At 39.9% G+C, this 57,671-nt stretch carries 51 protein-coding genes, 1 tRNA gene and 4 pseudogenes (1 of these 56 only partly in view); 12 read left to right on the top strand and 44 right to left on the bottom strand.

The window, feature by feature from the left end:
• From AC59HZ_RS08220 to AC59HZ_RS08200, 5 genes and pseudogenes are all read right to left on the bottom strand, one after another.
• On the bottom strand, positions 1 to 725 hold the 5' portion of the coding sequence (locus AC59HZ_RS08220) for an alpha/beta fold hydrolase (RefSeq protein ID WP_496545313.1). 187 nt of this gene lie to the left of the window's left edge; only the first 725 of its 912 coding nucleotides appear in the window; the start codon lies at positions 723 to 725; its stop codon lies off the left edge, out of view.
• A 29-nt stretch (positions 726 to 754) separates the two neighbouring features.
• A pseudogene (locus AC59HZ_RS08215) lies at positions 755 to 1,714 on the bottom strand (ABC transporter ATP-binding protein); the annotation flags it as partial.
• Positions 1,715 to 1,732: 18 nt separating this feature from the next.
• Positions 1,733 to 2,695, bottom strand: coding sequence for an ABC transporter ATP-binding protein (locus tag AC59HZ_RS08210; protein ID WP_496545312.1), 963 nt, complete (start codon positions 2,693 to 2,695; stop codon positions 1,733 to 1,735).
• A gap of 21 nt (positions 2,696 to 2,716) precedes the next feature.
• Positions 2,717 to 3,508: a putative hydro-lyase gene (locus tag AC59HZ_RS08205; RefSeq protein ID WP_496545311.1), complete on the bottom strand. Its 792-nt coding sequence runs from the start codon at positions 3,506 to 3,508 to the stop codon at positions 2,717 to 2,719.
• Positions 3,509 to 4,402: a DUF4392 domain-containing protein gene (locus AC59HZ_RS08200; RefSeq protein ID WP_496545310.1), complete on the bottom strand. Its 894-nt coding sequence runs from the start codon at positions 4,400 to 4,402 to the stop codon at positions 3,509 to 3,511.
• Positions 4,403 to 4,499: 97 nt separating this feature from the next.
• On the opposite strand from AC59HZ_RS08200, the gene AC59HZ_RS08195 reads away from it, so the two are divergent.
• Positions 4,500 to 5,399 carry a LysR substrate-binding domain-containing protein gene (locus AC59HZ_RS08195; protein WP_496545309.1) on the top strand — a complete coding sequence of 300 codons (900 nt, stop codon included), beginning with the start codon at positions 4,500 to 4,502 and terminating at the stop codon, positions 5,397 to 5,399.
• A gap of 1 nt (position 5,400) precedes the next feature.
• Here the strand turns inward: AC59HZ_RS08195 and AC59HZ_RS08190 are convergent, their stop codons facing one another.
• The 3 genes from AC59HZ_RS08190 to AC59HZ_RS08180 all read right to left on the bottom strand — a co-directional run bounded on the left by AC59HZ_RS08190 (position 5,401) and on the right by AC59HZ_RS08180 (position 8,902).
• Positions 5,401 to 6,240, bottom strand: coding sequence for an ABC transporter permease (locus AC59HZ_RS08190; protein WP_496545365.1), 840 nt, complete (start codon positions 6,238 to 6,240; stop codon positions 5,401 to 5,403).
• 74 nt (positions 6,241 to 6,314) lie between these two features.
• Positions 6,315 to 7,247, bottom strand: a complete 933-nt coding sequence (gene nikB / locus AC59HZ_RS08185; RefSeq protein ID WP_496545308.1) for a nickel ABC transporter permease — start codon at positions 7,245 to 7,247, stop codon at positions 6,315 to 6,317.
• Complete coding sequence (locus AC59HZ_RS08180; protein ID WP_496545307.1) at positions 7,247 to 8,902, bottom strand: ABC transporter substrate-binding protein; 1,656 nt, start codon at positions 8,900 to 8,902, stop codon at positions 7,247 to 7,249. The genes nikB and AC59HZ_RS08180 overlap by 1 nt, the downstream gene beginning before the upstream one ends.
• A 151-nt stretch (positions 8,903 to 9,053) precedes the next feature.
• On the opposite strand from AC59HZ_RS08180, the gene AC59HZ_RS08175 reads away from it, so the two are divergent.
• The gene (locus AC59HZ_RS08175) at positions 9,054 to 9,791 is read left to right on the top strand and encodes a gamma-glutamyl-gamma-aminobutyrate hydrolase family protein (RefSeq protein ID WP_496545306.1); all 738 of its coding nucleotides are present in this window, start codon (positions 9,054 to 9,056) and stop codon (positions 9,789 to 9,791) included.
• A gap of 195 nt (positions 9,792 to 9,986) precedes the next feature.
• Here AC59HZ_RS08175 and AC59HZ_RS08170 read toward each other — a convergent pair whose 3' ends face one another.
• The 18 genes and pseudogenes from AC59HZ_RS08170 to AC59HZ_RS08085 form a co-directional block, all read right to left on the bottom strand.
• Positions 9,987 to 12,275 (bottom strand): alpha/beta fold hydrolase, encoded by a 2,289-nt coding sequence (locus AC59HZ_RS08170; protein ID WP_496545305.1) that lies wholly within the window; start codon positions 12,273 to 12,275, stop codon positions 9,987 to 9,989.
• Between the two features lie 168 nt (positions 12,276 to 12,443).
• Complete coding sequence (locus tag AC59HZ_RS08165) at positions 12,444 to 13,937, bottom strand: M81 family metallopeptidase (protein WP_496545304.1); 1,494 nt, start codon at positions 13,935 to 13,937, stop codon at positions 12,444 to 12,446.
• A 134-nt stretch (positions 13,938 to 14,071) separates the two neighbouring features.
• A complete protein-coding gene (locus tag AC59HZ_RS08160; RefSeq protein ID WP_496545303.1) occupies positions 14,072 to 15,484 on the bottom strand; it encodes a serine hydrolase domain-containing protein in 1,413 nt (470 codons plus the stop codon).
• 36 nt (positions 15,485 to 15,520) lie between these two features.
• On the bottom strand, positions 15,521 to 16,492 hold the full coding sequence (locus tag AC59HZ_RS08155; RefSeq protein WP_496545302.1) for an ABC transporter ATP-binding protein: 972 nt from the start codon (positions 16,490 to 16,492) through the stop codon (positions 15,521 to 15,523).
• The gene (locus AC59HZ_RS08150; RefSeq protein ID WP_496545364.1) at positions 16,489 to 17,460 is read right to left on the bottom strand and encodes an ABC transporter ATP-binding protein; all 972 of its coding nucleotides are present in this window, start codon (positions 17,458 to 17,460) and stop codon (positions 16,489 to 16,491) included. The genes AC59HZ_RS08155 and AC59HZ_RS08150 overlap by 4 nt, the downstream gene beginning before the upstream one ends.
• Before the next feature lie 85 nt (positions 17,461 to 17,545).
• Positions 17,546 to 18,439 carry a serine hydrolase gene (locus tag AC59HZ_RS08145; RefSeq protein WP_496545301.1) on the bottom strand — a complete coding sequence of 298 codons (894 nt, stop codon included), beginning with the start codon at positions 18,437 to 18,439 and terminating at the stop codon, positions 17,546 to 17,548.
• Between the two features lie 19 nt (positions 18,440 to 18,458).
• On the bottom strand, positions 18,459 to 19,277 hold the full coding sequence (locus AC59HZ_RS08140) for an ABC transporter permease (protein ID WP_496545363.1): 819 nt from the start codon (positions 19,275 to 19,277) through the stop codon (positions 18,459 to 18,461).
• 99 nt (positions 19,278 to 19,376) lie between these two features.
• Positions 19,377 to 20,297: an ABC transporter permease gene (locus AC59HZ_RS08135; protein ID WP_496545300.1), complete on the bottom strand. Its 921-nt coding sequence runs from the start codon at positions 20,295 to 20,297 to the stop codon at positions 19,377 to 19,379.
• 171 nt (positions 20,298 to 20,468) lie between these two features.
• Positions 20,469 to 22,082 carry an ABC transporter substrate-binding protein gene (locus tag AC59HZ_RS08130; RefSeq protein WP_496545299.1) on the bottom strand — a complete coding sequence of 538 codons (1,614 nt, stop codon included), beginning with the start codon at positions 22,080 to 22,082 and terminating at the stop codon, positions 20,469 to 20,471.
• 692 nt (positions 22,083 to 22,774) lie between these two features.
• Positions 22,775 to 23,275, bottom strand: a pseudogene (locus tag AC59HZ_RS08125) (amidohydrolase family protein); the annotation flags it as partial.
• 416 nt (positions 23,276 to 23,691) lie between these two features.
• Entirely contained in the window at positions 23,692 to 24,909 is a 1,218-nt protein-coding gene (locus AC59HZ_RS08120; protein WP_496545298.1) for an amidohydrolase, read from the bottom strand.
• 84 nt (positions 24,910 to 24,993) lie between these two features.
• Complete coding sequence (locus tag AC59HZ_RS08115; RefSeq protein ID WP_496545297.1) at positions 24,994 to 26,172, bottom strand: M24 family metallopeptidase; 1,179 nt, start codon at positions 26,170 to 26,172, stop codon at positions 24,994 to 24,996.
• A 24-nt stretch (positions 26,173 to 26,196) separates the two neighbouring features.
• Positions 26,197 to 27,165: an ABC transporter ATP-binding protein gene (locus tag AC59HZ_RS08110; protein WP_496545362.1), complete on the bottom strand. Its 969-nt coding sequence runs from the start codon at positions 27,163 to 27,165 to the stop codon at positions 26,197 to 26,199.
• Complete coding sequence (locus AC59HZ_RS08105; RefSeq protein ID WP_496545296.1) at positions 27,155 to 28,153, bottom strand: ABC transporter ATP-binding protein; 999 nt, start codon at positions 28,151 to 28,153, stop codon at positions 27,155 to 27,157. The genes AC59HZ_RS08110 and AC59HZ_RS08105 overlap by 11 nt, the downstream gene beginning before the upstream one ends.
• A gap of 22 nt (positions 28,154 to 28,175) precedes the next feature.
• Positions 28,176 to 29,084, bottom strand: a complete 909-nt coding sequence (locus tag AC59HZ_RS08100; RefSeq protein ID WP_496545295.1) for an ABC transporter permease — start codon at positions 29,082 to 29,084, stop codon at positions 28,176 to 28,178.
• A 10-nt stretch (positions 29,085 to 29,094) separates the two neighbouring features.
• The gene (locus tag AC59HZ_RS08095) at positions 29,095 to 30,012 is read right to left on the bottom strand and encodes an ABC transporter permease (protein WP_496545294.1); all 918 of its coding nucleotides are present in this window, start codon (positions 30,010 to 30,012) and stop codon (positions 29,095 to 29,097) included.
• A 116-nt stretch (positions 30,013 to 30,128) separates the two neighbouring features.
• On the bottom strand, positions 30,129 to 31,682 hold the full coding sequence (locus AC59HZ_RS08090) for an ABC transporter substrate-binding protein (RefSeq protein ID WP_496545293.1): 1,554 nt from the start codon (positions 31,680 to 31,682) through the stop codon (positions 30,129 to 30,131).
• Between the two features lie 46 nt (positions 31,683 to 31,728).
• Entirely contained in the window at positions 31,729 to 32,160 is a 432-nt protein-coding gene (locus AC59HZ_RS08085) for a MarR family winged helix-turn-helix transcriptional regulator (RefSeq protein WP_496545292.1), read from the bottom strand.
• Positions 32,161 to 32,807: 647 nt separating this feature from the next.
• Between AC59HZ_RS08085 and AC59HZ_RS08080 the strand changes: the two genes are divergently transcribed.
• The 3 genes and pseudogenes from AC59HZ_RS08080 (at position 32,808) to AC59HZ_RS08070 (ending at position 35,984) form a co-directional block, all read left to right on the top strand.
• Positions 32,808 to 33,284 carry a metal-dependent hydrolase gene (locus AC59HZ_RS08080; RefSeq protein WP_496545291.1) on the top strand — a complete coding sequence of 159 codons (477 nt, stop codon included), beginning with the start codon at positions 32,808 to 32,810 and terminating at the stop codon, positions 33,282 to 33,284.
• Positions 33,285 to 33,356: 72 nt separating this feature from the next.
• Positions 33,357 to 33,718 (top strand): annotated as a pseudogene (locus AC59HZ_RS08075) (recombinase family protein); the annotation flags it as partial.
• Positions 33,719 to 34,919: 1,201 nt separating this feature from the next.
• On the top strand, positions 34,920 to 35,984 hold the full coding sequence (locus tag AC59HZ_RS08070) for a site-specific integrase (protein ID WP_496545290.1): 1,065 nt from the start codon (positions 34,920 to 34,922) through the stop codon (positions 35,982 to 35,984).
• Between the two features lie 167 nt (positions 35,985 to 36,151).
• Here AC59HZ_RS08070 and AC59HZ_RS08065 read toward each other — a convergent pair.
• Positions 36,152 to 36,248: transfer RNA gene (locus tag AC59HZ_RS08065), tRNA-Sec, on the bottom strand.
• Positions 36,249 to 36,458: 210 nt separating this feature from the next.
• Between AC59HZ_RS08065 and AC59HZ_RS08060 the strand changes: the two genes are divergently transcribed.
• Positions 36,459 to 36,884, top strand: a complete 426-nt coding sequence (locus tag AC59HZ_RS08060) for a DUF2621 domain-containing protein (protein ID WP_496545289.1) — start codon at positions 36,459 to 36,461, stop codon at positions 36,882 to 36,884.
• A gap of 84 nt (positions 36,885 to 36,968) precedes the next feature.
• Here AC59HZ_RS08060 and AC59HZ_RS08055 read toward each other — a convergent pair whose 3' ends face one another.
• From AC59HZ_RS08055 to AC59HZ_RS08045, 3 genes are all read right to left on the bottom strand, one after another.
• Positions 36,969 to 38,195: a L,D-transpeptidase gene (locus AC59HZ_RS08055; protein ID WP_496545288.1), complete on the bottom strand. Its 1,227-nt coding sequence runs from the start codon at positions 38,193 to 38,195 to the stop codon at positions 36,969 to 36,971.
• Between the two features lie 186 nt (positions 38,196 to 38,381).
• The gene (locus AC59HZ_RS08050) at positions 38,382 to 38,849 is read right to left on the bottom strand and encodes a CcdC family protein (RefSeq protein ID WP_496545287.1); all 468 of its coding nucleotides are present in this window, start codon (positions 38,847 to 38,849) and stop codon (positions 38,382 to 38,384) included.
• A gap of 80 nt (positions 38,850 to 38,929) precedes the next feature.
• The gene (locus tag AC59HZ_RS08045; protein ID WP_496545286.1) at positions 38,930 to 39,637 is read right to left on the bottom strand and encodes a cytochrome c biogenesis CcdA family protein; all 708 of its coding nucleotides are present in this window, start codon (positions 39,635 to 39,637) and stop codon (positions 38,930 to 38,932) included.
• Between the two features lie 278 nt (positions 39,638 to 39,915).
• Here AC59HZ_RS08045 and AC59HZ_RS08040 point away from each other — a divergent pair, with 278 nt between their 5' ends.
• On the top strand, positions 39,916 to 40,092 hold the full coding sequence (locus AC59HZ_RS08040; protein ID WP_496545285.1) for a Spo0E family sporulation regulatory protein-aspartic acid phosphatase: 177 nt from the start codon (positions 39,916 to 39,918) through the stop codon (positions 40,090 to 40,092).
• A gap of 38 nt (positions 40,093 to 40,130) precedes the next feature.
• On the opposite strand, the gene AC59HZ_RS08035 is transcribed toward AC59HZ_RS08040, so the two are convergent.
• The 3 genes from AC59HZ_RS08035 to AC59HZ_RS08025 form a co-directional block, all read right to left on the bottom strand.
• Positions 40,131 to 41,927, bottom strand: coding sequence for an ABC transporter ATP-binding protein (locus tag AC59HZ_RS08035; RefSeq protein WP_496545284.1), 1,797 nt, complete (start codon positions 41,925 to 41,927; stop codon positions 40,131 to 40,133).
• Between the two features lies 1 nt (position 41,928).
• Positions 41,929 to 43,680: an ABC transporter transmembrane domain-containing protein gene (locus tag AC59HZ_RS08030; RefSeq protein ID WP_496545283.1), complete on the bottom strand. Its 1,752-nt coding sequence runs from the start codon at positions 43,678 to 43,680 to the stop codon at positions 41,929 to 41,931.
• A gap of 186 nt (positions 43,681 to 43,866) precedes the next feature.
• Positions 43,867 to 44,190, bottom strand: coding sequence for a hypothetical protein (locus tag AC59HZ_RS08025; protein WP_496545282.1), 324 nt, complete (start codon positions 44,188 to 44,190; stop codon positions 43,867 to 43,869).
• A 290-nt stretch (positions 44,191 to 44,480) separates the two neighbouring features.
• On the opposite strand from AC59HZ_RS08025, the gene AC59HZ_RS08020 reads away from it, so the two are divergent.
• The 3 genes from AC59HZ_RS08020 (at position 44,481) to AC59HZ_RS08010 (ending at position 45,831) form a co-directional block, all read left to right on the top strand.
• Positions 44,481 to 44,819: an ArsR/SmtB family transcription factor gene (locus tag AC59HZ_RS08020; RefSeq protein WP_496545281.1), complete on the top strand. Its 339-nt coding sequence runs from the start codon at positions 44,481 to 44,483 to the stop codon at positions 44,817 to 44,819.
• Positions 44,820 to 44,838: 19 nt separating this feature from the next.
• Positions 44,839 to 45,327: an SRPBCC domain-containing protein gene (locus tag AC59HZ_RS08015; RefSeq protein WP_496545280.1), complete on the top strand. Its 489-nt coding sequence runs from the start codon at positions 44,839 to 44,841 to the stop codon at positions 45,325 to 45,327.
• 150 nt (positions 45,328 to 45,477) lie between these two features.
• Entirely contained in the window at positions 45,478 to 45,831 is a 354-nt protein-coding gene (locus AC59HZ_RS08010) for a DUF898 family protein (protein WP_496545279.1), read from the top strand.
• Between the two features lie 264 nt (positions 45,832 to 46,095).
• Here AC59HZ_RS08010 and AC59HZ_RS08005 read toward each other — a convergent pair whose 3' ends face one another.
• The 7 genes from AC59HZ_RS08005 to yneA all read right to left on the bottom strand — a co-directional run bounded on the left by AC59HZ_RS08005 (position 46,096) and on the right by yneA (position 51,961).
• Complete coding sequence (locus AC59HZ_RS08005) at positions 46,096 to 46,311, bottom strand: YneF family protein (protein WP_430071907.1); 216 nt, start codon at positions 46,309 to 46,311, stop codon at positions 46,096 to 46,098.
• A 76-nt stretch (positions 46,312 to 46,387) separates the two neighbouring features.
• Positions 46,388 to 46,828 (bottom strand): sporulation inhibitor of replication protein SirA, encoded by a 441-nt coding sequence (gene sirA / locus AC59HZ_RS08000; RefSeq protein WP_496545278.1) that lies wholly within the window; start codon positions 46,826 to 46,828, stop codon positions 46,388 to 46,390.
• A gap of 191 nt (positions 46,829 to 47,019) precedes the next feature.
• A complete protein-coding gene (locus tag AC59HZ_RS07995; RefSeq protein WP_496545277.1) occupies positions 47,020 to 48,297 on the bottom strand; it encodes a M48 family metallopeptidase in 1,278 nt (425 codons plus the stop codon).
• A gap of 189 nt (positions 48,298 to 48,486) precedes the next feature.
• Entirely contained in the window at positions 48,487 to 50,493 is a 2,007-nt protein-coding gene (gene tkt / locus AC59HZ_RS07990; RefSeq protein WP_496545276.1) for a transketolase, read from the bottom strand.
• A gap of 179 nt (positions 50,494 to 50,672) precedes the next feature.
• Positions 50,673 to 50,903, bottom strand: a complete 231-nt coding sequence (locus tag AC59HZ_RS07985; RefSeq protein ID WP_496545275.1) for a DUF896 domain-containing protein — start codon at positions 50,901 to 50,903, stop codon at positions 50,673 to 50,675.
• Between the two features lie 81 nt (positions 50,904 to 50,984).
• Positions 50,985 to 51,632, bottom strand: a complete 648-nt coding sequence (locus AC59HZ_RS07980; protein WP_496545274.1) for a YneB family resolvase-like protein — start codon at positions 51,630 to 51,632, stop codon at positions 50,985 to 50,987.
• Between the two features lie 5 nt (positions 51,633 to 51,637).
• On the bottom strand, positions 51,638 to 51,961 hold the full coding sequence (gene yneA / locus AC59HZ_RS07975) for a cell division suppressor protein YneA (RefSeq protein ID WP_496545273.1): 324 nt from the start codon (positions 51,959 to 51,961) through the stop codon (positions 51,638 to 51,640).
• A gap of 159 nt (positions 51,962 to 52,120) precedes the next feature.
• On the opposite strand from yneA, the gene lexA reads away from it, so the two are divergent.
• Positions 52,121 to 52,744 carry a transcriptional repressor LexA gene (lexA, locus tag AC59HZ_RS07970; protein ID WP_496545272.1) on the top strand — a complete coding sequence of 208 codons (624 nt, stop codon included), beginning with the start codon at positions 52,121 to 52,123 and terminating at the stop codon, positions 52,742 to 52,744.
• A gap of 205 nt (positions 52,745 to 52,949) precedes the next feature.
• Positions 52,950 to 53,237: a DUF4257 domain-containing protein gene (locus AC59HZ_RS07965; RefSeq protein WP_496545271.1), complete on the top strand. Its 288-nt coding sequence runs from the start codon at positions 52,950 to 52,952 to the stop codon at positions 53,235 to 53,237.
• Between the two features lie 352 nt (positions 53,238 to 53,589).
• Here AC59HZ_RS07965 and glnA read toward each other — a convergent pair whose 3' ends face one another.
• The 4 genes and pseudogenes from glnA to AC59HZ_RS07945 all read right to left on the bottom strand — a co-directional run.
• Entirely contained in the window at positions 53,590 to 54,924 is a 1,335-nt protein-coding gene (glnA, locus tag AC59HZ_RS07960) for a type I glutamate--ammonia ligase (protein WP_496545270.1), read from the bottom strand.
• 32 nt (positions 54,925 to 54,956) lie between these two features.
• Positions 54,957 to 55,331, bottom strand: coding sequence for a MerR family transcriptional regulator (locus tag AC59HZ_RS07955; RefSeq protein WP_496545361.1), 375 nt, complete (start codon positions 55,329 to 55,331; stop codon positions 54,957 to 54,959).
• A 636-nt stretch (positions 55,332 to 55,967) separates the two neighbouring features.
• Positions 55,968 to 57,239, bottom strand: coding sequence for a methionine gamma-lyase family protein (locus AC59HZ_RS07950; protein ID WP_496545269.1), 1,272 nt, complete (start codon positions 57,237 to 57,239; stop codon positions 55,968 to 55,970).
• Positions 57,240 to 57,253: 14 nt separating this feature from the next.
• A pseudogene (locus AC59HZ_RS07945) lies at positions 57,254 to 57,671 on the bottom strand (GTPase HflX); the annotation flags it as partial.

The raw sequence follows: 57,671 nt of genomic DNA, 5'->3' as shown, positions 1-57,671 counted from the left end.
TGCACACCTCCAATGACAAGGACTGGAACCTTGAGTGAAGGCAATTGATCTCTTACATCATAGCTTCGTAAGAATCCTCCAAAACCTTCGTTTAATGCTTCATACGACCGCTTAGCGCGTAACTTTGCATTCTTCGACTTCAATTGTTCCTCTTCTGAAGGGTGGAAATTATGTGTATGAGAATATAAAGGTGCCATTACCTCATAATATTTTGATAGCTGTTCATGTGATTCAAAAGCTGCGTCCCAAACCAATTGAGCCATTTCTTGCTGTTCTGGCGTACCAACTTCTTTCACAATTCCCTTTGCTTTTTCAATGAAATGATAGCTAGGGGAAGTAGTGATTAGAATCAATCCCTGAACACTGTCCGGGTACTTTACGGCGTAAGATTGTGCAACCATTCCCCCATACGAATGACCAAGAAGAACCACTTTTTCTATTCCCAAACATTCTCTAAGTGCTTCTAAATCATCAACGTTATTTTCCAGCGTATAGGTGGACTGAGGTCCACGGTCCGATTGCCCGCTTCCACGGTTATCAATATAGACAAGCTGCATGTATTCTGACAATGGGCTCATGGTCGGTTTAAATCCAGTATGATCACCACCAGGACCCCCATGCAAGATAAAACATACCGGCTTTTTCTTTAAGCTTGGTCCTTCGGGAATATCTCCCATTCCTTCTACATCAAAAAATATTCTTGTTCCATTAATTTTCACGAACATTCCAGACTACCTCTTTTCTTTAAAATATTCTAGTAAAGGTGACAAGCTACTAAACTGCCATTTACCTTCTTAAGTTCCGGATTTTGCGTCTTGCAAATATCCATACAGGAAGCGCATCTTGGATGAAATTTACATCCCTGTGGCGGATTAGAAGGGGAAGGCAAATCGCCTTTTAAAAGGATTGCCTCCTTTTTTTCATCTGGATCCATCACTGGAATCGCGGAAATCAACGCTTTGGTGTATGGATGTAATGGTTCTTCAAAAAGGGCTGTTTTGTCCGCTAATTCCACTACCTCCCCTAGATACATCACCGCTACACGATCACAAATATGCTCTACCACTCTTAAGTCATGGGAGATGAAAACGTACGTTAAATTAAACTGCTCCTGAAGATCTTGCATAAGATTTAGAATCTGTGACTGAATCGATACGTCCAATGCCGATACTGGTTCATCAGCCACAATTAGTTTTGGCAAAAGCATCAATGCTCTCGCAATCCCAATTCTTTGCCGCTGTCCACCGGAAAATTGGTGCGGATATCGATTTAAATAGCCTTTGTCCAAGCCTACGTATTCAATAATTTCTTCGATTCTGGCATTTCGTTTTTCCTTATCAATATGGTGTGCTATCAAAGGTTCTTCGAGTATCTTACGGATGGTAAGCTTTGGATTTAAAGTTGAAAAAGGGTCCTGAAAGACCATCTGAAGATCTTTTCTTAAATTTCTCATCTCTTTTAGAGAAAGATTAGCAATATTCACACCTTGATAGTTAATTTCCCCTTCAGTCGGTTCGATGAGCCGCAAAATGCATCTTCCAGTCGTCGATTTACCGCAGCCAGATTCACCCACAATTCCCAAGGTTTCACCTTCATAAATTGTCAGGTCCACCCCATTTACTGCTTGGACATAGCCTTTGGGCGCTCCAAATCCTTTTTTGATGGGAAAATGCTTTTTCAATTTCTTAATTTCTAAAAGTGGTGTTGCCATTGAGGTTTCCTCCTTTCTGGTTTATTGATTGTAGAGCCAGCATTTGCTTTGGGTTCCGTCTTTAAGACTTGAAAGTTCAGGGGTTTTTTCAAAACAAATCTTCATGGCTTGACTGCAGCGCGGGGCGAATCGGCAGCCATTCCCCCATTCTCCTGATACAGGCACATTACCTGGAATGGTTTTTAATCGATTTGAGTCTTTTACCTTATGTGGGGTCGATTGAATTAATCCTTGAGTGTAAGGATGTTTAGGCTTTCTTAGCAAGGTACGAACATCGGCTGTTTCCACGACCTCACCTGCATACATCACCATGACCCGGTCACACATTTCTGCCACTACCCCTAAATCATGGGTGATGAGAATTAATGACATTCCTGACATTTTGCGAAGTTCTCTCATCAAATCCAACATTTGCGCTTGAATGGTCACATCCAGGGCCGTTGTGGGCTCATCAGCAATTAATAATTTTGGATTACATGCCATCGCCATGGCGATCATAATCCTTTGCCTCATTCCACCTGATAAACGATGGGGATATTCATGATATATCTCTACCGCTCGCGGAATTCCCACCTGCTTAATCAATTCGATAACTTTTATTTTCTGTTCGGTCTTGGACACGTTTCCATGGAGGCGAAGTACTTCGCCGATTTGTTTTCCTATGGTTAATACTGGATTTAAAGAGGTCATAGGGTCCTGAAAGATCATCGATAATTGATTTCCCCGTATTTTCCTCATCTCTTTTTCATCCAACTGCAATAGGTCAGTTCCTTCAAATAAAATTTCGCCTGATACTTTTCCGTTTTTCCCCAATAGCTGCATGATAGAAAGGGATGTAATACTTTTTCCGCAACCTGATTCTCCTACAATGCCCAAGGTCTCGCCTTTTTTAACATAAAAATTAATATTATTAAGAACCTGGACGTTTTTCTTTTTTCCAATGAATTCTGTCGATAAGTCCTGGACCTCTAGTACATTTGTCATCGAATGTCCTCCTTTCTGCCATTAAAATACTGACAGTTGATCATCTTTCAGGTCGGTGATAAACATATGTCCAGGGGCATGAGTAATCATAAATTCGACATTCGAGGCTGCTGCGACGGCTTGAGGCGTGACCCCGCAAGCCCAAAATACGGGGACTTCTCCATCATTTACGATCACTGCATCACCATAATCAGGCTTTGACAAATCTTTTATTCCAATTTGCCCAGGGTCTCCGATATGTACCGGGGCCCCGTGCACCCCCGGAAAACGTGATGTTGTCGTTACCGCCCTTGCTACTTGGTCATATGGTATGGGTCTCATGCTTACAACAAGCGGCCCCGTAAAACGCCCTGCTGGCTGGCAAGCAATTCCAGTCTTATACATCGGAACATTGCAGTTCATTTCCATTTGCCTCACCGGAATGCCCTGATTTAAAAGCGATTTTTCAAAAGAAAAACTACAGCCTAATAAAAACGAAACCAAGTCGTCACGCCAATAGCCCCGAATATTTTGGACTTGGTCCAACAGCTTTCCATTTTGGTAGATATTGTAACGCGGAATATCCGTTCGGAGATCTGCCAATGGTGCCGTTAATGGCGGATGAGGGGAACCTGGTTCCGTCACATCCAGTAAAGGGCATGCTTTTGGATTTCTAATGCAAAAAACTAAAAAGTCATAGGCCATTTCTTTCGGGAGAATCACTAAATTTGCCTGCGCATAATCAATGGATATCCCTGTGGTGGGTGATGTTATTTTATCCTCCCTTATATACTTCCTAGAAATTTCTGGACTTACATGTGCCAGCGATTCCATTTACAGAACCTCCTTCGCGTTTCTTTCTTTTAGGTCGATGCAATCAAGAATTTGCTGCAATTTTATTAAAATGAGCTGTTGCACAGAAATCGGAATGGAATCTACAGATAAACTAAATTCAAACGTTCTACCGTCTACTGCACCTGCACGAATAACAGCGTTAAGAACCTGTTCTTCCTGTTCAGGGGTTTGCAGAAGAGAACATCTTGTAAAGATACTTAATCCAGCAATTAAACCATAAGCCCCCCAATTGGAAACACCTGCAACGATTAAAAAATCGGTTGGTGTTACACAAGACTTCCAATTTAGATCGTTTTTTGCTGAGATTAATGAAAAGAGTTTACCCATTCCAATTTCATTTCCCCCATCTCCAATTCCAATGGTGCTAATCCCTTTTTGTCGTGCCATATGAAAAAGAGAATCAAAACATGCCGTGAAATAACTTAAATCTTCTCCGCGCATGCTGTAATATTTTCCATCCATTGCAGAACCCATTTGTTCTATCGCTACGACATGAGTTAATGTTTCATCATTTAATAATTGCGGAAAAATCTTCCCTTCATTCCCTTTTTCCACCACAATAATCGGGCAATTTAAATGTAGTTCCTCCAATGCACAAGTTAAGATTTCCTCGTTAAAAACATTGGTTAGCAACGTTACCTTGATTCCCAGCTTTTGGAGGGCTCCAGCTAGGAAAACAGACCCAGGAGGTCCATCTGTTTCACCTGTTTGCCTTTTTTCGATATAAAAACCAGTTACAACTAATACATGGTTAGCTGTTAATAAGGAGGTGGCTGCTTTTTTGAGCTCCCCTCTCTGTGCAAAGGTAATGAATCCCCTTTCACCGGGGTCCTCCCAAATGACATCTTCAATCTGCGAAAAGTATAAATCCACGACGAAAGTCCCCTCTACATAAGAATACAAGTATGGTATTGTAAATTTAATAAATTTTCAGAATAATCATTCGTAAAAAGGAAGTGTAAAAACGAAAGTGAACCTCGAAACGATCGAAGCCTTTGTCTATGCTTATCAACTTGGAAGTATCAATAAAGCCGCGGTTGCCCTTTATTTAACTCAACCCTCAGTGACAGCTAGAATAAAGTCTCTTGAAAGGGAACTGGATACACAATTATTTAATAGAGATGGTAATCAAATTACTTTGACCGAAAAAGGAAAGGAATTCCTTCCGCATGCGCAGCATATTCTGGAAACCTACGAAAAAATCAAATTATCATTACGGCAAAAGCAACCTTTACATGAGAATTTAACGATTGGATGTTCCTTTACGGTTTCAACCTACATACTTCCGGCCATTATCCCCCACTTAAGGGAAAAATTCCCTCTTGTTCGAATACAAGTGGTGTCGGGACATTCCCAAGATATTTTACATAGAGTTCTAAACCATGAAGTAGACTTTGGTATCTTACGTACTGTTTCACATCCTAAAATTGAAATATATCAATCTATACATGACCAAATCAATCTCATTGCTCCTCCTGGCCATCCGCTCATTCAAAAATCCGGTAAACTAACTATTAATCAGGTTTCCTCTGAGCCATTAATATTTTTTGATCATGGTTCCATTGATTGGCTGATGATCCACGGATTATTTAAAAAAAGCCACCTTCCAAATGTGATTATGGAGGTTGATAACATAGAAGCCGCAAAGAAGCTTGTCATGAAAAAAATTGGACTAAGTTTTCTTCCAGATATTTGTATTCAAGATGAATTGGCTCGTGGAGCTTTGTATAAGATTCAACTAAATCCGCCACTTCTGCTTTCCCGTAAAATCGATATCATTTGTTTACATGGAAACCATCCTAAGTTTATTGACTTTTTTGCCGAGGCATTACAAAATGGTTCAAAGAAACTATCATTACAGCCCAGTTAACCTATTGGGACGATTTTGGATCAAATATGTCTCGAAGGGCATCTCCTAAAATATTTACCGTAAATACAACGATTGTGATCGCAATACCCGGGAAGGTTGACAGCCACCACGCTTCGCGGATATATTCCTTGCCCTCACTTAACATTGTTCCCCATTCGGGGGTTGGCGGCTGGGCCCCAAGACCAATGAAACTTAAGCCGGCTGTATCTAAAATGGCAATTCCAATGTGAAGCGTCGTATAGACAAGAAGTGTGCTCAAGATATTCGGTAAAAATTGGTAAAATATAATCCAAGCTTTCGAACTGCCGAGAGCATGACTTGCTTCTACATATCCCGAAGATTTGACAGATAAGGCTGCCCCCCGAGTTAAACGAGCAAAATTTGGTATACCTGCTATTCCAACCGCGATCATTGCATTCGTTAAACTAGGACCTAATACGGCAACAATCGCCATAGCCATTATAATGCTCGGAATCGCTAATAAGATGTCCATAATACGCATGAGGAAATTATCAACCATTCCTCCCATAAAGGCGCTTATTAATCCGATGAATGTCCCCGTAATGAAGGTAATCGAAACAGACATGACTGCTACCATAAGAGTTACACGTGTGCCGTATATCAGCCTCGAAAAAACATCCCTTCCAATCGCATCTGTTCCAAGAAAATGTTCTTTTGACGGCCCCGTTAATAAGGCATCATAAAAAGGTTTAGTCGGATCATGTGGAGAAATCCACGGTCCAATTATTCCCATTAGGATAAGCAAAAGTAATACGAAAAAACTATATTTTGCTTTTTTATTCCCCCACACCTTTCCTAAAATCCTTTCCTCCGAAACCATAGAATTGTTTTCCCTACTTGGGGTACTAATGGGTTTTCCTGTTTGAACTACATTGTCAGCCTGGCTCAATTCACTCACTCCTTTGCACCGCCAATTTCAATTCGAGGATCAATGAGGCTATAGACAATATCTACTAAAATATTAATGACCACAAAAACTACCCCGATAAAAAGAATAATTCCTTGAATAAGTGGAAAATCCCTTGAGGAAATGGAACTGATCGCCAATGAGCCGAGTCCCGGCCAATCAAATACCTGTTCGATGATAACCGTTCCTCCAAGTAACGAGGCAATTTGAAGTCCAACGATGGTGACAACCGGTATCATTGCGTTCCTAAAGGCATGAATAAATAATACAGCTGTCTCACCCAACCCTTTTGCCCGTGCGGTTCGAATATAGTCAAAGGATAAAACCTCTACCATGCCCGATCTTGTAAGCCGGCTTATGACCGTAGAAGCTAGTACACCTAATGTAACAGCTGGAAGGACAATATCTCTTAGACCGGTCCCTCCCGAGATGGGGAACCAACCTAGATGAACAGTAAATAATATAATGAGCAATAGACCTAACCAAAAACTTGGAATCGAAACACCCAATGTTGCGATACTCATTGCAGCAAAATCAAAAAAGGTATCTTTTAATTTAGCCGCAAGGATCCCCATTGTAATCCCTACGATAATGGCTACTGCCATACCAGCTGCAGCAAGTTTAACGGTTTCAGGGAACCGCTCTAAAATTTCCATCAAAACGGGACGGCCCGTCTTGAAGGATGTACCTAAATCACCTTGCAAAACACCAGTCAAGTAATGAAAATACTGGAGCAAGAGAGGCTCATTGAGCCCCAATTGTTCCCTTAATTTGTGAACTTGCTCAGCCGTGGCATTCTCCCCCAGCATAATTCGAATTGGATCTCCCGGGATCAAATGAATTAGGGCAAAAGCAAAGACTGAAATCCCAAACAATACGATCAAACCGGAAATAATTCTATTTACTAGATATTGTTTCATTACTTATTCACCCATGCATCTTGATATAAAAGGCCTCGAAGTGGATGAATGTTGACACCTTGGACCTCTTTACGAATCACATTAAATTGTTTTTCTGTATAAAGAGGAATCCACCAGGCTTTTTCATTTACATATTTTTGAAGATTCTTGTAAACAGAAGCTCTCTCTTTTAGGTCAATAGTACTGCGCCCTTTCTCTAGTAATTCATCCAATTTACTGTCTTTAACGAAACTAAAGTTCAAGCCATTTCCTGCCTGACTGGAATGAAGGAATAAATAAAGCACATCCGGATCATTAAAGGTATAACCCATTAAAGTCATGTCAAAATTCCCTTTTGTCGCTTTATCAACCAATGCTCCCCACTCTAGTGTAACCACATTCACTTTCACACCAATTTCCTTCATCATAGCCTGAATCAATTGTGCTGCTTGTTCCCATGAACCTGACTGAGTTAACAAATCAAGGCTTAATTCTTTTCCGTCTTTCTCAAAAATCCCTTCTTTATTGAGCTTATATCCTGCTTTTTCCAACTGTTTTTTAGAATCATCCGGATTAAACTTATAGTCATAATCCTTTACATTTTTGTCATAACCGAAGAACGTTGGAGGAAGCGGACCGTGAGCAACTACTCCTTCGCCTTTGATAACGGCTTTCAAGATGGCATCCTTATTAATGGCCTTATTTAAGGCTTGACGGACTTCGAGGTCTTGAAATGCCGGTTTTTTCGTATTCATCATGACAAATAATCCAAGACCGTTTCTGAGCATTTCTTTCACTTCGTATTTAGGATTATTTTTATATTTTTCTACATCCTTGGCCTCTACTTTAGTAGCGATATCTACCGAGCCGCTTTCCAACGCAGCTAACATGGTTTGACTTTCTGTAATAAACTTATAAACTAACTTGTCTGGTCTTACAGGACCTTGATTTTTATAAATCGACTCTGCCCATTTAAAATCATTATTGCGAACAAAAGTGATCTGCTGTCCATTTGTCCAACTCTCGAACTTCCACGGACCAACACCTACTGGATTTCTGCCGTATTGATCGCCTTCCTTCTTAATCGCATCCATTGATAAGGGCTGCAGCCAACCTGGATCGCTTAAATATTGAAGAAGTGGAGCAAATGGTTGTTTAAGTTTCATAATTAGTGTTTGGTTGTCCGGTGCTTCTACGGATTCAATTGTTGCTAGATTGCCTCCAGCTACTTTTGCACCCGTTTCTGGATTTAAGGCCCTTTCATAGGTAGCCTTAAAAGAACTAGCTGTTAAAGGCGTTCCGTCGTGGAATTTCACATCTTGACGGATTTTAAAAGTCCAAGTTTTCCCGTCAGGGGATACTTCCCATTTTTCAGCGAGGTATGGTTTAAATTCATTGGTTTCTGGATCCTGTGTTACCAATCCGCCGCCTAGGTTCGCAGTAATTTGATCTACTATGGCCATTCCCGACTTATGAACATCTAACTGGTCAGGTTCCTCTTTTACAGCTACTGTGATAGTACCGCCATCTTTAGGTGTAAGCTTTTCCGCTTTGGTTTCTTGTGCATTTTCCTTTTTAGCTGTTTCCGTTGATGAGCTGCATCCGGAAATAACAAGTAAGAATAATAGAGAAACCATAAAAACAAAACTTGACCACTTTTTCTTCGTCTTCAACATACAGAAACCCCCTTTTAATTATGAACAAAATACTATCATAAAATTGGAGTGTTGCCTTATAGGAGTTTTCTATATATTATAAAAAGTTAGAAATTTCTAATAATAGTAAAATAGTATAATATTAAATTAAAATCGGAAGGAATGATAGAAAATGAGACCCATTATCGGCGTAACCGCTCCCATTGTTCAAGGTAAAATGACCTTGGATCAAGATGTACCCAACTCCATTCTTTTAGCCGGAGGAATACCATATATACTTCCTTATACTAAGGATTTAGCTACTTTAGATGAAGTTATCCTGCATCTTGATGGACTATTGTTAAGTGGTGGAGTGGATATTGATCCTACCCTTTTTAACGAAGAACCCATTCCTGGACTTGGAGAGATTATGCCAGAGCGGGATGAACTAGAGCTTGCTCTTATTCAGAGGGCCCTAAAGATAAATCTGCCAATTCTAGCCATATGCCGTGGCATTCAAATGCTTAATGTGGCAGCTGGAGGAAATATGTATCAAGATATTTACAGTCAAAAAGCTGATCCCCTGCAACATGCTCAAAGGGGTCCCCGTACACATATGTCCCATTATGTGCAAGCGAAGAAAGGCAGCCTGCTTCAAATAGTTTCCGGAACCGAAAAATTCAAGGTGAACAGTTTTCATCATCAAGCTGTGAAAGACCCTGCACCTGGTTTCGTTATTAGTGCGGTTTCCAGTGATGGTGTTGTGGAGGCAATTGAAAGCAAAGTGCATCGCTTTGTTCTTGGGGTTCAATGGCATCCTGAAAATCTAACATCATTCGATGAAGTTTCCAATAAGATATTTTCAGCTTTTATCAATGCCGCAATGGGAGTAGACTTCGGAGTACCCAGTTATTTAAGAATACAGGAGTGATAGCGTAGAGTTACATTGTTTACTATAAAAAATTTTTAAGACACCCGGTCTAATTGATCGGGTGTCCAGTTAGTTGATTCCTTTTAAAGTTTTTTTGTGATTATTGGATTTGGAAAATTCCCCAGTACCCGTGGTGCCAGTTCTTTTCAAACGTTACCCACCCATATAATTGTTGGTTATTTCCCATGCCAAAAGTTAAATCGTTTGTTTTGCCGCTACTTTTGGAAATTGTCTGAAATGATACGAGATTCCGGCAGGCTTTCCGTCTTTGTCTAATAGAATTTCAGCGATTTCTGTAGAATCGTTGACACTAGCAATAAAAACGGTTTCCTTTACAAATGTGATTGGAATCTCGACTTCCTGGGCAATAAGAATCGGGTTCCCGTCACTGATATCGATTTTGACTTTCATCCCCTCATTGGACTGATATTCACCGACATATTGTTCCAGAATTCCAAGCGGAAGATTATACTCCTCAAAGGAAATGTGGGATGCTTCAATGTCTCTGCCCTGATAACTATTAAGAGCTAAGTGCATGATTCTTGAAGAAGGTACACCAGCTAAATTAGTTAAAACAACACCCGTTAGGCCTTTATCAGGTAAAATACTTAATTGCGCTGCGACTGCCTTCAGGCTGCCTCCATGTTCGACGAGCTTTGTTCCGTAATAATCAGGCGTAATCATAAACCCGTATCCATAATATCTTCCCGGCTGGATTTGAATATAAGGTGTAAGCATACTGTTTACACTGTCTTCGGAAATAATTCTCTTGTCGCTAACAACCCCGTTGGTACGGAAAATCTCGGCATATTTTAACATATCACTTGCGGTTGACTTTAAGAATCCGGCTGCCCGCATTGAGGTAGTATCCCACCAGACGGGGGCTTGAAGGACTCGTTTCGTTCCTTCCTGCTTTTCTTCCGCATAACAAGTTGCAACATTATTATAATCGCGATATTCTTCAATGGTAAAGAAACTATGATTCATTCCGCATGGCTTGAGGATATGGTCATATACATATTGTTCGTAAGTTTTTCCTGAAACTCTCTCAATGATTGTTCCTAATAAAGCATAGCAATCATTGGAATAACTAAATTGGGTTCCAGGTGCATCCAATAAATCAAAACCCTGTCCAGCAATGAATTCCATCAGTTGTTCATAGGTATCAATCGGAGCTTGTTCCGTTTTTTCAACCTTTAAACCTGGATATTTATTGGCTAATGGGTCAAGATCCATCGACCGTTTCATCGCATATACCAATGATGACAAAGGCGGCAGCCCGGCTGAATGCGTCATGAAATGATGGATTGTCATTTGTTTTAACGCCTCTTGATCGTTTACTTGGAATTCAGGCAGATACTTAATCACAGGATCATGAACCTTTAATTTCCCTGCTTCCTGGAGCTGCATAATGGCCACACAGGTAAATGATTTTGTAATCGAGCCAATGCCAAAAGCCGTCTCCTCAGTAACAGGCAGGGCTTCTTCTACATTACGGAAGCCAAAGCCTTTGAAGTAGTTCAGTACTCCATCATGGGCAAGCGCAACAGATGTTCCAGGGATTTGATGTTTTTCTTTAACCTTCTCTGCAACCTCTTCAAAGCCTTTAAGATTCATAGGCACACTCTCCTTTGTCTTTTCGATAAATTCTCCAACTACTGATAGAAACAATTCCGTTTCATCTGCAGGGACATTATGGCTGCTATTTTCAAATATGACGAGTTTACTATTGGGAATTTTCTCTGAAATCAATTCGGATTCTTCCACTGGTGTAATCCAGTCATAACAGCCGGCCATCACAAGTGTAGGCACCTGAATTTGTTCAAGTTCATCCACCACATTATAGGTCCGTAAAAAGCCTCCGAAACCTTCATTGAGTGCCTCATAGGAGCGATTTCCAAGTTGAACTTTTTGGTTTTTCTCCATAGATTGCTTGCGAGAATACAGCGGGCCCATTACATCATAGTAACGACTTAACTGTTCCTGCGATTCGAATGTCCCCTCCCATAAAACCGCAGCCATTTTCTTTTGGGCTTCATTCCCATTTTTCTCAATAAAAGCTTTAGCCTTGTCTAAAAACCGATAGCTTGGTGAGGTTGTCAAGAGAAGCAATCCTTCAAGGTTTCGCTGGTATTTCAACGCATATTGCATGGCTGTCATGCCGCCGTATGAATGGCCCAGCATAAACAATTTATTTATGCCTAAATACTTCCGCAGTGCTTCAAGATCTTCCACATTTTGCTCTAATGTATAGGTGGACTGCGGCGCCCGGCTGGACAAGCCGCTGCCGCGATTATCGATATAAACCAGTTGCACCGCTTCCGACAACGGCGTTAGGGCAGGTCGAAATCCAAGGTGTGTTCCGCCCGGACCGCCATGAAGCACGAAACATACGGGTTTTTCAATCAGGCGCCCCCCGCTTTTAATTAGTCGGCCGCCCTCCACGTCAAAGAAAATCTTTGTTCCATTAATGTTCGCATACATAATCTTTAACCTCCTGTTTTAATAGCTTTAATATGGAAATGGTTCACTGCCGATTGCTGCAGCAAGGGACATCCCTTGCTGCTTGCTGTATAATCCCAAACAGCCGCTTACAATAGTTCAAATTTTTGGCCAGATGACAAATCTCCATCCGAGGGCGCTGGCTTCCGCTTATCTGCTTACCTGATCCTTTTGGGTCAGTTCAATTTCTTTATCAAATGGATAAACAGCTCCGGTCAATCTTGTATGATGAAACGAATGCAGATTAAAACTGCTAAGTCCTGGTGAGTCTACCGAGATAATCGAATGAGCTAACGGTTCAAATCCGGCTCGGAAATGCTGGCTTGATTTTAGCGCAACAATTTTGTATGTGGTGACATCGATTCCATGCAGTAAGAAGATTTGTTCATCCAAGGTTTGTGATCGTTTTGAACAAACAACAATATCAAGACCGCCGACTACTAATCTGGCAGACTTGCCAAGATCAACCTCCCTGCCTTTTCCCATTGGTGAGGATTGAATGAATACCCCATCTGTGAGCGATTTAACATAGGCTTTTATTTTTACAGGTTCGCCGTGCAGATGATCCGTTTTTCCTCCCAGACTAACCTCAAGTACCGCACCCGCTCCTTTTTCATGGGCGATATCGGCCACTTCGGGATCATAAATAAAGCCAAAGCAAGCATTATCAAGGTCTGCTTTAAGCATCGCCGAAAGTAAATGGGTGCCGTCTCCAGGTGTTCCACCTCCAGGGTTATCCGACGTTTCATTCATGACGATAGGTGCACCTGATATTGCCAGGCCCTTTTGAATACCTTCTTCTGGTGAGTCTATATGAGGAAAAAATTGGTCTCTCACATTCCATATCATTTCGGCAATTTCCTGTGAAGTTTGGTCAGCAAGCTCTTGATCATTATTCGTGACGGTTAACACGGTGACACCGACTTCCGGGATATTGGTGTATGGAAAACCGTGAAAGAACGTACAGTCAAGAACGACATCTTGTTCCTCACGCGCCCAGCAAAACTGATTTATATCCTTTGCTGGTGATAGATTGGTTGTTGAAGTGGGAATTAACAATGGTAATTTCTTGAGACTCATCTTTGGCTGCACTTCTCCTAAGAGAATTTGTTTCGTGATATCGATGGCTTCGATTCCTCGTTCATAGGCATCTACATGCGGATAAAAATTAACGCCTAACAGGACATCTGCTTCTTTTACCATTTGGTCAGTGATATTTCCATGCAGGTCCAAAGTGACGACAACAGGAATGTTATAGCCAATCACACCTCTGACTGTAGATAGAATCGCCCCTTCCAGATCGTCAATTCCTTCCGCTACACCGGCACCATGGAGAGCAAGGCAGACGGCGTCGAATTCTCCGGCCTCTTTCATTCCATTGATCAATTCTAGAACTAGCCGCTCATACGTTTCACAGGTAATAATCCCGGACGGCATGGCAGTAGCCGCAAATGCCGGAACAATTTCAACGCCAATTTCCTCGGCCCGGTCGATCATCCCCCCAAGATAATCACGTACTCGTCTATGTCTTTGAATAATCTCCGCTCCATGCGCCCATTCCCATTGTTTAAATGATTCAACGGTTGTTTTTACCTCTGAAAACGTATTTGTTTCATGTGTAATTTCACCTATTAAAATTTTCATTTTTTACAACCCGCCTTTTTTAGAATGAAAAAATTGGTGTTTGATATCATGGACTGGCCCTCGGCACAGTTAATGAAAAACCTTAGCCAAGTTCGACTCCATTCAGCTAAGGTTTCAGGATGAGTCCTGGCTAATTAGCTATTTTTAGGGAATTGTCTAAAGTGATAAGCAACCCGTTCAACTTCTCCTTGTGCATCGCGGATAAACCGAATAATTTCTGTTTGATCCTTTACACTTGTACGGAATAAATCTTTGCCAATACATTGGAGTTGGAATGTTATATCGTGAACACGAATTCCAAGTATTCCATCATTTTCAACGATTTTGACTTGCATTCCTTCATTAGATGTATAGGTTCCTTTGATTTCTTCGACATTTTCGACCTGACATTCGGTGAACGTCACGGCAGATGCTTCAGGGGCACGGCCTTCGACTGCATTTAACGCACCGCTCATAATCGTGGTAGCCGGTACACCAGCAAGATTCGTCAAAATCATCCCGGTAATTCCACGCTCTGGAATAATACAAAGTTGAGACGCAATGGCTTTCAGATTGCCGCCATGCTCAATCAATTTGGCGCCATGGTAGTCTGGTGTAATCATTAATCCATAACCATAGAATTTTCCTGGAGCAATTTCGAAATGAGGAGAGGTCATTTGCTGAACACTGTCCTCAGATAAAATTTGTTTGTCTCCGACTTTCCCGTTATTTCTAAAAATTTCCGCGTACTTCAACATATCGTTAACGGTCGACTTCAGATAACCGGCACCTCTAGTTGCAGGAGCTTCCCACCAAACAGGTGATTCGTATACTTCCTCCTTTCCATCTTCATTTAACCTGGCAGCGTAGAGAGAGGTAATATCCACTTGATCCTGTAATTCTTCAATCAGGCCGCAAGTGTTGTTCATTCCAGCAGGCTCTAGAATATATTGCTTAACATACTGTTCAAATGGAATCCTGGACAGTCTTTGGACGATGGATCCTAACAAAGCATAAGAGTCATTTGAATAACTAAATTGTGTTCCTGGCTCGCCCAACAATTCAAAATCAAGACCCGCAATAAATTCCATTAACTGTTCATACGTATCAATCGGCTCGTGGTCATTTTGCTTTATCTGCAGCCCGGGATAATCACTAATGGATGGATCGGCTTCAAAGCTGCGCTTTTTCGCATAGAAAAGAGTTGGCAACGGCGGCAGTCCCGCTGTATGGGTCATGAAATGATGAATAGTCATTTGCTCTGTGTATTCAGTTGATGTAGAAAATTCAGGAAGGTATTTGACAACAGGGTCATGAACAGACAGCTTGCCGGCCTCTTGCAGCTGCATAATCGCCACACAGGTAAAGGATTTAGTTACCGAGGCAATCCCAAAAACTGTATCCATTGTGACTGGAAGCTGGTTTTCGATATTCCTGAAGCCGAATCCCTTTTCGTATAATAACTCTCCATTAAGGGCAAGCCCTAATGCCGCACCCGGGATTTGATATTTCTTAATAAGGGCTTCTGAATAATTTTCAAACGCAGTAAAATCAACAGTTTGCTTCATACTTTTCTTTCCCTTCACATCTTTTTATTGGGTAAATTATTCATACAAATGGCATGCAACAAAATGTCCAATGCTGATTTCAACCTCATTCGGTTTCACTGTTTTACAAATATCCATACAGGCGTTGCATCGTGTATGGAACGTACAGCCCTTTGGCGGGTTGGATGGATTTGGAACATCTCCCGTTAAAATAATTCTTTCCTTTTTAATTGTTGGATTTGGGATTGGAACAGCAGTCATCAGTGCTTTTGTATAAGGATGGGACGGATTTCGAAACAATTCCTCTTTTGAAGCAATTTCCACCATTCGTCCTAAATACATCACACCGATTTTATCGCTGATATGTTTTACAACACTTAAATCATGGGCAATAAAGATATAGGTTAAGCCTAGTTGATCTTGAACATCTTGAAACAGATTTAAAATTTGGGCTTGTATCGAAACATCGAGTGCGGAGACAGGTTCATCAGCAATAATGATGGAAGGATTTACGGCGATTGCCCTGGCGATGCCAATCCGCTGCCGCTGTCCGCCGCTAAACTCATGCGGATACCGATCGCCAAGTCGGTGGTTTAGCCCTACCTTTTCCAATAGGTTTTGGACGATTTCCTTGCGTTCTTTAGTATCCCTGCCAATTTGGTGGGTGGAGAGAGCTTCTTCCAAAATGGAGCCGATTGTCAACCTTGGATTTAATGATGCATACGGATCCTGAAAGACGATTTGCATTTCTTTTCGAAGTTTTCTAAGCTCAGTTTTTTTCAGCTTGGTAACTTCCATTCCTTGATATTTAACAGAGCCGCTGGTCGGTTCAATTAACCTCAGGATACTTCTTCCAGTCGTTGATTTACCGCAGCCGCTTTCACCTACTAATCCAAGCGTTTCTCCTGTCTGCAATGAAAAAGAAACTCCATCAACTGCTTTGACAACACTGTTTGCTTTTCCAAAGATTCCATTTTTAATAGGAAAATAGGTTTTCAGGTCCGCTACTTCTAATAAAGCCGTGCTCATGCAGGTTCCTCCTTCCCATCATATAACCAGCACCTGACATTTTGATTATCAAGTTGTACGAGTGGTGGATTTTCATGTGTACATTTTTCGATTGCATCCTTGCATCTAAATCGGAACGGGCAGCCCTGTGCGACCTCGCCAAGCAAGGGAACATTGCCTTCAATGGGATGGAGCCGCTCAATTTGTTCTTCCAGGTTTGGAATGGAGTTTAATAGTCCAACCGTATAAGGATGTTTTGGAGCCGCAAACAGTGTATAAACATCGGCTTCCTCCACAATTTGTCCATAATACATGACAATGACTCGGTCTGCCGTTTCAGCTACAACACCAAGATCATGAGTAATTAATAGAATCGTCGTTTGAAACTGGGATTTTAAATCGTTCATCAAATCTAATATTTGTGCTTGGATGGTGACATCAAGTGCAGTGGTCGGTTCATCGGCAATTAACAAGGCGGGGTTGCAGGCCATGGCCATAGCAATCATCACCCGCTGTCGCATCCCGCCGGACAATTGGTGCGGATACTCTTTGATAATTTTTTCGGGGCGGGGTATGCCTACTTTTTTCAGCATTTCAATCGATCGATTCCTAATTTCTTCTTTAGAGGCTTTTGTATGTAATTCGATTACCTCTCCAATTTGATCACCAATTCTATGAACCGGATTTAAAGAGGTCATAGGTTCCTGGAAAATCATCGATATATCCCGGCCACGAATCGTCCGCATCACTTTACCTGGCAGACCGTTAATTTCTCTTCCATTTAATTTAATACTGCCTTCCACCTCGCCGGCATGTTTGGGAATTAAGCCCATGATTGAGAGAGAAGTGACACTTTTACCGCAGCCTGATTCTCCCACAAGCGCCACTGTTTCACCCTTGTTCAGATGAAAACTGACGTTGTTGACTGCGGTTACTTTCTTTTTATCGTCGGAATGGAACTTGACTAGGAGCTGTTCTACTGAAAGCATCTGGTCTTGATGGGTTGACACTTTTAAACGTTCCCCCTGTTTTTCTCTCTGATTTACTTCGGATATCAATGTGATCCCTCCCTCACTAGTTGATAGACTTTTCTGTTGCAAAGTGGTTGTATGCGGCTTTGGCAATTTTGGCAATGGTGTGTGCACCCTCATGAACAGAGGCATTTCCACTTGATAGTACGGAAATGAGCAATTCGCCACGGTCATCTGGCAGATAAATAATCCCCGAATCATTGACCGTACCACCTACTGTCCCTGTTTTATGCGCCACTTTTGCAACCGGCGGCAATAAGAAAGGGATCCTCTGGTTTAACTGTTGTTTTAATAAAATTTCCAGAATCCCGTTAGCTGAAAACTCGCTAACACCTTGGCGCAGCAAGATTTTTTCTAGAAGCTGATTTAAATCAGTGACGGTTGCGACATTGTTTTGCTCATTCTCTTGAAAAACAAGGCTGTCCGCATCGAATTTTCCCTCGTCAAGCAATGAGGTAATTTCATCATAGGCTTCTTCAGAATAAGGAACAGGCTGCTTCCCGACACTTAGAGCCAGAAGCTCCCAACAGGAATGACAAACAAAAATTTGCTCCAATTCCAGTTGCTTCATAAAGGATTGCACCGTTTTTTTTCCAATCAACTGAAGTAATTTATCAGTGGCCGAATTGTCACTTATAATGATCATTAACATCGCTAAATCTTTCACGCTGATATTGGTCCCTGCATCCAACTCCTTTAGAACGCCCGACCCAGGCACCCGTTCCTTTCGCGTTAATTCAATCCGGTCGGATAAAGCAAGCCGTCCCTTCTCCACTTCATTAAACAAGGCAGCCAGAATCGGCAGCTTGAACACGCTGGCAAGCTGAAACAGTCTCTGCCCATTCACGACCACTTCCTCGCCGGTTTGCAAGTGCTTGATAGCCACCCCAAATGTCCCGGAAGCGGTTTGTAAAATTTCTTCTATTTGTTTTTGCATGGCAGTATATACCTCCCAATTATTTTAATCTTGGGTCCAGAGCATCCCTAAGCCCGTCACCCAACAAATTGAATCCGAGAACAACTAACATGATGGCTAAACCAGGGAATAACGACATCCACCATGCATCGAGCAGGAAAGATTTACCGACATACGCCATTGCGCCCCATTCCGGTGTCGGCGGTTGTGCACCTAACCCTAAAAAGCTGAGGGATGCGGCTGAAAGAATACTGGTTCCAAATTGCAGGGTGGATAAGACGATGACAGGAGAAAATACATTAGGCAAGATATGTCTGATAATAATTTTAAGATCGCTGACACCTAACGCTTTAACCGCTTCAATGTACTCTTTCTCGCGAAGCGATAAGACGTTCCCCCTGACCACCCTCACGTAAGAAGGAATAACTGAAATCGCTACTGCAATCATGGCATTGGTAAGTCCTACACCAAGTACGGCAATAATCGCAATTGCCAATAATAAGGATGGGAAAGCAAGTAAGATATCCATCACCTGCATAATATAGGTGTCGGCTTTTCGATAATAGCCTGAAATGACGCCTAATATTACACCAACGATTCCTGCAATGGATACGGCAACTAGACCCATCATAAGGGAGACACGGCCTCCAAATAGAATCCGCGATAAGATGTCTCTTCCGAAATCATCCGTTCCCAGCCAATGCTTTCCGGATGGGGATTGAAACCTGTCCACCATTTTCATTTGGTCGATTGGAAATGGTGCAAGAAACGGGGCAAGTACGGAAATCAAAATAAAAAATAATAAAATACCTGCACCCATTAACGCACCTTTATTCTTTTTTATCCGTTTCCATACCAATGACCAGTACGTTTTTGGTTTTGCCGTTACATCGTTTAAGACTACCTTCTGATCAACTTTTTGTTCCGTGACAACTTGGTTCACCTGAATGCCTCCTTTCTATTCGTATTTAATACGTGGATCTACTAAACTATAAATAATATCAACTAATAGATTGACAATGATAAACATAAACGCCATAAACAGGACGAGGCCTTGGACGGTTGGCATATCTCTTGTGGCAATCCCATCAATGGCCAAACTGCCAATGCCCGGTAATGCAAAGACCGTTTCGGTGACAACCGCACCAGCGAGTAAATGGCCAAATTGTAAACCAATCAGGGTAATGACTGGGATTAAGGCATTTTGCAGCCCATGGCGGAAAACCAGGCGAAGAAGATTCACTCCCTTTGCTTCAGCTGTACGCATATAGTCTTGTTTAATGACTTCAAGCATACTCGACCGGGTCATCCTGGCAATATTACCGGTGGTTCCCAGTCCCAGCGTAATGGAGGGTAATATTAACGAATAAAATCCATCATAGCCGGAAATCGGGAAAATTGGTAAGAGATAAGAAAAAACATATATTAAAAACAATGCAATCCAGAATCCCGGAGCAGAAATCCCCACCAGCGACACAAGCATCGCCATTTGGTCAAAAATCGTATTTTGTTTCACCGCTGCCACAATTCCCAATACGATTCCAAGCACGGAACCAATGACTAGGCTGTATACGGCAAGCTGAAAGGTAACAGGAAGACGGTTAACAATTTCATCTAACACATCAAGATGAGTTATATAAGATGTTCCTAAGTCGCCCTGCAGGACCCCGCCCATAAATCCTATGTACTGCATAAACATTGATTGATCGAGTCCAAGCTCACTTTTCAAGTTGGCAACTGCTTCATCGGTGGCAAATTCGCCCAGAATATACGTCACTGGATCACCAGGAATTAAATGGAGCATTAAAAATACTAGGATAGAAACACCTAGTAAAGTCATAATCATGGTAAACAATCTCTTCAACAAGAACCTGGCCACGTGATTCCCCCCTAAAACAAGATAGGTTGTAGAAAGCTGACACATAAAGGGTCTTGACCCCACTAATCTAGATGCTGGCTGCTAGAATATTCGCTCTAGATAGTGAATAACTGGGTCTTGACCCTTTCTTTCTAGGTCAGACTCTACCAATTACCTTACTGGTTGATGAAATTATTTCTTTTTCAACTTCACATCCGACCAGATGATGGTGCCGGTCATTGGATGTACTTTAACGCCTTCTAAATCGCGGACAGCTGTCACGTTCTCGCGGACAAATAAAGGCACCCACGGTTCTTCATCAACCAAGATTTTTTGAGCGTCTTCGTATAATTTCATTCTTTCGGTGTTATCAACAGTTACACGCGCTTTTTCCAGAATGCTGATTAATTCATCATTTTGATAGTGAACACGAGTGGATAAGCCTCTGCCGAACATGGAATGTAAGATATCTGCATCATACCAGCCAAATTCCCAAAGAAGCATGTCATGAACACCTTCAGGAGTTTTCGCCCTGATGGTTGCATCCTCTTGTACTGAGATCTTCATATCAATTCCAACTTCTTTTAACTGGTTCTGCAGGATTTGGGCAATACGCTGCATGGTGGGTTCTTGCGTTACCCATAGTTCAACGGAGAACGGTTTACCGTCTTTCATAACAATGCCGTCCTTATTGGTTTCGGTCCAACCTGCTTCTTTTAGCAATTTTTTAGCTTGGTTGACATTATGGGCATACTTTTTGGCAGCGGCTGCTTCTACAGTTTTGCTATAACCAGGAATAGTTGGCGGCAGCGGTCCAAAAATTGGCTGTGCGGCTCCTTCTAATGCAAAGTCGACGATTGGCTTACGGTCTACAGCTAAAGCGATGGCCTGTCTAACCCGCTTATCTTGGAAAATCGGCTTTTTATTATTCATTCCCAAATACGTATGACCATTGGCAAGGGTGTTAAAAAGCTGAACATTTTTATCTTTTTTCAATTCTTTGATATAAGTTGGAGGAACCTTTAACATGACTTGAGAGTTCCCTCGTTTGAACTCTAAAATTCTAGTATCATCATCTGGGATAAATCTGAAAACTACCTTATCAAACGCAGCTGCACCTTTATTGGTTGAATATGGAGCTCCAGTACTGTAGTCTTTATTCGCTTCGTATGTCAAAGAAGAACCCCTTTTGATTTCAGATAATTTTAAAATTCCTGCGGAGCTTGCGTGTGCCCCAAAATCTTCTCCATATTTGTCAATCACAGATGGATCTAAGGGTGCTAAGTAAGAAACTGTGGCATTGCTTAAGAATGGTGCAAACGGTGCACTAAAGTGAAATTCAACTGTTTGTTCATCCACAGCTTTTACCTCAGTTAACGGTCCAAGCATGTAAGCAGTTGGTGCAGTCTTCATTCTCTCAAACGATTTTTTTACGGCTTCAGCTGTAACTGGTGTTCCAGTGTGGAATTTTTTACCTTTTGGCAATTTAAACGTAATTACTTTTCCATCTGGAGAAACTTCAAAGCTCTCAGCTAATGCCGGGATAATCTTTCCATCAAGATCAAATCGAACCAGCGGTTCGTATAGATGGGTATTAGCGTCATCGACCCAAGTAGTACGTTGCACGTCAACTGTATCAGGCTCCCTTACAGAAGTAACGGTAATGGTTCCGCCTGTTTGAGTCTGTCCCCCAGCAGATGAGTTATCGGTTTGTTTGCCCGACGTGGGAGTTTGTCCCTTACATCCTGTTAAAACAAGGATTAGAATCAAAGCAAACAAAAGTATTTTAAAAAGTGATTTCTTCATCTTATTGGCTCCCCTTTTTTTGGTTGGTATGGATAAAATGGATAAGGAATTTGATCGTACGAAATAATTGGAGGATAAGTGTTTTTAGATGCTTTAATCAGGGTTGGGGTGATTTTTGATTATTCAGAAAATCAAAAATATTGAACACTATCAATCTCGCTCTCAAAGTATTTCATATTTATAATTGTTGGTATGAAATCTTCTGGTGCAATTGAAACTGAGTGGATGTTTCTAGTTGTTTTGGAAGTAAAAGAAATCTGGGGATAAAACTACTGATGCAAAATCAGTTTACTAATTACGTATTTTTTCATCTCCTTTCGTGGATTTATGTTCCTTCTTTGTATCCACCCATTTTTTAAAGTTATTACTTTAAATAGGTGAACTTTTTGAAGTTTAAACTTTATTTACATTTTCAGTATATTCTAAATTATTACTATATTACAAGGTGATTTTTCGAAAAATCAGAAGATTATAATAAAAAACGACCAAACATGCTACCATATGTCCGGTCCAGCAATAGACGGTTCCCTCAGAGAGGGGTTGGCTATGGGTGGGTTATTTTTTTGATTTATTGACAGTATAGTTACGATTAAACCAGCAAAACCAACCGCAAACACTAATGATTCAATTCTGTCATCCACCATCCCCCCCTTCTGTTTGGGGAGAGTGCCGACCACCCTTGAGAAAACCAATTACGATCGGCCAAAAGGTCCTTGATGGACTACTTCCCCATCAATCATGGTCAAAACTACTTGAATAGAAGGGATTTCATCCGCTTCGGCGCTTAGGATGAAGCGATCCAGAATAATCAAGTCTGACAATTTTCCAGGTTCAATTGAACCCGTTACATTCTCACTGAAGGAAGCGTAAGCCCCGTTCCATGTAATCATACGGATCGCATCTAAAAGACCGATTCGTTCCTGTTCCCCCACCACCTTTCCAGATGTTGAGATTCTGGTAATGGCACTATGAATCCCCCTCATTGGATTGAAATCAGTCACTGGACAGTCTGATGCAATCACAGCCGGCACCCCTGCCTGAAGGTAGCTATTCAATGGATACATTTGTTTGGTACGTTCCCCGTAATTTTTTAAATATCCATCTCCATATTCGTAGAAGAAAGCCGGGTTTGGAGTAGGAATTACTCCTTCTTCTTTCATCCTTTTAATCAGGTCTTTTAGCGCAATTCCTTCATGATTTAACGAATGATGAGTAGTCTAACATCACAAAGACATGTACATCTGTCCCTGGTTTCAGCCTCACCTATGCCAAATATGAGGATGGCCACTCATGCATATATAATAGAAAATGTCGATCAACTATGGTGCCTTAGAACCCATCCGGTAGTCTGACTCCAACGACCACGGTGCACCACAGACTGTCGCACCCTTTCGGGAAGCACTCATGGTAGATTAATCCTAATTCTGATTGTTGCACCATCCTCCAACTTAATGGCTTTGAAAGTGCATGTGGTTTGGATTTCCATAAGGACAACATCACTGCTTGTATTATGACTTCAGAAGGATATTAATATAGACTGAAAAAAGTGGATTTGGTTTAGTGTTAGTTCAAATAAAACCTCCCCGTCTCAGTATTATTAGTTACATTTTTAAACTAATTTTAATTCTTTCTTATTGGGTAGATGCACTCCACCGTTTTTTAGGTACGTTAAAGTAGCAGCCCCAAGTACGTTTGCAGCGACCAATAATCCTTTTTCATCAATATCGAACTTAGGATGATGATGTGGGTATGTCACCTCGCGGGTCGCAATTTGGGCACCGGTAATAAAGTATGTTCCGGGGACCTTTTTAAGGTAATAAGTAAAATCCTCCCCACCCATATGCGGCTGGATTTCAACCGTTTTTGTCACGCCTGCTACAGAAGGAGCAAGTGCTGCGATAAATTCGGTTTCCTCTTCATGGTTCACAAGTGCCGGATATCCTTTGATAAATTGGTATGAAAATTCGGCATCAGCTGCCATGCATGTCCCTTTTGTAATTCGTTTGATTTCGTTTTCTACTTTTGCTTGAACTTCTTCCTTAAAAGTTCTAACCGTTCCTGTCAGTTCTACTGTATCGGCAATAACATTAAAGGCGTTCTTTGCTTCAAACGATCCAACAGAAACAACGGCTGATTCAATGGGATCCACACGGCGGCTGACAATTTGCTGTAGGTTTAATACCAGCTGGGAAGCAATAACGATACTATCCTTTGTTAGATGTGGTTGAGCCCCATGGCCCCCCTTGCCTTGAATCTTAATGTGAAAACGATCAGCTGCAGCATATGCAGGACCAGCAAGGTAACCTATTTCACCAACAGGACTCAGCGCCCAAATATGAGTTCCAAAAATAACATCTACCCCATCAAGACACCCATCCTCGACCATCGCAATCGCACCACCAGGAGCAAATTCCTCCGCATGTTGATGAATAAAAACAACATTCCCCTCAATTTCATCCTTTAATAGATTGAGTGCTTTTGCTAGAGCAAGTAAGGTAGCCGTATGTCCATCATGTCCGCAAGCATGCATAACACCAGGTACTTTAGATCTATAAGAAACGTCATTTTCTTCCTGGATGGGTAGTGCATCAAAATCGGCTCTTAGTGCTACTGTTTTACCTGGCTTGCTGCCTCGGAGTGTGGCAACGACACCCCGTCCGCCAACTCCTGTACGAACTTCATGCCCAAGTTTTTCGTGAAAGGAGGCAATAAATTTTGGAGTCTCGACTTCCTCAAAAGAAAGCTCTGGATTCTCATGCAAGTGACGGCGGATTCCTACCATCTCTTCGTAATTTTCTTCTAAAAGAACATATAATTTTTCTAGCACAAAACCCATCTCCTTTAAAAAGTGGGAAAGCAATTCTACCTGCTTCCACCACTCTTATTATTTTTATATTTTATTAGATATATTTTAGTAACAAATCATGGATGCAAAATCACGAGGATAATAGGTTAACATCTCCATCCCGTTTTCCGTTACGAGGACGGTATCAGAATGTCTAAAGCCGCCTAATCCTCTTACATACAGTCCAGGTTCAACGGTAAACACCATTCCTGGCTGCATAATCGTTTCTTCACCCAAATCAAAGAATGGCGCTTCGTGTCCTAACAGGCCTATGGCATGACCGGTATGATGTTGGACTAAATGCTCCACACCTGTTTCTTTAAAGTATTTCCTCACTTCTTGTTCAACAGTTGAACATGGCAGCCCTGGTTTAATAGATTTAAAGGCGGTTTCTTGTGCTCCATACATGATCTGAAAATACTTTTCTTGTTCTTTATTAGCCTCAAGGACAAACATGGTTCTCTCTAGTTCACTATGATAACCCCAGACATCTGCTGCGGCTCCTGTAACCAGAGTGTCCCCTTTCTTTAAAACAAGATTTTGGGTAACAGCATGTGGAAATGCTGACATTTCACCAACCTGGCCGCGGAACACTGCATATGCGGTATTTCCGTGAGGCTTATAGTCCTTACCCAAAGTTTCAATCATTGCCATTGTAGCTTCAGTAGATGCTTTACTTGTAATCTCAATTTCACTCAATCCTGGATTAGTGTATTTTTGCAGTAATCTGTGGGCAAGGTTTCCCCAACGGCAAGATTCTTTTATTAATTCAATCTCCGCTGGCGATTTGATAAATCGCATTTCTTCTACTAATCCTTTAATAGATACGAATTCAGCATTTAGGAATTCGCTGACTACAGGTCCACGATACCCCATTGATGAGCCATAGCCAATTGCATCATAACCTACTACTTTACCATAAAAGTCCGCTTCCACTAACAAATCCTTTAGATATTCCATCGGATGACGTATACCAGGATATTCTGGATATGAATGGACAAAATTCACATGCGCAAATTCTTCAGCATGTTCGTGCTCTAGGGCTGGGACAAACAAGTGGGTATTTTGTTGTGAATCTATTAAAAATGCAAGTGGACGCTCAGTTGGATGAAAATGAAAGCCTGTTAAATAAAAAATATCGGTGACACTGAAAAGAACAGCACAATCCACTTTCTTATCGACTAAGGAACCGAAAAATTTGGTTTGCCTTTCTAAAATTTCCTTAACTGGAATCGATAATAACATCTTTCCATCTCCCTTTTTTTAATTTTATGAGTAAAGGTGGCAAGCAACCGAATGCCCATTTTCGAAGGTGGTAACTGGAGGTTTTTCTGTTTTACAAATCTTCATACATTCCGAACAACGAGGGTGGAATGTACACCCTTGTGGTGGATTTACAGGACTCGGAACATCGCCTTTGAGGATGATTCTCTCCTTAGTTTCATCAGGATGATGAATGGGAACTGCTGAAATTAATGCTTTTGTATAAGGATGCTTTGGATTTTGGAACAGCTCCTCCGTATCCGCTAATTCAACAATTTTGCCTAAATACATTACAGCCACTCGATCTGTAATATGGCGAACAACTCCTAAATCATGGGAAATAAAGATATAGGTAAGCTTATATTCCTTTTGCAGCTTTAATAAAAGGTTAATAACTTGGGATTGAACGGAAACATCTAAAGCCGATACGGGCTCATCAGTAATAATTAATTCAGGATGGAGAATAACAGCTCTCGCAATCCCGATTCTTTGCCGTTGCCCGCCGGAAAACTCATGTGGATATCGGTCTAAATGGTATTCAGATAATCCGACGATTTCGAGAATTTCAATTGCCTTTCGTACCCGCTCCATAGGCGAATAAAGACCATGAACACGCAAAGGCTCCGTCAAAATCTGTCTAATTGTTTTCTTAGGGTTTAATGAAGCATATGGATCTTGAAACACCATTTGCAATTTTCTTCTTAGCTTTCGCATTTCCTCATAGGAGAGGGAACTAATATCCTTCCCTTCATAAAGGATCTCTCCCCCTGTTGGGTCATTAAGCTTTAATATCGTTCTGCCGGTCGTTGATTTTCCACAGCCGCTTTCGCCAACAAGTCCGAAGGTTTCCCCTTTCAAAACACTAAAAGAAATATCATCAACCGCTTTCAAATATGTATTCTTTTTAAAAAAACCCTGGTTTAACTCATAATATTTTTTTAAATTTTTCACTTCTAAAATGGCTTCATTTTGCATTTCCAATAACCTCTTTATTCTCAGTTTCGTAGAGCCAGCATCGGCACGATTGATTCTCATGTTCAAAAAGCTGCGGTTTTTCTAAGAAACATTTGTCGAATGCTTTCGGGCAGCGGTTTGAAAATGCACACCCTTTTGGGAGTTCATCTGGGCGAGGAACGCTCCCTTTTATGGAATAAAGCTCTTTTTTTCTGTTTTCGTTATTAGGTAAGGAGGCTAACAACCCTTTTGTATAAGGGTGTTTAGGTGTTGTGAACAATGTACGCACATCGGATGCTTCAACAACTTGACCCGCATACATTACGATGACTCGATCACACATTTCGGCAACCACACCGAGATCATGAGTAATCAGCATTAGCGCCATCTTATTTTCAGCTTTGATTGTTTTCATTAATTCAAGTATTTGGGCTTGGATAGTTACATCCAGTGCGGTTGTTGGTTCATCTGCAATTAATAGTTTGGGATGGCAAAGCATCGCAAGGGAAATCATAACTCTTTGTCTCATACCGCCGGAGAGCTGGTATGGATATTCATGGAAGATTTCTTCTGCTCGTGGAATCCCAACAAGTTGGAGCATTTCAATAATGCGGTTTTTTATTTCCCTTTTGGATAATTTCGTATGCTGCTTTAACGGTTCACTTAATTGCTCTCCAATCGTAAAAACAGGGTTTAACGAAGTCATCGGCTCCTGAAAAATCATCGCCATGTCATTTCCCCTTATTTTTCTGAGCTGCCTGTCACTTAATTTCGTCATCTCTTTATCTTCTAAAAATATTTCACCACCGGCAACGTAACCAATCGGTTCTGGCAGAAGCCCCATCACAGCCAAGGAAGTAACGCTTTTTCCACAACCAGATTCACCCACTATTCCTAGTGTTTCACCCTCATATACTTGAAAGCTCACTCCATTTACTGGTTGGACAACCCCACTCACTGTCTTAAACCTAACTTTTATATTACGGACATCTAATATTTTTTTTGTCATTTTAGTGCTTCCCTTTCCCCTATTAGTTTCCTTTTAACTCAGGATCTAGAATATCACGGAGCCAGTCCCCAAATAAATTGACACCTAACGCTGTAATCACAATGGCGATTCCAGGAAAAGTGATTAGCCACCACGCACTAAAAATAAAGTCCTTCCCTTCACTCAGCATATTTCCCCAGGCTGGGGTAGGCGGTTGAACGCCAAACCCTAAAAAGCTGACGGAAGCTTCGGCAATAATAAACGTGGCAATTTGCAGGGAAGATAAAACAATGATCGGGGTAAATAAATTTGGTAATATATGTTTGATGATAATCTCCCATCTTGGGACGCCAATGGCGATACAGGAGAGAATATACTCTTTTTCCCTAAGTGTTAACACTTCACTTCGGACCACCCTGGCAAAAATAACCCATCCCCCAATTACAAGAGAAATAATAATGTTTTTAAGTCCTGTGCCAATGATGGCATTAATAACGAGAACTAGTAAAATAAAGGGAAAACTTAATTGAACATCTACAATTCTCATTAATACTACATCAATCCATCCGCGGAAATAGCCTGCAACAACACCAACGACAGTTCCAATCAACCCTGCACAAATAACGGTTGTTACCCCAATCAGTAAAGATACCCTTGTTCCAACTAAAATTCTTGAAAAGATATCTCTGCCAAGCTGGTCTGTCCCTAAAAAATGACCTTTCGTTAATGGCGGTAATAGTTTTTTGCTAAAATCGGTATACATAGGGTCAAATGGGGCTAGCACATTCCCTAAAATCCCTAAGGTAACTACTAGTAAGATAATCAAAAAACCGATTAGTCCTGTATAGCTTTTAAACAACTGACGAAAAAAGAAATTCAATTTTAATTGTTTTTTGGAAGACATGAGGACGGTTCTCTGCAAGTTATTTTTTTCAACTACTGGATTTGACACAATCATTCACCTACTTTATTCGTATCTGAGGATTGACATAAGCATATAAAAGGTCCGCTATAAAATTGATCAGTGAATAGATCACAGAGATAAAAAATACTCCTGCCATTACGATTGGAAAATCTCTGTTTAGCAAAGATTGCATCATCAGTCTTCCAAGTCCCGGCCATGAGAAAACAACCTCAGTTATCACCGCACCACCTAATAGAACGCCAAGATCAAGAGCAACCAAAGTTATAATCGGAATAAGCGCGTTCTTAAGGGCATATTTGTACAAAATGCGGAAAACGGGAGCACCTGAAGCTTTGGATGTGCGAATAAAATCTTTCCGAAGCACATCCAGCATGGTTGAACGGGTAAACCGGGCGAACCGGGCCACACTATAGGCAGCCAATGTAATCATAGGTAAAATCATATGTAACACAGAACCTCCACCACCGGTTGGAAGAACCTTAAGAGAAACAGCAAAAATGAAAATTAAAATGAGTCCGAGCCAAAAGCTTGGAATCGCTTGACCTAAGACAGTAAAGGCTACACCAATCTGGTCAAAAAAAGAATTACGCCGGTAAGCAGATATAATACCAATAGGAATAGCTATGAGAACGGATAAACCTAAAGCGGTAAATGCTAATTGAAAGGTTGCAGGAATTCGGTCTAAAACAACGGAAAGAGCGTCTTGTCTTGTTCGTAATGAAACACCAAAATCCCCTCTGGCAGCTTTTGCAATAAATTCACCATATTGAACATATAATGGCCGGTCAAAGCCTAATTGTTTTTGGAACTGGACAATTTGTTCTTTTGGAGCATCAGGCGGAAGGAATAATGCTGTTGGGTCACCGGAAAGTCTAATAATAAAAAAGACAGCCGTTAGGGATAAAAAAATAACAACCAACATTTGTATAGTTCGTTTAAAAACAAAGTCAAGCATGGGAGCCCTCCACGTATTGAAATAAGTCTGTTAAGAAAGGAAAGCCCACCTCTTTGTCTAAACACCTTTTTAGACAGGTAAGACATTAAGGAAGGCCTTCAAAATATCTTTTACATTTACCAATTCATATCAAAGGCAAGTATTTTTTCATCTGGACGAGGTTTGAAATTTAAGTTTTTTCTAGCCGCGTATAAATCCTTTTGCTGCCATAGTGGAACCCAAGCCGCTTCATCCACGAGACGTTTTTGCAGGTCTCCAAATGCATTTTTACGAGCAGAAGGGTCAAAAATTGGAATTGCGGCACCAATTTGCTTTTCAAGTGTTGGATCATAGAAGCTACTGTAAGGAGCATCTTTGGTAAATAAGTTTTCAATTGTCGACTGAGCATCGAAAGCCGGTCCCCATCCTAAAATAAACATATCCATCATTTCATGCTGGCGGATTTTTGCAATGTGGTTACCCCATTCATTCACCTGGACCTTCACTTTAATTCCTATCTTTCCCAGCTGTGCCGCAATAGCCTGAGCAACCTGTGAATCCATTGGGTATCTTCCGTTAGGTGTGTCAAGGGTCAAACTAAGTTGGTTAGGTTCATACCCTGCTTCTTTTAATAATGCAACAGCTTTTTTAGGATCATATTGGTAGCTGTCCGTTTGAACATAATCTGCATTAATTTTAGATAATGGGCCAGTTAATTTCGTTCCGTTTCCATTTAGAACATTCTTAAGCAATTCATCGACGTTTACGGCTTCGTTAATTGCCTGACGAACCCTTTTGTCTTGAAGCGGGCCTTTGTAGAAAGTGTTTAAAGCAACGTAATTAATTCGAGAGGAGGGAACGCTCTCTACCTTTGAGGTGGAATCGTTTTTGACTTTGTCAACTGAATCAACAGGAATATTTTTGAATAAATCAATTTCACCACTTAAGAAAGCGGAGAGCCTTGCACTAAATTCAGGAATATAGCGGAAGGTAACGGTCTTAATGGGCGGTTTACCTCTCCAATAGTCATTGTTCGCTTCTAATGTTAAATGGTCATCTCTGACCCATTCTTTTACTTTATAAGCACCTGTACCAACAGGCTGTTTTGCTGCCTCTACTAACCCCAACTTCATAACATTACTTGGTTCCATAATTAGTAAATCATCAGCAATCCTTGAAATCATTGTTGGAAAAGGCTTGGACGTTATAATCTGAACTTTATAATCGTCAATCACTTTTACTTCCTTTACATCTGCCCAACGGGAACGGTAAAAGGAATTATTATTTTTATCGAGAATGAAGTCGATATTAAACTTTACAGCATTAGCGTTAAAGGGCTGGCCATTTTGAAATTTTATACCTTTCCTTAACGTTAATTCCAAAGTGTTTTGATCAATGTTTTTCCATGATGTTGCTAAAGCTGGTATGAATTCCCCTGTCTTTGCATCTCTTTCAATTAACGGATCATAAATATTGCGAATTTGAACATCACTTACATAGTTTACATCGGTATTTGCCAATAATGTGGCTGCGTCAGCTTCAAACCCAATTACTAAACTATCTTTCTTGGTCCCATTATTTTTTGTGCTACCATTACCTTGTGAAGTATCAGATCCCGCAGTACTTGCGGAACAGGCAGATACAAGGAGCATAACTACTAACACCATAATCACCATTACTTTTTTTCTCATAAAAAAACCCCTTTTAATATGATTTACTTAAAATAGTTTTAAAGTTTTAAGAATAGTAGTGTTCAAATATATCTTCAATTTTTCTCATTGCTTCAATTAATTCTATTCTTTTTTCTTCCGGTATGTTTTGGATTAAACTGTTTACTGTTTCGTTTGAAGTGCCAATTAAGTTTTGTAGCTCTTCTTCCCCCTTCTTTGTAATTAATAATAGAAATACTCTTTTGTCCTCTCTTGACGGAATTTTTTGTATTAATTCATCGCCTTCTAATCGCTTTAAAATACGACTTAAATACCCTTTATCTAAATTAAATAGCTCACATAACGAAGCAGCGGTACAGTTAGATTTAATGCTGATCTCATATAAAATAAGAGCCTCTGTTGCAGAAAATTTGCTCTCATCAGTATATCGTTTGCTTATCCCCATTAATCGAGTGTAAAAACGGTTAAATCTTCTAATTTCCTCTTTAAAATTTATCATTTTGAATATTCCTCTTTTTCTGAATTTATAGATAATATAAAAAATTTACTTGCTTTTGTCAACTATCATTTGTTGCTTTTTAGTAGTATTTTTATTTTTTTAGTAGTATTTTTATTTTTTTAGTAACATAAATGTACACTCACTACCAATCCAAAACATTAAACTATAATTTATTCGCAAAAAAAGGCGACCACTTCAATAACAGTGCTCGCTTTTTTTTGAACTAAGGGATTAGTGGTATTTTGATGTTGTTCTACCCACGAACATAAATCAATAAATTATACCTTATGGTACCCCCCATTAATAAACTGTAAAGGTAGAACGAAAACTGTTACGGTTAAAGATTGAAAACCGTGTAAGGTGTTGATCAATTTTTTATTTTACGAATTGAAAGAGTGGATATAGGAATACACAGTCTTCAAAACTACTTGAGACATGCGTGCTTTCAAAGGACATGTTCCATTAAAAGTCGCCTTTTTTCTGGATGTGTAAAAGCAATTTTTGACAAGTTTCTTCTAATCTATAAATATATAATTTGCGTACAATTAAAACTTTGCATCTTGAAGGAAAACAACCTGGTTGATTTAAGTCAAAAGCTAATTCATACTGAAATTATAGAAATGGAAAGCAAAGAATAGGGGCGAAACATGGAAGGTAAAACACATATTGTTGGGGGTTTAGCAGCTGGCGCTCTATATTTAAACTTGGGAGGGGCCGTTGGCCATGAAGCTATTTTTTTTGGTAGTTTAGCTCTAGGTGCTTTAATACCTGATATCGACCATACCGGTTCATCGATTGGCAGAAAGATACCGTTGATTGATAATATAGTCAGCTCTGTATTCGGTCATCGTTCCTTTACTCATAGTCTTTTGTTTTTAGTTTTAGCATTCTTCTTATTTCAGCAGACTTCCTGGCCTAAAGAAATTGAATTCGGTATCTTGCTGGGAATGTTCAGTCATATGATCCTTGATATGCTCACAAAACAAGGAATTAAGTTTTTATGGCCTTTAAAAATCCATATAGGTATACCTGGTGGAATTCGTACTGGCGGTGCAATTGAACAAGGATTTTTCACTGTTTTAGTCGTATATCTTTGTTATGTAGGTTATCATATTTATTTTTAAATCCGGAGGAAAATTACATAGGGAACTTCTATCACATTAGTTGGGCGCGACTTTCATCCTGTTTACTGGAAGGCCAGTTCAATAAAAGACTTACATAATATTGTTCATGAATTACAAGAGAAAAACATCGGTGTTGTATTCATTAAGGAACAGATCGACTTTTCAACTCCGGCTGGAAAGTTCATGTTTACCATGCTGGGGGCAATTGCTGAATTCGAGTGCGATCTCATCAATGAACGGACCAAAGAAGGGATAGAACGGGCGAAAGCACAAGGGAAACACTAAGGAAGAAAAGGACAGGACACAAAGGAAATCAAAAGGCATTAAAGCTGTTTGCAGAACGAGAGAAAAATGGATTAAGTGTAAATGACATTTCTAAACAAACAGGCGTGCCACATTCAACCATATACGCAAAAGCGAAGGGGGCAAAATAATGTCAGTAGACGATCACGCAATTAACAGTTTAAGGGTTTGGTTTGTTGATATTGAATATGAGGAACTAAAAAAGGAATGAAAGAGCAATGAATACGAAAAGCTTTCTGATTGTCCATCCTTTAAAACAACCTATACCTATCGAGAAGCTTTAAATGTTTTAATTAAAGGTCCTAAATATGTGGATGAAACGCAGTTAAAAAGAATGATTGAAGAAGAATTGGAGATTGAAGAGCATTGGGAGAATCGGAAGTAACACAAATGTGTGCTTACTGCGCAAAGTGGTTTCCACAAACGAAAATGCAGCAGCTTCCAGGTAGCGAGTATGGTAATTGGTATTGCAAAAAGTGTTTTCCAGAAGTATTGAGAGAACATTTGAATTTTCCTTGGAATCGAAATAAGATTTAGGAGAAAAGTATAAAAGGGCGCATTCAACAGGGCGGTAGAGGTGGAAGACGCGGATAACTTAATACGTTTATTAATACTTGATCATATAGATAAAGGCAAGCCTAAACTAGCCTGCTCGGACTGTGGGCGAACCCGAAATTTATCGGATTTGTCGACAAAAAACTTAAAAACATTATCATGGCAGGACTGCGTGGGAATCGAACCCACCAGACCTGTCACGCGGCCAAAGAAACCTACAGGCCATCAAGACTGAAACGTCATATTACCACCTTTCGCAGAATTGAAGCGGTTCTTTAGTCAATAGAGGTCAGCAGCGGCCGACGAAAATATGTTTATACATGCTTCCCAATAAGTACAATAAACTTGAATAGTCTTGCTGTTGATCGTTTTGAAATAAATAAATTGACCAAAAGTTCTTAATACACCTAGCTGCTAATCCTATTTTCCGCAGGAATAGCAGCGGTTTTTTACTAGGTAAATATCATTTTCAAGTCTTTTCTCCTATAATCTCCAACCACTTTTCTTACTTCTTTGGTCTCTGTATTTACCACCCACAGTTTGAGGAGTTGTTTCCCTACTTATATTAGAAAAAACTTGGTATTTTCCATATTTCCCTATACATGGACCACCATCAGTTTCTGTTTCCACATAAGAAGCCCTTCTTTTTTGGGCCATAATAAATCAGTTTAAATAAAAGCAAAATGACACCATCTATATTTGCCAATATCCTAATATCCAATTATTATACAATTAGGTGCAGATATGCTTGGTGTCTCCTAAGTGGAGGAGAATAGAATGGGTGGTTACCCGAAAAAAGATAAGAATGGAACATATTATTTTGTTTTAGAAGCAGGTAAAGATTCAAATGGCAATCGTAAAAGAATAAAGAGAAGAGGCTTTAAGAAAATGAGTGAGGCCAAATCAGCTATGGCAGAGCTGATGCTCGAACTAAAAAGTGGATATTCTTTTAATAAAGAAAAATTGGCATTAGGAGCTTACTTAGATTATTGGATTGAAAACTATGTAAGGACAAACCTAAAGCCTAAAACTATCGCCGAATATGAGAAGATTATCAAAACCCATCTTCAACCATCTTTAGGACACATCATGCTGATTGAACTTAAGAGCACTCAGCTTCAAAACTACTATAAAGAAAAATTAGAAGTTTTGTCCGCTCAATCAGTGACACATCACCATCGTGTCCTTTCGAAAGCTTTAAATGACGCGATTGATTGGGAATTCATCAGCAAAAACGTGGCAAAAGGGGCAAAACCACCTAAACCAGGCAAACGAGAAATGAAGACTCATAGTGCCGAACAGCTGAATGTATTGCTGAAAATCGCTAAGGAAAAAACACCGGTGTATTTTCCCGTAATCTATGCCGCAGCTCACACCGGAATGAGGAAAAGCGAATTAATGGGATTGACCTGGGAAAACGTGGATTTTAAAGCTGAGAAGTTCTATATCAGGCAAACTATTACCGAAGCAAATGGAAAATATTTCTTCAATCCAATTCCCAAAAATGAGAGACCTAGAGGAATAAGGTTAACTATCGAACTGACAAAGTTAATGGTTAAACTAAAAGAAGAGCATGATCATCGAAGAAAAATCCTTGGCGAAACATTTAACCCACATAATTTGGTCTTTTGCAACTCAAAAGGAAATATTATGATACCCTCTGAATTATCGAGAGCGTTTAAGAGAGCATTGAAAGCAGCCAACCTTCCTGACATCCGGTTCCATGATTTGCGGCATTCCCATGCAACAATGTTGCTTAAGTGTACATTCCAAAGTAGTCAGCGAACGATTAGGACACTCCAAAATTCAAGTTACATTGGATACTTATTCTCATGTAACTGATTCCATTGAAGGCATCGCAGTAGATCACTTAAATGGATTGCTTGAATAAATATCAAGGGCACCAAAATGTGAAAGGCACCATTTGGGCACCAATCAATAAAAAAAGACCGAGTGCCCTCTGGTCTATGTACAACAGGTATTCGTTAGAACCCTTGATATGATTGAGTTGGCGGGACTGCGTGGGAATCGAACCCACCAGACCTGGCACGCAGGTCTCAAGCAGTTTTGAAGACTGTGGAGGACACCAGTACCCCATTCAGCCCCATTTCTTAATCTATTATTCCTAATTATAATACATTGGTATATTGTATTTTACAATAGAATTACTTTATTTGTCACTTTTTCGACAACCATTTGGTCCTTCACTTTTCTCGCTCCATTATTAATACCACGCTGTTAAAAGGCGTTAACTTGTCATTATTATCAAAAACATACTATAATAAGTTGAAAAATAGTTTTTTGTAGGTGAATAATATGCTACATGGTTGGTTTTTATGGTTTATCCTTTTCTGGGTCGTTTTCCTGGTTGGTTCGTTTGCCATCGGCGGATATTTTATGTTTCGAAAGTTTTTAAAAAAGATGCCGAAGGAAGATGGCAAATCCGTTATGGATTGGGAAGAACATTATGTAAATGAAACACGTCATTTGTGGAGTGGTGACGAGAAAGCCCTTCTGGAAGATTTGGTCAGTCCGGTTCCCGAACTTTTCCGTGATGTGGCGAGGCATAAAATTGCCGGTAAAATTGGCGAAATAGCTTTAAAAGAAAATGCTGCTAAAGTTACCGAAGAACTGGTCATCAGAGGTTATATACTAGCAACACCCAAACGAGATCATAAATTTTTGCGTAAAAAATTGTTTGAAAATAGAATCGATGTTGCGCCATATGACCACTTATTCTAAGCCGTTCCATTCGAGAACGGTTTTTATTTTGACCATAAAAATTGCCCTGACAGCATAGCTGCCAGGACACAATTCATTTGCATTTCATTGAATTCCAGCCATATCCGGACTAATATGGAGATAATACCTTGAACCTTCAAAGCTCAACCAGCTTGATACCAATCCATCATTATTGCCAAGATAATATCTTTTCCCTAAAAATGTTACCCAACCGTTCTGTATGGGCTCCGTATTTTCATAGAATTTAAACTGGCTCATGACGGGTGTTACAACCGTGTTTATCACACCATTAGCGTCTTGATAATACCATTTACCATTAAAATTAAACCAGCCTGTATCCATTGCTCCGCTCTGATTGAGATAATACCATTTGTCTTCGGCTTGCACCCAACCTGTTTTCAAGACACCGTCATAATCGAGATAATAGCTTTTTTCACCTAAAGACAGCCAGCCGGTTTTCATCTCTCCAGTTTTCGGATCAAGATAAAACCACTTGACATTCTCATCAAACCACCCTGTTTTCATCACGCCTGTTTGATCAAAGTAATATCTCTTGCCGCTTTCTTCTACCCAGCCCGTTTGCCTGACCCCTTTTCCATCCAGATAATAAGTCTTGCCGTCAAGAGACAGCCAACCAGTCTTCATAACTCCCTTATTATCAAAATAATACGATTTGCCGTTAACGGACTGCCAGCCAATTTTTACCGTCCCATTTGTATAATAATAGGTTTTACCGTTCGTCTCTACCCAGCCATTAAGCGGTGCAGGATTCTCATTTTCTATTCCACCAGATGCAGGAACGCTTACACCATAACCATTCGCTTGTGCAATCGTGTCGAAGCTGCTGTTCGAATAGGTGATGACCACCGTTGTATACATTTGGACCTGGCTAAACAGCCAGCGTACTTCCTCATTATGCATTCGGACACAGCCGTGACTGACATATTTACCAATCGAATTTTCATTATTATTTCCATGTATCCCGTAGGTTGTGCCATATGTACCTCTGGCCTCTAGCCCCATCCAGCGGTTTCCTAATGGATTTCGGGGATCCCCTCCGGCTATATGTTCTTTATAGTAGGGCCGATTGATGATCTTGTTGACAATCCTAAATTTCCCTTCTGGCGTCAAATCTCTTGTTTTTCCCGTTGCCACTTTAAAGGTTTTAACCAAATGACCGCCATCATAAAAGGCAAGCGTATTCGTCCTTTTATTAATAATAATGAACTGGGAATTGCCGCTAGCTTCAATCGGGGTAGCGTGTAACACAAGGCCTAGTAACAGAACAAAAATAACCGATAATTTTCTCAATGGTATCTCCCCAATCACGTAGTCATCCATAAAACACATGAGATATCGGAGGATTCTGTTAAACCATCACATGACATTGTAACACTTGAATACAAAAAAATAAGCTTAATAATTTTTATTAAGCGATTTCTCTTTATATTCATTAGGAGGGAATTAAAAAAACACTGATTCGAGAAGAATCAGTGTTTATCCATGTAATTGCTTATGGAGTTTTTTATAATCCCGATACATAGCCACACGCCATGGCACGATCATGCTGAAGGCAAGTAGGAAGAACATGCCGCTAAGCTGGCCAATATCAATTGTACTGCTTAAGATGGTTTTTAAAACAACGCGGACCACTAATAATCCGACTAAAATAAATATAAACGCCTTTGATCTCTTTAAATAAATGTCATTGTCGCGAATTTCAAATTGTGAGGTTTTAACCAACAATATGGAAAAAAGCATTCCGACGATGACAGCTTCTAAAATTTCCATCGGTGTTAACCGAAATTGCGGAGACAAGTACATTAGGGCACCGCTGGACATGAAAAAAGGCGGCAGAATAATCTTTTTAAGATTTGTGGGTTTGTTCGCTGCCTTCATCCGTATGAATAAGACAAAAAAGCCCATAAAAACTGCTCCGATTGAAGAAACAACAACGTAGTTCATTGGATTCTCTTCCTTATCTAAGAATTTACTTACATATTATACAACAGAATATAAAAATTGAACAAAATTTAATGTAAATTTTAGAATCCAGTAAAGCCCCCAAATAGTCCGGAGAAGAGGGTAATGATTTTGGTCATCCAGTCAAAGAATAGGACGATCCCCATGACAATCATGATATAGCCGCCAATCTTCATAATCTTGCCGCTGTTCTTTTTAATCCATTTCATTCGTCCGACAAAGAATGAGAGGATTAGAAACGGAATCGCGAAGCCCAGTGAATAGGCCAGCATATATAAAACTCCTGAACTAGGGTTTGTTGCCGCAAGGGAAATGACAATTGAAAGAATAGGACCCGTACAAGGTGTCCAGCCTGCAGCAAAGGCCATCCCGATTAAAATGGAGCCAAAGTAACCCGCTGGACGATTTTTAAACTCGAAACGGCGGTCCTTCATCAAAATATCTGGTTTAAATACTCCAACGATAACAAGTCCGAAGAAAACAATAAAAATGCCGCCAAGCTCACGAATGAGATCTTTATACGATAAGAAAAAGCTGCCAAGGAAGGATGTCCCAAAGCCGATGGCAATAAAAATAATCGAAAATCCTAATAGGAAAAACAGTGTGTGAAGCAGGCTTCGTTTTTGCAGTAAAGCATTTTCACTCTGCAATTCCCCTACCGACATTCCAGTGATGTACGATAAAAAGGCGGGATAAAGCGGCAGGCAGCATGGTGAAATAAAGCTCAAAAATCCCGCACCTAAAGCTAAAAATATATTTACGTCTGACATATTAACACTCCCACTATAGTCGATACCCTTTCATTCTAACAAAACTTTCACCTAAAAGATAATGATTATCATGAATATTTTGTGACTCTACTCATTCTATTTTCTTTCAAGATACTCCCATTTTTTTGAAGATATGTCTAAATTGATTGGATAATTTCTTACAATTTCCTTTGAAATTATTTACATCATAGGTTATACTAGTAAAACAATGCCTTTTGGTAGTTTAGTATTATATTTCTACCAAAAAAATTGGAGATTATCCGGAAAGGAACTCGGCCGTGATCAAACAAGATTTAGTAGCCTTAATTGAAAAAAAGCGAGCTGAATTAATTCAAGTTGCGATCACCAACGGCTTGACCTCCTCCGTTGCTATTCGCTACAGTCAAGAGCTAGACAATCTATTAAATGAATATAATCGAATGTATATAAAGAAAGTATCACACTCTTCTTTTTAAATCATGCAAAAAGCCTGGCATCACGCCAGGCTTTTTTTCTATAGATTCATTACATCCTCATATTTTTCCACTATCCCATTTTGCAGAAGGAACATTTTGTGATACAAGCCGCCTAGAGCCAGCAGCTCTTGATGCGTGCCCCGCTCTACGATTTCACCTTGATGCAGAACAAGAATGAGATCAGCATCCTGGATAGTAGATAAGCGGTGGGCAATCGCAATGGTGGTTCTTCCTTTTCGCATTTTGGAAAGCGCCGTTTGAATCGCTTCTTCGGTTTCTGTATCAATATTGGCGGTTGCTTCATCCAGTACCAATATTTTCGGATTCGCGGCAATCGTCCTCGCAAAGGCGATTAGTTGTCTTTGTCCGCTTGAGAAGGTTGCGCCTCTCTCTACTACCTTATGATCGAATCCATTATCTAGTTTTTCAATGAAGGTATGGGCCTGGACAAACTTGGCCGCCTCCATTACCTGCTCATCGGTCATGTCTTGATTATGAAGGCGGATATTATCCTTGACCGTTCCATAAAACAAAAACGGATCCTGGAGGACAAGCCCCATTTTTTCACGAAGTTCCGGCTTTGTATAATGACGTATCGATTCCCCGTCAATCAAGATCTCACCCTGTTCATATTCATAGAAGCGCATCATTAAATTAATAATCGAACTTTTTCCACTTCCGGTATGACCAACGAGGGCGACTGTTTCACCTGGATTAGCGGTAAAGGAAATATTTTTTAACACATTCCGCTTACCGTCATAGGAAAAACTTAAATCTTTAAATTCAATTTTTCCCTTTTCGATTGTCTTTTCTTTTTCTTCGTTCTGAGCGGGTGCCAGCTCCTGTTCATCAAGTAATTTAAAGACACGAGAACCAGCCACAATCGCTTGCTGGTATAAGGAGAGCCTCATCATCATTTGATTCACCGGCTCAAAAAAACGGTCCAAATAATTGATAAAGGCATAGATGACACCAATTTCAATGCTGTGTCGGAAGGAAGTGATGCCGAAATAGCTTAACACAATGATAAGGGCAAAAGTATAAATCAGGTCGATGGCCGGTCTTAACAGCAATCCGTCAATTTTTATATTTTTCATTCCAGCAGTGTAGTGCTGGTTGTTAATCTCACCGAACTCATTACGCAGACGTTTTTCCTGGCGAAACACTTGAATGATCGACATTCCCTGAAGTGACTCTGCCAGCTTGGCGTTTAATTGGCTCAGCCTCTCCCGCATGGCGAGGTAGTAGCGTGCACTTAATTTTCGGTATAAAGCCATTACGTAAATTAGGATGGGAATGATGATGACGCAAAACAAGGCTAGTTTTACATTCAAAATAAACATCGCAATGAATATTCCTGACAGCAGGAAGCCGCTTTGAATAAACGTGGAAAGGACCGTTACAAACATTTCTTTAATGGCTTCCGTATCATTCGTTACCCGTGAGACAATGCTTCCGGCAGGTGTCTTATCGAAATATTTTAGGCCAAGTGCCTGCACTTTTGAAAACACATCAACACGAAGCTGCTGAATGATATAAAGGGCAATCTCCTGAAACTTCACTAACTGAAAAAATAGCAGAATCGATTTGACTATTTGGATTCCCATGTAGATGGACCCCAGGATGAGTAAGGGCTTGAACGTTAGCTTCCCTGGTGTCAAATAATCATCGATAAAAATTTTAACCAGGATTGGCAGAACGATATCTCCAATCGTAGTTAGCAGTAGTAAGATAAAGGCAATCCCGATGATTTTTTTATGCGGCTTTGTATAGGAAAGAAGACGGAATAAGATATTTCTTTGTTCCCTTTCCGAAAGCTGTACTTTCTCTTCCACATTAATGCCCCCCTTGCTCCACCAACTCTTCTAGCTGCTGGTGTAAATACATTTCTTTGTACCATCCGTCTAACTCCATGAGTTCTCCATGCGTACCTCTCTCGATAATCCTGCCATCCTCAAGAACTAGAATCAGATTGGCGTGTTGGATGGCACTCAACCGGTGTGAAGTAATGATGGTTGTTTTCCCTTCTCTGTTTTGCTTTAGTGACGAAAGGATCGCTTCCTCCGTTTTGGCATCTACCGCAGACAAGGAATCATCAAGGACCAAAACTTCTGGATTCATCAAGAGTGCTCTTGCAATGGAAATACGTTGTTTTTGTCCGCCGGATAACGACACTCCCCGTTCTCCGACGATTGTTTGATAACCATCTGTAAATTGAAGGATATCTTCATGGATATTGGCTAAGGCTGCGGCCTTTTCAATTTCCTCTTTTGCCGATGATGGATTGGTAAAGGCAATATTTTCTGCCACAGTGGCTGAAAATAAGAAATGATCCTGTGGAACATAGCCAATCGCTTCGCGTAATTTTGCAAGTTTATAGTCTTGCAGTGCTTTTTCTCCAAAAAGAATTTCCCCATGATACCCTTCAAACTCGCGAATAAGCAGCTTTAACAAAGTTGTTTTTCCTGCACCCGTTTTTCCGACAATTCCCAGTGTCTCACCTTTGTTTAAAGAGAAAGTAATATCCTTTAGGATTGGGCGTGATTCCCCTGGGTAAGTAAATTCCGCAAGTCTGTATTGAATATCTTCACATGGAATCACGTCCAGGGCCTCCTCCTTATCGGTGATTTCTACTTTTTCCCGAAGGAGAGCTGCCACCCTGTCATAGGAAGCACGGCCGCGTTCTACGATATTAAATAACCAGCCGAACGCCAGCATCGGCCAGATTAATAGCCCCAAATAGGTGGTAAACGAAATTAATTCCCCAATCGTCAGCTCGTTGTTGAGAACATATTTTGCGCCAAACACTATGGATAGGAAGAAGGAGATACCTACAATAATTGAAATGGTTGGGTCATAGAGGGAATCAATTTTTGCCACCACGATGTTTTTTTGTACAACATCTTCCGATTGTTTGCGGAAATCTTCTATATCTTCTTGCTCCTGACCAAATGTTTTGATGACTTTAATACCCGTGATACTTTCCTGGGTTTTATCGTTTAGAGATGAGAAGGCTTCCTGAGCCTTATGAAAGCTTTTATGTAACATTGTCCCGAACCAATTGGTCAAGATCGCCATAATCGGCATGGGTATCAAGCAAATCAGCGTTAATTTCCAGCTGATCGTAAACGCCATTGCGATGATGACAAATCCACCGGTTGAAAGCGAGTCAACCAGCGTTAAAACACCGGCACCAGCTGTTTGTTGAATCGCTTGAAGGTCATTTGTCGCGTGGGCCATTAAATCACCAATTCGGCTTTTTTGATAAAAGGCCGGCGACATTTTCGTAAAATGCTGAAACAAACGATCCCGTAGTATCTTGCTTAGTTTGACGGACGAACCAAAAATCATAATTCGCCAAAAATATCGTAGAACATACATCGACATACCTGTGCCTACAAGGACCAGCATCCACTGTAGCAGTAGGGATTTTGTCATCGTTCCATCGTGAATGTGGTCAGCGATAATTCCGATTACTTTTGGCGGGACCAATGTTAAAAGCGCTACCAACATTAAGAGAAAGATCCCGGATATGTATGCCTTTTTCTCCTGTTTAAAAAACCAGCCTAATTCTAAAAATACCTTCATTAAAACGCCCCCAAAGGATGTAGATAAAAATGACCATCCGACATGCTGAAGTTATATTTTATCAAATATTTGTAAAATAATAAAGATTCTTATTTTTGCAAAAAAAGAGAGGAATCCCTCTCTTCTTAATCATATTTCCAATCAAAAAAAACACTTAATAGTTGAGTGCTAAGTGTTCTTAATTCATTATTTAAATTTAGTCCAATCATACATTGTTTGCCTTTGTTTTCTAATTCTTTCAAGTTTCTTGCTTTCCACTTGTTTTTCTTTGGTAAAGTTCATGATATAACCACATTCTTCACAAATATAAGAAAATAAGTTTACTTTCTCGGGAATTCTGTTTAATGGATTGTCCTCTTCAGATTCCAAATAAATCAACACCCCTGCGTCAGTCTTAACATTCCACTTAATTTTCTCATCAAATTTTTCGTAATTGGCAGCAAAATAACCCTTTCGAAAATGTGTTCCACTACAGACAAGACATTCAATTTCACTTACATGCTTTTTCACTTCCAGCACCTCCAATAAATTTTATGAAGGTTCGCGATGTCTAATAACACCTAAACAGAAAAAGTGACATAGGTTTAATTTATAAGACTAGTATATTATCTGTGTGCTTATGCTCTTTCATCATAAATTTGTATTATTTTTGCTTATCATATTGCAAAAAAGTCCGTTAGCCAAAGTAAAGTCTGTAATGTTTGTGATATAGGCTTGTCTTAAGCATTCCTTGACAGGAATATTCCTATTTGAGTATATTTATAAAAAACATTGTTTTAAAGGAGTAGATAAAATAAGGGATGGATTATACGACAATCTTAAGCGCTCTTGCCGAGCCTAGTAGGTTACAGATTGTTGAATTACTTCGTATGGGCCCATTAACCGTGGGGGAAATAGCAGACCATCTTCATATTCGCCAGCCTCAAGCATCTAAACATCTCCGTGTATTGTATAATGCAGGAATGGTGGAATTTTCCGTAGAAGCGAATCGTCGAATCTACAATCTGAGGTCAGAGCCCTTTAAAGCCTTAGATTTATGGCTGAAAAAATACCGCGACATTTGGGAAGAAAAATTCGACAACTTGGATCGTTATTTGCAAGATCTACAAATGAGAGAAAATAAAGAGAATGAAAACTAAAATTATTGGAGGAATCACCATGTCAACTCAAATCAAAGTCACACATACTTTCAATGCTCCACGTGAACTTGTGTTTAAGGCATTGACTGAATCAGAACACCTAAAGAACTGGTGGGGGCCAAAAGGATGGGCATTCGAGGTTTCTAAATCAGATTTCCGTCCGGGCGGCGTTTTTCACTACAGCCAGAAACCTGCTGACGGCAACGTAATGTGGGTTAAATTTGTATACAGTGAAATTATTGCACCAGAGAAAATTGTTTACACTAGTTTCTTTTCTGATGAAGAAGGTAACACTGTCCGTGCACCCTTTGACGCAAATTGGCCTATGGAAACCCTGAATACCATTACTCTCACCGAGGATGAAGGAAAAACAACCCTAACAATGACTGTGGTTCCCGTATCCCCGACAGCGGATGAGATTAAAACCTTCGAGGATTCAAAAGAGATGGCTCAGGAAGGATATACCGGAACCTTTTATCAATTAGATGAATACCTACCGAAGATATAAACCGTTAAAATAACCACAGCAAAAACACCGACCACCGGTGTTTTTTGTTATTAATAACTATTCCTTCTATGCTATTTATCAAACTTTTTAAATATCAAAACGTAAAACTGGTATAATTGTACTAGATTAGAGAAATAAGGGGGAAAATATATGAGTGAAATAACAGCAAATGTGAATCAAAACTATGCTGCGCAATCGGAAGGAAAGTCTTATTTCGATGGGGGTTTACTACAATACATAGGATGGTCAATTTGTGGATGGCTTGTAACTGTCTGTACTCTAGGAATCTGCTATCCTTGGGCAATTACTATGATTTTAGGTTGGAAAACCAGGCATACTGTGATTAATGGGAGAAGATTACAATTTACTGGATCAGCAATAGGGTTATTCGGGAATTGGATTAAATGGTGGTTCTTATGTGTAATTACTTTGGGGATTTATAGTTTCTGGTTATTTATTGCAATGGAGAAATGGAAAACAAAACATACTTCTTTTGCAAATTAATTAATAGCCCTTCAGTAATGGAGGGCTATTATTCTCATCCCTACCCCTGAAGTAACTCTTTTAAGACATCATCCAATAACACAAAAAACCACCCTCCATTGGTTAAGTCTCCAATAAAAAAGTGGTTTCGGATTAGTTTGATGAAAGATTAAGCAAAAATAATACAAATTTATGATGAAAGATTCATTCAACAACAAAATGTTGTACGAAAACCTGTCCTATATTTGCTTATAATTATGTTCAAACCGTTGATACGAATGGGTTTTATTTTGATTGCTGCTTGTTCATTGCAGCCATCATTTGGTTGATCTTCTTCTGAGAAGGCTTCATACCCATTTGCATCATCATCATTTTAAGCATTTGCTCATTGATTGGCGGATTTTTCTTTAAATAGCTCATCATATATCTGCGAGCAATGAAAAATCCTAGTGCTACACCAGCGACTAATGCTAGTATACCAACTAGAATGTACATACCCATTAAACTTCCTCCTTCATGTTGTCTACCATACTACAGTGTACTAAATAAAACGGCATAAAACAATATCCTCTTGCAATTAGATTAATTTTCTTTCCTTGATTGGCTTTAACCATCCAAAGCGCTGATGTTCGAGATCAATCGCCAGAAAGGAAGATTCACATTTTCGAAGCACTTCAAAATAAGCTGTCTCTGCCTCATAGCTTCCTTGCGCCTCAACTGTTATTAAATCTTGAAAAACTTCTAATTTTGCCGTACTTAGTTTTCCACTTAATTCAATATAGTATGCACCATGATCGGCCTTAAATCCTTTAATTCTCCCCAGCTGTTTTTGAATCAGATTGTGGATTTTCAATACCTCCACTTTTTTGGTTATATAGTCAATTTGTTTTTTTGTTATAAATTGAAGCTCACCGTATGCATGTTGATGTTCCTGAAAAAGCTGATAAAACAGTCGCTCTCTTCCGAAGTAATGGGCGGCAAATTCATCTTCTATTAAATATAGTTGATATTTTCTCACACAAACCTCTCCTTCGCTGTCAACCCTTTTATTTATTATAAAAAAACAGAAACGAAACATTTGTCTTACGGCGGCAAAAACTTTCACTATTTTTGTCGATTGAGAGTTTCCTTACCAAATTTATGAATTCGGTAATATTTTTGAAATTTCCTTTTTTATTTTACAATGTTCAAAGTTTTGTAAAAATTATACTAAGCATACAAATGGAATAAATAATCTTCAATTGCTTTTTCGTGTATTTCATCCTTCATTGCTTCTAATTCTTCTGACATTTTATTTGCCTTCACTGGATCTAACGTGAAGGTACCAGGCAGGTTTTGTTTAAGAATAAATTGAATGCGGAACGTAGTTGGCGGATGAGTAGCATTTAATTGAAATTTTTCTCTTTCGGACCGTAATTTATAACGCAGCCTTTCACGATCCGGCATTTTGGATAAAGCCTTCCTATATTCACTAATTACGTTTGAAGGTGTATCATTCAAGGCAGTCTTTGATAAGGCGTGGAAATACATATCATCATAATGCACTTTTTCCAGTGCAGAAGCTTTGTGTTTGCTTCCGCATGTTTTTGCTGCTAAATAGTCCGCTAAATACTCTCCTTTTTGCGAATCTATCCAAACTAAATGAAGTAATAAGGAATATAGACAATAAGGAATAAAGGAAAGTATTTTCATGAAAGGTTTGGTTAAGAAATCTAGCAAACCAAACGGTTCATTTTGCTCCGAAGGAACTGGGTCTAATAGTGAGTACCAATCATCCAAGGTATTTAACGCGGTATGAAAATAAAATCCATAGGCTAAGTCTTTATTAGAAAAATGGCCCAGTTCGTGAGCCATTATGGAGCATCGCTCTTCGGGGCTCATAGCAGAGAAAAAAGGCAGTCCAATATTTACGATTGTTTTTCTCCTCCAGCCAATCTTCATAATGGAAGCATTATATTCCTCATTGATTATTACCCCATCAATCTTCTTCAGTCCCATAGTTTCCGCAAGGTCGTCCATTACACCATAAGTAGCTGGGAGCTTTTCACGCGGAATAATCCTATCCCCTTTTGCTAACTTAGGCACCCTCGGCCGTGTAACCCAGGCAATGCCAATAAACAAAAGCCCCCAACATATTGAGATAAAATTTGAATGATGAAAAACAAGAAGATAAATTCCTGTAATCAATATCGCAAAACTAAAAGTATGAATAATGGTAGCGAGTAGTATTGCAAGTCCATTTACAAAGGTAATGTTCAATTTCACATTTTGCTCATTCATTATTTTATTGAAAATAAATTGACCGCTTTTTTCACCTAATCGTTCATATAGTCTGTCAATTTTGGATTTCTTTTGTTTTTCTTTATTAGAGGATAAATTATATCCACATTCACACCATGTAATATAACCATTATGTATAGGAATTTTCGATTGGCATTCTGGACATTCCGTAAAGTCCTCGATTTGTTCTTTAATAACTCCACTCAAAAGCTTGTCACCTCATAAAAGCAAAATTTGCTTTTATTATATATGTTCATATTTTATTTTCATACACTTTTCTAATAATTCCCACAACTGAAAATGGATCACATTTACCTCTGCGATTACTTTATACCTTGCACTGGCTTTCAACAAAAAAAAGAACGGATATAATCCGTTCTCCTCTAAAAAATTATTTTATTTATTCAAAAGTGCTTTCACGCGGGCAACTACATTGCTTACTGTGAAGCCGTATTCTTCCATGATTTTTTCACCTGGTGCAGATGCTCCGAACTTGTCGATAGCTAATACATCGCCTTCATCACCAGTATATTTGTGCCAGCCAAAGGAAGCACCTACTTCAATACCAAGACGTTTCTTAACATTCTTAGGAAGTACGGAGTTCTTATATTCTTGAGATTGCTTTTCAAAACGATCCCATGATGGCATGCTTACAACAGAAACGTGAACACCTTCGCCTGCTAAAGCTTTTTGCGCTTCAACCGCCAGGCTTACTTCAGATCCAGTCGCAAGTAATAATGCATCTGGAGTTTCTCTTTCTGATGGAGAAACTACATAAGCACCTTTAGAAACGCCATCGTAGGCGTTAGTGTCTGTTCCCTTTAATGTCGGTAGATCTTGACGTGTTAAAACAAGTGCTGTTGGAGTGTTTTTAGATTCAACAGCCAACTTCCAAGCTGCAGCAGTTTCATTTCCATCTGCAGGACGAATGATTGACAAGCCTGGCATAGCACGTAGCGCTGCAAGTTGTTCGATTGGCTCGTGTGTTGGCCCATCTTCCCCAACCGCAATACTGTCATGAGTAAATACATATGTGACAGGCAAGCCCATTAATGACGCAAGACGAATGGCTGGACGAAGGTAATCAGAGAATACGAAGAAAGTACCTCCAAATACTTGAACTCCGCCATGAAGAGCAATACCATTCATAGCAGCACCCATCGCAAATTCACGAACGCCAAACCAGAAATTACGGCCTTCATATGAACCTGGCATATAATCTTTTGTTCCCTTGATCATCGTTTTATTGGAACCAGCAAGGTCAGCAGATCCACCAATAAAAGTAGGAAGGTTTTTAGCAATTGCATTTAAAACTTCACCAGAGGAAGCTCGGCTTGCAAGAGATTTGCCTTCACTGTAGACTGGAATATCCTTGTCCCAGCCCTCAGGAAGTTCTTGATTTAATGCTTGCTCAAGTTGATTAGCCAATTCTGGATATTCATTCTTATATTGTGCGAAAAGGTCATTCCATTCTTTTTCCTTTTTCTCACCTGTTTCCACAATTAGCTTTTGGAAGTTATCATATACTTCCTGTGGCACATGGAAATCTTCTTCGAATGTCCACTTGTATGCTTCCTTAGTTAATTTTAACTCGTCAGCACCTAGTGGTGATCCGTGAACGCCAGAAGTACCGGCACGGTTTGGAGAACCATAACCGATTACCGTTCTAACTTCGATCATAGTAGGACGATCAAGGTCACTTCTTGCTTCTTCAAGCGCATTTGCGATTTCTTCAAGATTGTTTCCATCTTCTACACGGACATACTGCCAGCCATATGATAAGAAGCGCTCTTTTACGCTTTCCGAGAAGGATTTATCCAAGTCTCCATCAAGTGAAATATCATTTGAATCATAAAGTACAACTAAGCGTCCTAATTTCAAGTGACCTGCAAGGGAAGCAGCTTCAGCAGAAACACCTTCCATTAAATCTCCGTCACCACAGATGCTGTATGTAAAATGGTTCACAAGTTCAAACTTATCTTTATTATAAACGCCTGCTACATGACGTTCTGCCATTGCCATACCGACTGCCATTGCAATACCTTGACCAAGCGGTCCAGTTGTTGCTTCGACACCTTCAGTGTGGCCGTATTCTGGGTGCCCAGGTGTTTTACTTCCCCATTGACGGAATTGCTTTAAATCTTCCATAGATAAGTTGTAACCGGATAAATGAAGCATGCTGTATAACAACGCAGAACCGTGGCCTGCAGATAATACAAAACGATCGCGGTTAAACCATTGTGGATTCTTCGGATTATGGTTCATGAAGCGAGTCCACAATGTATAGGTCATAGGTGCAGCACCCATTGGCATTCCCGGATGACCTGAGTTTGCTTTCTCAATCGCATCTATGGAAAGAGTACGAATCGAAGTAACGGATAAATCATCAATAGTATTAAACATGAATTACATCCTTTCTTCACCACTTGAATACTAGATACATTCTTAATATTATATTGCTACTGAAATTAATTCAACCAATAAACTTAATAAATGAAATTAATTTTCGCTTTGTTTCTCATTTGGACACAACGATGGTTTGTGCATATAAAAAAGGAATACAAAAAATAGTATTCCTTGAATTAATGTAGATTATTTTTCTTTCTTTCTTTAAGTTTTCCTGGTGTGACATCGTTTCCTAATGGATCAACGAACTTTGTATTGGTTAACGTTTCAAGCATGTTGGAACGAAAAGTTGCTAGATACTCACTTCTTAGTTTGGATTGCTCTTTTGCTTCTAATTCCGTTAATCCGGTTGTTTTCGCTTTCCTCGCAAGTTCATTTATTCTTGCCATTTTCTCTTTGGACAGCATTTAAACACCAACTTTCATAAAAAACTGTGTACATAGCAACTGATTTTACTAAAAAAAAGACCTTCTGACAAGGCAAAAGGTCTACTCATCTTGAGATTCCATATATTCCTGGTATCTACGATGAACGGTCGCTTTGGAAATATTATACCCAAATCCTCTTAAAACAGCGGCTATTTCATGAAAGGTTAAATTGTTCTTTCTTAATCTCACAATTTCCTCGACTGGAACTTCGATTTTTTCTCGGCCTGAAGCTTCACCAAGGTTTTTTAAATTTTTTTGGGGGCTATATCCCTGTTCGACAGCCCGTCTCATTCCACGCTTTATTTTTACATTATGGAGCTTTCGCTGGTACTCTTCCACCATACTAACAATTTTCAATACCATAGAATCCGACTCTGAAAGCTGCAATTCACCATTATGAGAAATACAATAAAGTTTAATTCCCTCTTTTAAGATACAGTGCAAAAGTGCAATTTTGGCGTTTCCCCTGCCAAGACGTGTTTCGTCTTGAATTAGAAGGGCTTGTACTTTTTTATCCTTTATCCGTTCCAAAACATGAAGGATACCATCTCTTTCAAAGTCATAGCCGCTTGCCTGTTCTTTAATAATTGAATCAATTTCAAAATGATGCTGTTTTGCAAGTTGTATTAGTTCTTCTTCTTGACGCTGTAACGAGGTTTCCTGCGTTTCCTTATTTGTGCTAACCCGGCAGTATATGATTGCATTCATCCCATTTATTCCTCAATGGCACTTGCAAATTGTGTAGTATCCGGAGCTTCGTTGCTGACTGGGATCATAATTTTATCGCCAGGGAAAATTTGATCACCCACATTTTTATTGTGCTTTTTCACCCAGCTGATAAACTCTTTATTGGATAGAGAGTGCTGGCCTGCATACTGGTCGGATAGCTCCCAGAGTGAATCTCCTTCAGAGACAGTTACTTTTATAAATTTATCCTTTTCATTGGCATTTGACTGAATAGATAAGATTAAGGCAAATGAACAGCTTATAAACATTAGAATTATAGCAAATGAGTATTGGTTCCAAATCTTTTTCATGATTAACACCTCTTAATAGAATATACGTTCGCTTTTGATAGTTTCATTATAATTCGAACGTTTGTTTGTTGTCAACTAGTTATTCGAACTTATGTTTGTATAAAATAAGCGAACATGATATAATTAAGACAACATTAACCAGGCGAGGTGCATTTTATCATGGTAAAGATATCTAAACGGCAGCAGGATATCCTGGATTTCATAAAAGGTGAGGTTAAGAGCAAGGGCTATCCTCCATCCGTACGTGAAATTGGCGAAGCGGTTGGACTTGCATCCAGTTCCACTGTACATGGCCATTTAGCTAGATTAGAAAGTAAAGGTCTTATTAGACGAGATCCAACAAAACCAAGAGCAATCGAAATTTTGGAAGTAGATGAACTTGCTCATATCCCAAGAAACAATGTAGTCAATGTTCCAATCGTTGGTAAGGTAACAGCGGGATTACCTATTACTGCCATTGAAAACGTAGAAGAATATTTTCCACTTCCGGAAAGGCTTGCACCTGCTGATGAACACGTATTTATGCTAGAAATCATGGGTGAAAGTATGATAGAGGCTGGAATTCTTGATGGAGACTATGTAATCGTTAAACAGCAGCAAACAGCGAATAATGGGGATATTGTTGTCGCGATGACAGAAGATGATGAAGCAACGTGTAAGAGATTTTTTAAAGAAAAAGATTTCATCCGGTTGCAGCCGGAAAATTCAACCATGGATCCTATTATTTTACGAAATGTTTCTATTCTTGGAAAAGTTATCGGAGTATATAGACATATTCATTAATAAAGAGTCGGCTTTCAATTGCCGACTCTTGTTTTATCAATACTAATATTGGGAAAATTTTTGATAAATAATTTTAATGATGCTTGTATTTGGAAAATTCAGTATTTTTTCCTATGCTCAAGAGTTTCCAAGTTTAGTATAATGGTAATACACCAAGATTTACCTTAGGTCCAAAAAATTCAGGCTTAAGGAGAGTGAGAAAGAAGTGTTCATTGACATTATTTTCTCGTTAGTGATTGGTGGGTCGGTTGGGATTATTGGACATGTTCGTAAGCATGGTAAAATTATTATGCCTCGGAAAACAAAAAAGTTCCTTTATCTCGGTTTTCTAGAAGAAATGCTTCTAGGTGCGGTTGCAGCCCTTCTTCTTGTTTTGTATACAGCTCCAAATTCCTATGTTGAGAATATTATTTTTTCGCTAGTTGCCGGGATTGCTGGTGATGCTGCACTCTCGGGTTTTAAATTGATCAAACAGAACAGTGATGAGAAATAAAATTTATTACAAACCAGCATCTGGATTATAGGATGCTGTTTTTTTGTGATCTTGTTTTTTTAGTTTGGATGGTTGATTGACCAAAATGCAGGAAAAAGTGCATCGAGGGTCAATGAAATAGTGTTTCATTGACCGACTTGCATGAAAATGTGTCTCTTCGGTAAATGAAAGAGCCTTTCATTGCCCAAAGTGAATGAAATAGATCTTCCAGGGTAAATGAAGTGACAGTTCATTTACCTAAATCCAAGAATCTGTGTTTCCACAGTAAATGAAACTCGCTTCCCGAATGAAGTTATCTTTTTCAACAAATAAAAAAGTCTTGACGCTATAAAAGCGACAAGACTTTCCAATCTTAATACATTGACATATACTGATCGCGTTCCCATTGGTGAACGACGGTACGGAACATATCCCATTCGATCTCTTTTGCTTCTACAAAGTGTTCTAAGATGTGCTCGCCAAGACCAGCTATGATTACTTCGTCTGATTTTAATAGGTCTAAAGCTTGAGCTAGAGTTGCAGGCAGATCGATAATGCCTTCTTCTATTCTTTCTTCCTTGCTCATTACATAAATGTTACGGTCAACTGGTGCAGGAGGAGTTAACTTATTCTTAATTCCATCTAGGCCAGCTTTTAGCAGAACAGCCATCGCAAGGTAAGGGTTTGCAGCTGGGTCAACGCTTCGTACTTCAACACGTGTGCTTAGTCCACGTGATGCTGGAATACGAATTAATGGTGAACGGTTTTGTGCAGACCAAGCAACATAACATGGTGCTTCATAGCCAGGAACAAGACGCTTATAAGAGTTTACAGTTGGATTTGTAACTGCCGTAAATCCAGGTGCATGTTTTAAGATACCAGCAATGAACTGACGTGCAGTATCGCTCATTTGAAGGTCGCCAGTTGGCTCGAAGAAGGCATTTTCCCCATTTTTAAATAAGGAAAGGTTCATATGCATTCCAGAACCATTTACTCCGAATAAAGGTTTTGGCATGAAAGTAGCGTGTAAACCGTGTTTACGGGCAATTGTTTTTACAACCAGCTTAAATGTTTGGATTTGGTCACAGGCTGTTAAAGCATCGGCATATTTGAAATCGATTTCGTGCTGACCTGGCGCTACTTCGTGGTGAGAAGCTTCAATTTCAAAGCCCATTTCCTCTAATTCAAGAACGATATCGCGGCGGCAGTTTTCTCCTAAATCGGTTGGAGCTAAGTCAAAGTAGCCTCCTTGGTCGTTCAATTCTAAAGTAGGCTCACCTTTTTGGTCCAATTTAAATAGGAAGAATTCTGGCTCAGGTCCGAGGTTAAAGTTAGTGAAACCAAGGTCTTCCATTTCCTTCAACACTCTTCTTAAGTTATTACGAGGGTCACCTTCAAAAGGTTTTCCTTCTGGAGTGTAGATATCACAGATTAAACGGGCAACTTTTCCTTTTTCTGCGGTCCATGGGAAAACCACCCATGTATTTAAATCAGGATATAACTGCATATCAGATTCTTCAATACGTACGAAACCTTCGATTGAAGATCCGTCGAACATCATTTTGTTATCAAGTGCTTTTTCTAATTGACTAATAGGAATCTCAACGTTTTTAATTGTTCCTAGAATGTCAGTGAATTGTAGGCGAATAAATTTAACATTTTCTTCTTTTGCAAGACGTTGAATATCTTCTCTTGAATACTTTGGCATTTTTCAATCCCCCTAAATTTTCATAAAAAATTTTAATGGAAAAAGCGTGACATATCACCTTGACGAAGTGAGGAACGATTTAATCTATTTGAATGAATCAATTCGTTTCGCAGCATTTTTCTTAACTGATCATCTGTTAACTCGCGCTTCGCCTTTTCGGCATGTTGCTCAAGAACATTTGCTTGTTCTTGTTTGACCAAGAATAGCTGCTTGATTCCTGCCATATTGACTCCTTGATCAATTAAATCTTTCACTTCTAAAAGCCTATCAATATCATTCAAACTAAATAGCCGTCTATTTCCCTCAGTTCTTGCTGGAGAAATCAACTGGTGTTCTTCATAATACCGGATTTGCCTTGCTGTCAGCTCTGTTAGCTGCATGACAGTTCCGATGGGAAACAGCGGCATGGAACGGCGAATTTCCTTTCCACTCACCAAATTTCTCCTCCCTTACTATCTATCATATTGTTATTATATTTGACGTTAGATAATATGTCAATCTCATGTAAGAAAATCTAACATAGTTTTTAAATTATAATTAAAGTTAAGTCTGCGGAACCGTTTTAATTACAATATTTTGATTTATTGGGGTTTGACGAGCAATAGTACCTTCGCACAATTACCGTTTTGGTGTTTTTTCAGCGCGAACACGCATTAGGAACCTCTACTAATTACCGGCTTGGCGTTTTTTCCGCCCTTAAGGTCATTAAGAACCTCTCCTAATTACCATCCTGATGGTTTTCCCCACTAAAGGGCATTAAGAACCTCTCCTAATTACCATCCTGATGGTTTTTCCCCTCTAAAGGGCATTAGAAACCTCTGCTAATTACCATCCTGATGGTTTTTCACCTCTAAAGGGCATTAGGAACCTCACCTAATTACCATCCTAATGGTTTTTCCCCTCTTAAGGGCATTAAGAACCTCTCCTAATTACCATCCTGATGGTTTTCCCCCACTAAAGGGCATTAGGAACCTCTACTAATTACCGTCGAGGTTCATTCTTAGGCCTGACTCATTTACCTGCTGACCTTCTTGTATATTTTCCTACTTCAGTTCAATTAATCCTTTTTCGATTAATTGATCAATAGCTAGACATACGGCCATTTTTACATGGGCATAGGTTAATCCGCCCTGAACATAGGCCACATATGGCGGTCTGATTGGGCCATCTGCTGTCAGTTCAATACTTGCTCCCTGGATGAAGGTTCCCGCAGCCATAATCACATCATCTTCATACCCAGGCATATAGCTTGGGTGTGCGGTAACGTATGAATTAATCGGGGAGGCAAATTGAATAGCTTGGCAAAAGGCGACCATTTTATCGCGATCATCAAATTGGACTGATTGAATTAAATCTGTCCGCCTCGCATCCCACTTCGGTGATGAATTCATTCCCAATTTTTCAAGCGTGGCAGCTGTAAAAACGGCTCCCTTTAGTGCTTGAGCTACCACGTGTGGGGCTAAAAAGAAACCCTGATACATTTCCTGCAGGCTATATAAAGAAGCCCCTGCTTCGGCTCCAATTCCAGGGGATGTCATCCGGTAGGAGCAAGCCTCGACCCAGTTCTTCTTGCCAACAATGTATCCTCCTGTTTTCACGATGCCGCCGCCAGGATTTTTTATTAGAGAACCGGCCATCAGATCTGCCCCAACATGGCAAGGTTCCAACTCTTCAACAAATTCGCCGTAACAATTATCAACAAACACCACGACGTCTTGTTTGATTTCTTTTACAAACGCAATCATCTCACCTATCTCAGCCACAGTGAATGACGGCCTTGTCGCATAGCCTTTGGAGCGTTGAATCCCAATCATTTTTGTGCTCGGTTTGATTTTCTTGGCCACTTCATCCCAATCAATCCCGCCCTCATTGGTCAAGGAAACACTATCATAGGAAATGCCAAATTCCTTTAAGGAACCGACACCATTCCCGCGAATCCCAACGATTTCTTCTAGCGTATCATATGGTTTACCTGTTATATATAGAAGTTCATCACCTGGACGAAGGACTCCAAATAACGCAATCGATATCGCATGAGTGCCGGATATGATTTGCGGACGGACAAGACCTGCTTCACCGCCAAATACATCCGCGTATATGGATTCCAAAGTATCTCTGCCAATATCATCGTACCCATATCCGGTGGACGGGATAAAATGCGAGTCACTTACCCTGTGTTTTTGATAGCTTTTTAGAACGCATAATTGATTGATTTCCGCTCTTTCGTCGATTTCTTTGTGTACCCCAGCGATTTGCTGTTCTACTTTTTGGACAAGCGGTTGAAGCTTTTCCCCATTAGTTAACTGTTGAAACATGGTGTAACTCCTATCTACAATTTATATTTCAGTAACTGTCCTGTTATTTGATGGTCGTTTAATGTATAGCCCTTGCATCGATACAACTGGTCTTCTTCATCAAAGGACAACTCTTTTAAAATTGTCTCATTTTTTAATTGTGAAAGAAGCTTTCCTTCTGTTGAAGGAACCTTCACCTCATAAGCATCCATCATTTCGATGATGTTCTTTTCCATTTTTACCTTTAGGGCTTGACGGTCTTCTTTATTAAATGCACTAATAAAAGCCGTCGGCGTGTCCGCTGTGGGAACAAAATCCGGATGCTGAATATCTTTTTTATTGTATACCGTTAACTGCGGGATATCTTTTACATCCAGTTCCTCGAGCAGCTTATTAACCGTTTTTTCGTGATGAAAATAATCCTGATTCGACATATCCACAACATGAAGAAGC

Source organism: Neobacillus sp. DZ-9, assembly GCF_059587065.1.
This window is presented reverse-complemented; position numbering and strand designations above follow the sequence as displayed.

What these genes read in the sequence shown, in the direction of transcription:
- AC59HZ_RS08130 (WP_496545299.1), bottom strand. Translation starts at nt 22,082, where the DNA reads ATGAAGAAATCACTTTTTAAAATACTTTTGTTTGCTTTGATTCTAATC.
- AC59HZ_RS08110 (WP_496545362.1), bottom strand. Translation starts at nt 27,165, where the DNA reads ATGCAAAATGAAGCCATTTTAGAAGTGAAAAATTTAAAAAAATATTAT.
- AC59HZ_RS08160 (WP_496545303.1), bottom strand. Translation starts at nt 15,484, where the DNA reads ATGAAGCAAACTGTTGATTTTACTGCGTTTGAAAATTATTCAGAAGCC.
- AC59HZ_RS07980 (WP_496545274.1), bottom strand. Translation starts at nt 51,632, where the DNA reads ATGAATGCAATCATATACTGCCGGGTTAGCACAAATAAGGAAACGCAG.
- AC59HZ_RS07985 (WP_496545275.1), bottom strand. Translation starts at nt 50,903, where the DNA reads ATGCTGTCCAAAGAGAAAATGGCAAGAATAAATGAACTTGCGAGGAAA.
- AC59HZ_RS08145 (WP_496545301.1), bottom strand. Translation starts at nt 18,439, where the DNA reads ATGCAAAAACAAATAGAAGAAATTTTACAAACCGCTTCCGGGACATTT.
- AC59HZ_RS08150 (WP_496545364.1), bottom strand. Translation starts at nt 17,460, where the DNA reads ATGCTTTCAGTAGAACAGCTCCTAGTCAAGTTCCATTCCGACGATAAA.
- yneA (WP_496545273.1), bottom strand. Translation starts at nt 51,961, where the DNA reads ATGAAAAAGATTTGGAACCAATACTCATTTGCTATAATTCTAATGTTT.
- AC59HZ_RS07950 (WP_496545269.1), bottom strand. Translation starts at nt 57,239, where the DNA reads ATGTTTCAACAGTTAACTAATGGGGAAAAGCTTCAACCGCTTGTCCAA.
- AC59HZ_RS08165 (WP_496545304.1), bottom strand. Translation starts at nt 13,937, where the DNA reads ATGAAAATTTTAATAGGTGAAATTACACATGAAACAAATACGTTTTCA.
- AC59HZ_RS08045 (WP_496545286.1), bottom strand. Translation starts at nt 39,637, where the DNA reads ATGTCAGACGTAAATATATTTTTAGCTTTAGGTGCGGGATTTTTGAGC.
- AC59HZ_RS08155 (WP_496545302.1), bottom strand. Translation starts at nt 16,492, where the DNA reads ATGAGCACGGCTTTATTAGAAGTAGCGGACCTGAAAACCTATTTTCCT.
- AC59HZ_RS08050 (WP_496545287.1), bottom strand. Translation starts at nt 38,849, where the DNA reads ATGAACTACGTTGTTGTTTCTTCAATCGGAGCAGTTTTTATGGGCTTT.
- lexA (WP_496545272.1), top strand. Translation starts at nt 52,121, where the DNA reads ATGGTAAAGATATCTAAACGGCAGCAGGATATCCTGGATTTCATAAAA.
- AC59HZ_RS08010 (WP_496545279.1), top strand. Translation starts at nt 45,478, where the DNA reads ATGAGTGAAATAACAGCAAATGTGAATCAAAACTATGCTGCGCAATCG.
- nikB (WP_496545308.1), bottom strand. Translation starts at nt 7,247, where the DNA reads ATGAAACAATATCTAGTAAATAGAATTATTTCCGGTTTGATCGTATTG.
- AC59HZ_RS08095 (WP_496545294.1), bottom strand. Translation starts at nt 30,012, where the DNA reads ATGCTTGACTTTGTTTTTAAACGAACTATACAAATGTTGGTTGTTATT.
- AC59HZ_RS08070 (WP_496545290.1), top strand. Translation starts at nt 34,920, where the DNA reads ATGGGTGGTTACCCGAAAAAAGATAAGAATGGAACATATTATTTTGTT.
- AC59HZ_RS08005 (WP_430071907.1), bottom strand. Translation starts at nt 46,311, where the DNA reads ATGGGTATGTACATTCTAGTTGGTATACTAGCATTAGTCGCTGGTGTA.
- AC59HZ_RS08205 (WP_496545311.1), bottom strand. Translation starts at nt 3,508, where the DNA reads ATGGAATCGCTGGCACATGTAAGTCCAGAAATTTCTAGGAAGTATATA.
- AC59HZ_RS08020 (WP_496545281.1), top strand. Translation starts at nt 44,481, where the DNA reads ATGGATTATACGACAATCTTAAGCGCTCTTGCCGAGCCTAGTAGGTTA.
- AC59HZ_RS08090 (WP_496545293.1), bottom strand. Translation starts at nt 31,682, where the DNA reads ATGAGAAAAAAAGTAATGGTGATTATGGTGTTAGTAGTTATGCTCCTT.
- AC59HZ_RS08210 (WP_496545312.1), bottom strand. Translation starts at nt 2,695, where the DNA reads ATGACAAATGTACTAGAGGTCCAGGACTTATCGACAGAATTCATTGGA.
- AC59HZ_RS08085 (WP_496545292.1), bottom strand. Translation starts at nt 32,160, where the DNA reads ATGATAAATTTTAAAGAGGAAATTAGAAGATTTAACCGTTTTTACACT.
- AC59HZ_RS08080 (WP_496545291.1), top strand. Translation starts at nt 32,808, where the DNA reads ATGGAAGGTAAAACACATATTGTTGGGGGTTTAGCAGCTGGCGCTCTA.
- glnA (WP_496545270.1), bottom strand. Translation starts at nt 54,924, where the DNA reads ATGCCAAAGTATTCAAGAGAAGATATTCAACGTCTTGCAAAAGAAGAA.
- AC59HZ_RS08180 (WP_496545307.1), bottom strand. Translation starts at nt 8,902, where the DNA reads ATGTTGAAGACGAAGAAAAAGTGGTCAAGTTTTGTTTTTATGGTTTCT.
- AC59HZ_RS08060 (WP_496545289.1), top strand. Translation starts at nt 36,459, where the DNA reads ATGCTACATGGTTGGTTTTTATGGTTTATCCTTTTCTGGGTCGTTTTC.
- AC59HZ_RS08030 (WP_496545283.1), bottom strand. Translation starts at nt 43,680, where the DNA reads ATGAAGGTATTTTTAGAATTAGGCTGGTTTTTTAAACAGGAGAAAAAG.
- AC59HZ_RS08175 (WP_496545306.1), top strand. Translation starts at nt 9,054, where the DNA reads ATGAGACCCATTATCGGCGTAACCGCTCCCATTGTTCAAGGTAAAATG.
- AC59HZ_RS08015 (WP_496545280.1), top strand. Translation starts at nt 44,839, where the DNA reads ATGTCAACTCAAATCAAAGTCACACATACTTTCAATGCTCCACGTGAA.
- AC59HZ_RS08115 (WP_496545297.1), bottom strand. Translation starts at nt 26,172, where the DNA reads ATGTTATTATCGATTCCAGTTAAGGAAATTTTAGAAAGGCAAACCAAA.
- AC59HZ_RS08190 (WP_496545365.1), bottom strand. Translation starts at nt 6,240, where the DNA reads ATGGTTTCGGAGGAAAGGATTTTAGGAAAGGTGTGGGGGAATAAAAAA.
- AC59HZ_RS08170 (WP_496545305.1), bottom strand. Translation starts at nt 12,275, where the DNA reads ATGTATGCGAACATTAATGGAACAAAGATTTTCTTTGACGTGGAGGGC.
- AC59HZ_RS08105 (WP_496545296.1), bottom strand. Translation starts at nt 28,153, where the DNA reads ATGACAAAAAAAATATTAGATGTCCGTAATATAAAAGTTAGGTTTAAG.
- AC59HZ_RS07955 (WP_496545361.1), bottom strand. Translation starts at nt 55,331, where the DNA reads ATGCCGCTGTTTCCCATCGGAACTGTCATGCAGCTAACAGAGCTGACA.
- tkt (WP_496545276.1), bottom strand. Translation starts at nt 50,493, where the DNA reads ATGTTTAATACTATTGATGATTTATCCGTTACTTCGATTCGTACTCTT.